The 53,067-nt window shown below is 61.0% G+C and carries 63 protein-coding genes and 4 pseudogenes (2 of these 67 cut by a window edge); 23 read left to right on the forward strand and 44 right to left on the reverse strand.

Going from position 1 to position 53,067, the window contains the following annotated elements; all coding sequences use genetic code 11:
* From HFO99_RS24935 to HFO99_RS24975, 9 genes are all read right to left on the reverse strand, one after another.
* Positions 1-414 carry the 5' portion of a hypothetical protein gene (locus HFO99_RS24935; protein WP_222364479.1) on the reverse strand. The gene continues 159 nt to the left of window position 1, outside the view, so 414 of the gene's 573 nt are visible here — the first part of the coding sequence; its start codon is at positions 412-414; the stop codon falls past the left edge of the window.
* 299 nt (positions 415-713) lie between these two features.
* On the reverse strand, positions 714-1,499 hold the full coding sequence (locus HFO99_RS24940) for a hypothetical protein (RefSeq protein WP_222364213.1): 786 nt from the start codon (positions 1,497-1,499) through the stop codon (positions 714-716).
* A 22-nt stretch (positions 1,500-1,521) separates the two neighbouring features.
* Positions 1,522-2,496 carry a phage major capsid protein gene (locus tag HFO99_RS24945; RefSeq protein WP_017990701.1) on the reverse strand — a complete coding sequence of 325 codons (975 nt, stop codon included), beginning with the start codon at positions 2,494-2,496 and terminating at the stop codon, positions 1,522-1,524.
* 15 nt (positions 2,497-2,511) lie between these two features.
* Entirely contained in the window at positions 2,512-3,612 is a 1,101-nt protein-coding gene (locus HFO99_RS24950; RefSeq protein WP_222364215.1) for a hypothetical protein, read from the reverse strand.
* Between the two features lie 36 nt (positions 3,613-3,648).
* Complete coding sequence (locus tag HFO99_RS24955; RefSeq protein WP_222364217.1) at positions 3,649-3,960, reverse strand: hypothetical protein; 312 nt, start codon at positions 3,958-3,960, stop codon at positions 3,649-3,651.
* Positions 3,961-3,976: 16 nt separating this feature from the next.
* Positions 3,977-6,097 (reverse strand): hypothetical protein, encoded by a 2,121-nt coding sequence (locus HFO99_RS24960; RefSeq protein ID WP_222364219.1) that lies wholly within the window; start codon positions 6,095-6,097, stop codon positions 3,977-3,979.
* On the reverse strand, positions 6,097-7,668 hold the full coding sequence (locus HFO99_RS24965) for a terminase (protein WP_222364221.1): 1,572 nt from the start codon (positions 7,666-7,668) through the stop codon (positions 6,097-6,099). The genes HFO99_RS24960 and HFO99_RS24965 overlap by 1 nt, the downstream gene beginning before the upstream one ends.
* Positions 7,634-8,107 (reverse strand): terminase small subunit protein, encoded by a 474-nt coding sequence (locus HFO99_RS24970; protein WP_222298734.1) that lies wholly within the window; start codon positions 8,105-8,107, stop codon positions 7,634-7,636. The genes HFO99_RS24965 and HFO99_RS24970 overlap by 35 nt, the downstream gene beginning before the upstream one ends.
* Positions 8,108-8,130: 23 nt before the next feature.
* Positions 8,131-8,367: a hypothetical protein gene (locus HFO99_RS24975; protein WP_130769169.1), complete on the reverse strand. Its 237-nt coding sequence runs from the start codon at positions 8,365-8,367 to the stop codon at positions 8,131-8,133.
* A gap of 1,077 nt (positions 8,368-9,444) precedes the next feature.
* Here HFO99_RS24975 and HFO99_RS24980 point away from each other — a divergent pair.
* The gene (locus HFO99_RS24980) at positions 9,445-10,326 is read left to right on the forward strand and encodes a dienelactone hydrolase family protein (protein ID WP_222364224.1); all 882 of its coding nucleotides are present in this window, start codon (positions 9,445-9,447) and stop codon (positions 10,324-10,326) included.
* Positions 10,327-10,433: 107 nt separating this feature from the next.
* Here the strand turns inward: HFO99_RS24980 and HFO99_RS24985 are convergent, their stop codons facing one another.
* Together HFO99_RS24985 and HFO99_RS24990 are read right to left on the reverse strand one after the other, a co-directional pair.
* The gene (locus HFO99_RS24985) at positions 10,434-10,964 is read right to left on the reverse strand and encodes a YidB family protein (protein ID WP_017963371.1); all 531 of its coding nucleotides are present in this window, start codon (positions 10,962-10,964) and stop codon (positions 10,434-10,436) included.
* Positions 10,965-11,114: 150 nt separating this feature from the next.
* Positions 11,115-11,465 carry a hypothetical protein gene (locus HFO99_RS24990; RefSeq protein WP_222336273.1) on the reverse strand — a complete coding sequence of 117 codons (351 nt, stop codon included), beginning with the start codon at positions 11,463-11,465 and terminating at the stop codon, positions 11,115-11,117.
* A gap of 193 nt (positions 11,466-11,658) precedes the next feature.
* On the opposite strand from HFO99_RS24990, the gene HFO99_RS24995 reads away from it, so the two are divergent.
* From HFO99_RS24995 to HFO99_RS25005, 3 genes are all read left to right on the forward strand, one after another.
* Positions 11,659-11,988 carry an ArsR/SmtB family transcription factor gene (locus HFO99_RS24995; RefSeq protein ID WP_222364226.1) on the forward strand — a complete coding sequence of 110 codons (330 nt, stop codon included), beginning with the start codon at positions 11,659-11,661 and terminating at the stop codon, positions 11,986-11,988.
* Entirely contained in the window at positions 11,985-12,449 is a 465-nt protein-coding gene (locus HFO99_RS25000) for an SRPBCC family protein (protein WP_222364228.1), read from the forward strand. Before HFO99_RS24995 ends, HFO99_RS25000 begins: the two co-directional genes overlap by 4 nt.
* A gap of 64 nt (positions 12,450-12,513) precedes the next feature.
* Complete coding sequence (locus HFO99_RS25005; RefSeq protein WP_222364229.1) at positions 12,514-12,930, forward strand: GFA family protein; 417 nt, start codon at positions 12,514-12,516, stop codon at positions 12,928-12,930.
* Between the two features lie 137 nt (positions 12,931-13,067).
* Here HFO99_RS25005 and HFO99_RS25010 read toward each other — a convergent pair whose 3' ends face one another.
* Positions 13,068-14,141: an alkene reductase gene (locus HFO99_RS25010; RefSeq protein ID WP_222364230.1), complete on the reverse strand. Its 1,074-nt coding sequence runs from the start codon at positions 14,139-14,141 to the stop codon at positions 13,068-13,070.
* 122 nt (positions 14,142-14,263) lie between these two features.
* Positions 14,264-15,052, reverse strand: coding sequence for an SDR family NAD(P)-dependent oxidoreductase (locus HFO99_RS25015; RefSeq protein WP_222364232.1), 789 nt, complete (start codon positions 15,050-15,052; stop codon positions 14,264-14,266).
* Between the two features lie 113 nt (positions 15,053-15,165).
* Here HFO99_RS25015 and HFO99_RS25020 point away from each other — a divergent pair, with 113 nt between their 5' ends.
* Positions 15,166-15,741, forward strand: a complete 576-nt coding sequence (locus tag HFO99_RS25020; protein ID WP_222336277.1) for a TetR/AcrR family transcriptional regulator — start codon at positions 15,166-15,168, stop codon at positions 15,739-15,741.
* A 492-nt stretch (positions 15,742-16,233) separates the two neighbouring features.
* Here HFO99_RS25020 and HFO99_RS25025 read toward each other — a convergent pair whose 3' ends face one another.
* Both HFO99_RS25025 and HFO99_RS25030 read right to left on the reverse strand, forming a co-directional pair.
* A complete protein-coding gene (locus HFO99_RS25025) occupies positions 16,234-16,431 on the reverse strand; it encodes a hypothetical protein (protein ID WP_222336278.1) in 198 nt (65 codons plus the stop codon).
* Between the two features lie 8 nt (positions 16,432-16,439).
* On the reverse strand, positions 16,440-16,838 hold the full coding sequence (locus tag HFO99_RS25030; protein ID WP_222336279.1) for a hypothetical protein: 399 nt from the start codon (positions 16,836-16,838) through the stop codon (positions 16,440-16,442).
* A 368-nt stretch (positions 16,839-17,206) separates the two neighbouring features.
* On the opposite strand from HFO99_RS25030, the gene HFO99_RS25035 reads away from it, so the two are divergent.
* Positions 17,207-17,998, forward strand: coding sequence for an aldolase (locus tag HFO99_RS25035; protein WP_222364234.1), 792 nt, complete (start codon positions 17,207-17,209; stop codon positions 17,996-17,998).
* A 15-nt stretch (positions 17,999-18,013) separates the two neighbouring features.
* Here HFO99_RS25035 and HFO99_RS25040 read toward each other — a convergent pair.
* From HFO99_RS25040 to HFO99_RS25050, 3 genes and pseudogenes are all read right to left on the reverse strand, one after another.
* Positions 18,014-18,363 (reverse strand): annotated as a pseudogene (locus HFO99_RS25040) (AraC family ligand binding domain-containing protein).
* A gap of 62 nt (positions 18,364-18,425) precedes the next feature.
* Complete coding sequence (locus HFO99_RS25045) at positions 18,426-18,698, reverse strand: nuclear transport factor 2 family protein (RefSeq protein ID WP_261323315.1); 273 nt, start codon at positions 18,696-18,698, stop codon at positions 18,426-18,428.
* Complete coding sequence (locus tag HFO99_RS25050) at positions 18,695-19,144, reverse strand: VOC family protein (RefSeq protein WP_222336281.1); 450 nt, start codon at positions 19,142-19,144, stop codon at positions 18,695-18,697. Before HFO99_RS25050 ends, HFO99_RS25045 begins: the two co-directional genes overlap by 4 nt.
* 51 nt (positions 19,145-19,195) lie before the next feature.
* On the opposite strand from HFO99_RS25050, the gene HFO99_RS25055 reads away from it, so the two are divergent.
* Complete coding sequence (locus HFO99_RS25055; RefSeq protein ID WP_222364236.1) at positions 19,196-19,798, forward strand: TetR/AcrR family transcriptional regulator; 603 nt, start codon at positions 19,196-19,198, stop codon at positions 19,796-19,798.
* Between the two features lie 57 nt (positions 19,799-19,855).
* On the opposite strand, the gene HFO99_RS25060 is transcribed toward HFO99_RS25055, so the two are convergent.
* A complete protein-coding gene (locus tag HFO99_RS25060) occupies positions 19,856-20,794 on the reverse strand; it encodes an AraC family transcriptional regulator (RefSeq protein WP_222364238.1) in 939 nt (312 codons plus the stop codon).
* A gap of 80 nt (positions 20,795-20,874) precedes the next feature.
* Between HFO99_RS25060 and HFO99_RS25065 the strand changes: the two genes are divergently transcribed.
* Positions 20,875-21,702 carry an oxidoreductase gene (locus HFO99_RS25065; RefSeq protein WP_222364239.1) on the forward strand — a complete coding sequence of 276 codons (828 nt, stop codon included), beginning with the start codon at positions 20,875-20,877 and terminating at the stop codon, positions 21,700-21,702.
* 25 nt (positions 21,703-21,727) lie between these two features.
* Here the strand turns inward: HFO99_RS25065 and HFO99_RS25070 are convergent, their stop codons facing one another.
* The 3 genes from HFO99_RS25070 to HFO99_RS25080 all read right to left on the reverse strand — a co-directional run bounded on the left by HFO99_RS25070 (position 21,728) and on the right by HFO99_RS25080 (position 23,078).
* Positions 21,728-21,967 carry a hypothetical protein gene (locus HFO99_RS25070; protein ID WP_222364240.1) on the reverse strand — a complete coding sequence of 80 codons (240 nt, stop codon included), beginning with the start codon at positions 21,965-21,967 and terminating at the stop codon, positions 21,728-21,730.
* A complete protein-coding gene (locus HFO99_RS25075; protein WP_222364241.1) occupies positions 21,964-22,284 on the reverse strand; it encodes a hypothetical protein in 321 nt (106 codons plus the stop codon). The genes HFO99_RS25070 and HFO99_RS25075 overlap by 4 nt, the downstream gene beginning before the upstream one ends.
* 74 nt (positions 22,285-22,358) lie before the next feature.
* Positions 22,359-23,078: an SOS response-associated peptidase gene (locus HFO99_RS25080; protein WP_222364242.1), complete on the reverse strand. Its 720-nt coding sequence runs from the start codon at positions 23,076-23,078 to the stop codon at positions 22,359-22,361.
* Positions 23,079-23,230: 152 nt separating this feature from the next.
* Here HFO99_RS25080 and HFO99_RS25085 point away from each other — a divergent pair, with 152 nt between their 5' ends.
* The 8 genes and pseudogenes from HFO99_RS25085 to HFO99_RS25120 all read left to right on the forward strand — a co-directional run.
* Positions 23,231-23,821 (forward strand): TetR/AcrR family transcriptional regulator, encoded by a 591-nt coding sequence (locus HFO99_RS25085; protein WP_222253684.1) that lies wholly within the window; start codon positions 23,231-23,233, stop codon positions 23,819-23,821.
* 72 nt (positions 23,822-23,893) lie between these two features.
* A complete protein-coding gene (locus tag HFO99_RS25090; RefSeq protein WP_222364243.1) occupies positions 23,894-24,523 on the forward strand; it encodes a hypothetical protein in 630 nt (209 codons plus the stop codon).
* Positions 24,524-24,760: 237 nt separating this feature from the next.
* The gene (locus tag HFO99_RS25095; protein WP_222364244.1) at positions 24,761-25,336 is read left to right on the forward strand and encodes a DUF308 domain-containing protein; all 576 of its coding nucleotides are present in this window, start codon (positions 24,761-24,763) and stop codon (positions 25,334-25,336) included.
* Positions 25,337-25,723: 387 nt separating this feature from the next.
* Positions 25,724-25,984: a DUF982 domain-containing protein gene (locus HFO99_RS25100; RefSeq protein WP_222298758.1), complete on the forward strand. Its 261-nt coding sequence runs from the start codon at positions 25,724-25,726 to the stop codon at positions 25,982-25,984.
* Positions 25,981-26,199 (forward strand): hypothetical protein, encoded by a 219-nt coding sequence (locus HFO99_RS25105; protein ID WP_222298759.1) that lies wholly within the window; start codon positions 25,981-25,983, stop codon positions 26,197-26,199. The genes HFO99_RS25100 and HFO99_RS25105 overlap by 4 nt, the downstream gene beginning before the upstream one ends.
* A 371-nt stretch (positions 26,200-26,570) precedes the next feature.
* Positions 26,571-27,857, forward strand: coding sequence for an SDR family oxidoreductase (locus HFO99_RS25110; RefSeq protein WP_222336290.1), 1,287 nt, complete (start codon positions 26,571-26,573; stop codon positions 27,855-27,857).
* Positions 27,854-28,318: a DUF2269 family protein gene (locus HFO99_RS25115; protein ID WP_222336291.1), complete on the forward strand. Its 465-nt coding sequence runs from the start codon at positions 27,854-27,856 to the stop codon at positions 28,316-28,318. Before HFO99_RS25110 ends, HFO99_RS25115 begins: the two co-directional genes overlap by 4 nt.
* Positions 28,319-28,591: 273 nt before the next feature.
* Positions 28,592-28,687, forward strand: a pseudogene (locus tag HFO99_RS25120) (DUF308 domain-containing protein); the annotation flags it as partial.
* Positions 28,688-28,816: 129 nt separating this feature from the next.
* Here the strand turns inward: HFO99_RS25120 and HFO99_RS25125 are convergent.
* Together HFO99_RS25125 and HFO99_RS25130 are read right to left on the reverse strand one after the other, a co-directional pair.
* The gene (locus tag HFO99_RS25125; RefSeq protein ID WP_222253690.1) at positions 28,817-29,287 is read right to left on the reverse strand and encodes a hypothetical protein; all 471 of its coding nucleotides are present in this window, start codon (positions 29,285-29,287) and stop codon (positions 28,817-28,819) included.
* Between the two features lie 298 nt (positions 29,288-29,585).
* A complete protein-coding gene (locus HFO99_RS25130; RefSeq protein WP_222364245.1) occupies positions 29,586-30,518 on the reverse strand; it encodes a LysR family transcriptional regulator in 933 nt (310 codons plus the stop codon).
* 121 nt (positions 30,519-30,639) lie between these two features.
* On the opposite strand from HFO99_RS25130, the gene HFO99_RS25135 reads away from it, so the two are divergent.
* Entirely contained in the window at positions 30,640-31,332 is a 693-nt protein-coding gene (locus tag HFO99_RS25135) for a type 1 glutamine amidotransferase domain-containing protein (RefSeq protein ID WP_222364247.1), read from the forward strand.
* Between the two features lie 1,009 nt (positions 31,333-32,341).
* Here the strand turns inward: HFO99_RS25135 and HFO99_RS25140 are convergent.
* The 3 genes from HFO99_RS25140 to HFO99_RS25150 all read right to left on the reverse strand — a co-directional run bounded on the left by HFO99_RS25140 (position 32,342) and on the right by HFO99_RS25150 (position 35,129).
* Positions 32,342-33,280: a sialate O-acetylesterase gene (locus HFO99_RS25140; RefSeq protein ID WP_222364248.1), complete on the reverse strand. Its 939-nt coding sequence runs from the start codon at positions 33,278-33,280 to the stop codon at positions 32,342-32,344.
* Positions 33,281-33,748: 468 nt separating this feature from the next.
* A complete protein-coding gene (locus tag HFO99_RS25145) occupies positions 33,749-34,222 on the reverse strand; it encodes an SRPBCC family protein (protein ID WP_222298765.1) in 474 nt (157 codons plus the stop codon).
* A gap of 37 nt (positions 34,223-34,259) precedes the next feature.
* Positions 34,260-35,129 (reverse strand): SDR family oxidoreductase, encoded by an 870-nt coding sequence (locus HFO99_RS25150; RefSeq protein WP_222298766.1) that lies wholly within the window; start codon positions 35,127-35,129, stop codon positions 34,260-34,262.
* Positions 35,130-35,233: 104 nt separating this feature from the next.
* Between HFO99_RS25150 and HFO99_RS25155 the strand changes: the two genes are divergently transcribed.
* Positions 35,234-36,124, forward strand: a complete 891-nt coding sequence (locus tag HFO99_RS25155; RefSeq protein ID WP_222364249.1) for a LysR family transcriptional regulator — start codon at positions 35,234-35,236, stop codon at positions 36,122-36,124.
* Positions 36,125-36,286: 162 nt separating this feature from the next.
* Here HFO99_RS25155 and HFO99_RS25160 read toward each other — a convergent pair whose 3' ends face one another.
* From HFO99_RS25160 to HFO99_RS25170, 3 genes are all read right to left on the reverse strand, one after another.
* A complete protein-coding gene (locus HFO99_RS25160; protein WP_222364251.1) occupies positions 36,287-36,796 on the reverse strand; it encodes a hypothetical protein in 510 nt (169 codons plus the stop codon).
* Positions 36,783-36,983, reverse strand: coding sequence for a hypothetical protein (locus HFO99_RS25165; protein WP_222364480.1), 201 nt, complete (start codon positions 36,981-36,983; stop codon positions 36,783-36,785). The genes HFO99_RS25160 and HFO99_RS25165 overlap by 14 nt, the downstream gene beginning before the upstream one ends.
* Positions 36,984-37,128: 145 nt before the next feature.
* On the reverse strand, positions 37,129-37,854 hold the full coding sequence (locus HFO99_RS25170) for an SOS response-associated peptidase (protein WP_222364253.1): 726 nt from the start codon (positions 37,852-37,854) through the stop codon (positions 37,129-37,131).
* A gap of 145 nt (positions 37,855-37,999) precedes the next feature.
* Here HFO99_RS25170 and ligD point away from each other — a divergent pair, with 145 nt between their 5' ends.
* Complete coding sequence (gene ligD / locus HFO99_RS25175; RefSeq protein ID WP_222364258.1) at positions 38,000-39,043, forward strand: non-homologous end-joining DNA ligase; 1,044 nt, start codon at positions 38,000-38,002, stop codon at positions 39,041-39,043.
* A 314-nt stretch (positions 39,044-39,357) separates the two neighbouring features.
* A complete protein-coding gene (locus HFO99_RS25180; protein ID WP_222364259.1) occupies positions 39,358-39,906 on the forward strand; it encodes a BA14K family protein in 549 nt (182 codons plus the stop codon).
* A 361-nt stretch (positions 39,907-40,267) separates the two neighbouring features.
* Here HFO99_RS25180 and HFO99_RS25185 read toward each other — a convergent pair whose 3' ends face one another.
* The 6 genes from HFO99_RS25185 to HFO99_RS25210 form a co-directional block, all read right to left on the reverse strand.
* A complete protein-coding gene (locus HFO99_RS25185; RefSeq protein WP_222364260.1) occupies positions 40,268-41,281 on the reverse strand; it encodes a DUF3618 domain-containing protein in 1,014 nt (337 codons plus the stop codon).
* The gene (locus tag HFO99_RS25190) at positions 41,281-41,697 is read right to left on the reverse strand and encodes a phage holin family protein (protein WP_222364261.1); all 417 of its coding nucleotides are present in this window, start codon (positions 41,695-41,697) and stop codon (positions 41,281-41,283) included. The genes HFO99_RS25185 and HFO99_RS25190 overlap by 1 nt, the downstream gene beginning before the upstream one ends.
* On the reverse strand, positions 41,690-42,253 hold the full coding sequence (locus HFO99_RS25195) for a nutrient deprivation-induced protein (RefSeq protein WP_222364262.1): 564 nt from the start codon (positions 42,251-42,253) through the stop codon (positions 41,690-41,692). The genes HFO99_RS25190 and HFO99_RS25195 overlap by 8 nt, the downstream gene beginning before the upstream one ends.
* A gap of 94 nt (positions 42,254-42,347) precedes the next feature.
* Positions 42,348-43,499 (reverse strand): sialidase family protein, encoded by a 1,152-nt coding sequence (locus HFO99_RS25200; protein WP_222364263.1) that lies wholly within the window; start codon positions 43,497-43,499, stop codon positions 42,348-42,350.
* Positions 43,500-43,515: 16 nt separating this feature from the next.
* A complete protein-coding gene (locus HFO99_RS25205; RefSeq protein ID WP_222364264.1) occupies positions 43,516-43,818 on the reverse strand; it encodes a hypothetical protein in 303 nt (100 codons plus the stop codon).
* Positions 43,819-44,354: 536 nt separating this feature from the next.
* Complete coding sequence (locus HFO99_RS25210) at positions 44,355-45,101, reverse strand: glucose 1-dehydrogenase (RefSeq protein WP_064249778.1); 747 nt, start codon at positions 45,099-45,101, stop codon at positions 44,355-44,357.
* Between the two features lie 107 nt (positions 45,102-45,208).
* Between HFO99_RS25210 and HFO99_RS25215 the strand changes: the two genes are divergently transcribed.
* Positions 45,209-45,553, forward strand: a complete 345-nt coding sequence (locus HFO99_RS25215) for an ArsR/SmtB family transcription factor (protein WP_164579126.1) — start codon at positions 45,209-45,211, stop codon at positions 45,551-45,553.
* A 20-nt stretch (positions 45,554-45,573) separates the two neighbouring features.
* Here the strand turns inward: HFO99_RS25215 and HFO99_RS25220 are convergent, their stop codons facing one another.
* The 6 genes and pseudogenes from HFO99_RS25220 to HFO99_RS25245 form a co-directional block, all read right to left on the reverse strand.
* Positions 45,574-46,104 carry a hypothetical protein gene (locus tag HFO99_RS25220; RefSeq protein ID WP_222364265.1) on the reverse strand — a complete coding sequence of 177 codons (531 nt, stop codon included), beginning with the start codon at positions 46,102-46,104 and terminating at the stop codon, positions 45,574-45,576.
* 172 nt (positions 46,105-46,276) lie between these two features.
* Positions 46,277-46,693 carry a GFA family protein gene (locus HFO99_RS25225; protein ID WP_315860500.1) on the reverse strand — a complete coding sequence of 139 codons (417 nt, stop codon included), beginning with the start codon at positions 46,691-46,693 and terminating at the stop codon, positions 46,277-46,279.
* 167 nt (positions 46,694-46,860) lie between these two features.
* Complete coding sequence (locus HFO99_RS25230) at positions 46,861-47,778, reverse strand: RNA polymerase sigma factor (protein ID WP_222364268.1); 918 nt, start codon at positions 47,776-47,778, stop codon at positions 46,861-46,863.
* Complete coding sequence (locus HFO99_RS25235) at positions 47,768-48,517, reverse strand: SDR family NAD(P)-dependent oxidoreductase (RefSeq protein WP_222364270.1); 750 nt, start codon at positions 48,515-48,517, stop codon at positions 47,768-47,770. The genes HFO99_RS25230 and HFO99_RS25235 overlap by 11 nt, the downstream gene beginning before the upstream one ends.
* 93 nt (positions 48,518-48,610) lie before the next feature.
* Positions 48,611-48,899 (reverse strand): annotated as a pseudogene (locus HFO99_RS25240) (sulfite exporter TauE/SafE family protein); the annotation flags it as partial.
* 164 nt (positions 48,900-49,063) lie between these two features.
* A pseudogene (locus tag HFO99_RS25245) lies at positions 49,064-49,437 on the reverse strand (winged helix-turn-helix transcriptional regulator).
* Between the two features lie 87 nt (positions 49,438-49,524).
* Here HFO99_RS25245 and HFO99_RS25250 point away from each other — a divergent pair.
* Positions 49,525-50,142 (forward strand): FMN-dependent NADH-azoreductase, encoded by a 618-nt coding sequence (locus HFO99_RS25250; protein WP_222364272.1) that lies wholly within the window; start codon positions 49,525-49,527, stop codon positions 50,140-50,142.
* A 514-nt stretch (positions 50,143-50,656) separates the two neighbouring features.
* Here the strand turns inward: HFO99_RS25250 and HFO99_RS25255 are convergent.
* Both HFO99_RS25255 and HFO99_RS25260 read right to left on the reverse strand, forming a co-directional pair.
* Entirely contained in the window at positions 50,657-51,442 is a 786-nt protein-coding gene (locus tag HFO99_RS25255) for a PhzF family phenazine biosynthesis protein (protein ID WP_222364274.1), read from the reverse strand.
* 147 nt (positions 51,443-51,589) lie between these two features.
* Positions 51,590-52,477, reverse strand: a complete 888-nt coding sequence (locus tag HFO99_RS25260) for a LysR substrate-binding domain-containing protein (protein ID WP_222364281.1) — start codon at positions 52,475-52,477, stop codon at positions 51,590-51,592.
* Between the two features lie 116 nt (positions 52,478-52,593).
* On the opposite strand from HFO99_RS25260, the gene HFO99_RS25265 reads away from it, so the two are divergent.
* On the forward strand, positions 52,594-53,067 hold the 5' portion of the coding sequence (locus HFO99_RS25265; protein WP_222364282.1) for an SDR family oxidoreductase. It continues 231 nt past the right edge of the window; only the first 474 of its 705 coding nucleotides appear in the window; the start codon lies at positions 52,594-52,596; its stop codon lies beyond the right edge, outside the window.

Below are 53,067 nucleotides of genomic sequence, written 5' to 3' on the forward strand. Positions count from 1 at the left end.
TTCGGCGGTGGCGAGATAGGCCTTGGCGGCGGCGACGAGCTCGTTGGCGCCCATGCCGATCTTCTGCTTGCTCGTATCGGAGAGTGCTGAGAGCTGCTCGACGGTATAGATATTGACCGCCTCCAGCTCCTTGATCTGGCTGGGTTTGAGATAGGGCCATTGCGCCAGCGGCGTGCCGGTCAGCTGCTCGCGGGCGGCCGCCCCTTCCTTGAAGCGCTTATAGGCGTCGGAAAAACGCTGTTTGTCGTTGTCAGTCACCTCGCGATAGACTTCGGTATGTTTGTCGCCGGAGATGAAGATGCGGACGAATTCCTTGTCGGCGAAGATCGGCCGGCCTTCCTTCTCCCTCAGAAAGGTCTGCTCGACCGGTTCGAGGCTGAAGGAGGCATAAATCCCGGTGCTGCTGTCGGGCATGGTGCGTGTCTCGCTGTTGATGGCGGGGAAAGGAAATGGGCGCTGAAGCGCCTCGGGCGTGATTAGCCTTGTGTGACGGCTGTTCGGATCGTGCTGATGGCTGCCCCTCACCCTAACCCTCTCCCCGTAAAAACGGGGAGAGGGGACGTGCCCCGCGATAGGTCTGAGGGGAACGGAGAGGTCGCGGCATACCCCTTCGCCCCGTTTACGGGGAGAAGGTGGCGGCAGCCGGATGAGGGGCAGGCCGCGTATGGATAGGTCGACGAAACGGGCGCCGAAGCGCCCGTCGATGTCTTGGTTTAGTTCACCTTCGACAGGAACGGACGCATCAGCGTTGCCTCGAGCACGCCCGTCGCGGTGATGGTGATGCCGGTGCCATTGGCGGTGGCGTTGGCCGAGAGGGTGATGCTCTGGACGACGCCGTTCGGGCTGTAGGTGATGCCCGAGATTGTCGTTCCGCCTGGGATGCCGGTGCCGGAAACGGCCGCACCGATGAACGGTCCGGAGCCGGCATTCAGGCCGGAAAGGCTCGTCAGCAGGTTGGAGCCGTTGACCGTGGTTGCCGTGAACGTCTGGTTGGCCGCCGCAAAGTTGACGTTGGCGATGGCCTTGGTGGTTGCCGTGGCGGATGCCGGGGCGCTCGCCTGGCCTGCCGTGGTGGTGGTTTCAGCGACGACGAGGGCCGCCGTTGCGGTTGCGACCTGCGACGGCGCCTGGCCATTGCGCTGTAGCCAGATGTAATAGGTGCCGGGTGCAAGGGTGATGGCACCGATCGGGCCGCCGGTCAGCGTCGGGGGCTGGGCAGCACCCGAAAAGACGCCGCAGCGCTGGCCGACGACGGCAGCCGCCGTGGTCAGCAGCGAGGCGACATAATCCCTCGTCCACTGGAACCACTGACCGGGCTGAAGGGTCGTCTGCGAGGCCAGCACCAACTGGCAATAGACCCATTCGGATTCGCGGTCCCCGCCGGCGACGGCGCCGAGGGAGAAATTCGAGCCCGGAATACCGGAGCCGGAAACGATCGGGCCTTCGACGACGAACGGGTTCGCGCCAAGACGATCGGACTGGATTGAAGCGATCGACATTTGCTTTTCCTTTCGTTGACGATCAGGCGAACAACACGCCCTGCAGGAAGGCGTTGTTCATGGTGAGGTTGCCGGCGAAGCCCATGAGCTGCACGAAGGCATCCTGGTTGGTGTTCATGCGCTCGTCGCCGATCGGCGCCATGTCGCGGTCGCGGTGCGGGCGGTAGAACAGGTACTTGGTGTTCAGGAAGAACATCTGGTTGAGCGGCGCGCCGCCGCCGAAGCCGCCGTCGAAGATCACGTCGGCGCCCATGTATTGCAGCGACTGGAAGCCGGCCATGCCCTTGTCCGCCGAGGTGATGCGCTGGATCGCCTGCAGCGATTCCCAGTAGAGGCGGAAGAAGTTGTTGTCGGCGACGACAAGGTCAGGCGCATCGGAGCCGCGAACGCAGGACATATAGAGCCGGTTCATGTAGCTCTGGATGTTGGCATTCGAGGCGGCGGCACCACCGTCGGCCGAGGCCGAGAATTTCTGGTTGCGCCAGAAACCCCAGGTGGCGCGCGAGATGCCGCCGACGGTACCCGATGTCGGCGAGGTCGAGATCAACAGTTGCAACCCGCCGATCTGACGCCCGCCATCGGCCGTGCCGTCGGAATAGCAGTCGAGCGCGATGTTGTTCTTCAGCGTCGTTTCGGCGTTTTCGATGCGCTGCTCGAGCAGATCGAGGATCGCATCCTCGCCGGAGTTCTGCAGCTGTTCGAGACCGGACATGGAGACGGCGACCGCGGCCTGCTTGAGGTCGTATTCGGCCGCAGTGATGACGTCGGAGGGCTGGACGTTGAGGATATCGTAGCCGGAATAGCGCTTGAAGGTCGAGTTTTCCTGGTACTGCAGTTCCTGGACGATGGTGCGGCCGCCGGAGATGGGCTTCTTGCGGCCGCGGCTGTTCAGACGGGTGAGAAGACCGTTGTTCTTCGTCACGTCGTCGGCGACCGTGCCGCTGCGGTTGCGCAGCGTCGTGGTCACGATTTCAGAGAGATTGGGCGAAATCGGCATTGATCATTCCTTTGATCAGACTTGACCGCGCGAAAAACGCATGGCGTCGCGCAGCGAGTCTCGGATTGAGGTGGGCTGGCCTCTTGCCGCATCGCGGGTCGGGCCCGGCGCGGAAGATCCAGAGATGGATCGCGAGGCGCGGCGGGCTTGATCTGCCGCTGCTGCCCTCTGGGCTTGCTGTTCTTGGACGGGTGCCTGCGCAGTCTGGCTGATCAACTGCCGGCGAATGTCCGGGCGCATCCAGCATGCGGCGTCGTAGGCGTCCTGAAGCGATGATGCCCGCCCTGCGTTGATAAGGGCGATCATGTCATCAAGCACGTCATCGGCATGCGCGTTTGCCGGATCGGAAAGGAAGGCATCGACTTGAGTTTCGGTGTCCCTTTTCCGCAAAACATGTTCGACCGTCGCCTCGACGTTGACGTGTCGCGGCTGCGGTCCTCCTTGCTGTTGTCCGGGCTGTGGTCCGGCCTGCTGCGGGTTCCGCTGCAGGACCTGATCCGTCTGGCCATTGACCAGGGCGTGAAGATTGACCCCGGCCATCCTGGCGACGTGAACGACGGTGTTGACGGGATCGTGGATCAGCGCCTTTTCCCAGTCGATCGCCCGGCGCATGACATCGGCATGGGTCATGCCGGCCTGGCGGATGAGCGGCGTGAACTCTTCGAGCCCCTTGTAATCCTGCAGGACGCGGAAGCCGTTATCGACCTCCTGTTCCCGCTTGGTAATGGCCGCCTGTACTTCCCCGGGAAGGGTCGTAAATTGCGCCTTGGCTTCCGCCGACCAGCCGGGCGGAACCCGGCTGCCGACGTTTGCGGGCTGTTCCCGGGTCTGCATCTGGGTCTGGGTTTGCGGCGTCTGTTGAGCGGCGTTTGCCGCGGGCGCCTGCCCTGCCCTCGCCGCTGTGGCCGCTTGCTCCTGCCCCTTGGCCAGGAAGCGGCCGTTTTCCCCGTCGCGCGGCTGGCCGGCGATATCGCCCGGCGCACCGCCTTCGACGGTGTCGATCGCCGCCTTCAGGCTGTCGCGGATGCTGCCCGGCCTGTCATTCAGGGGCTGCTCGTCGAACGCACCAAAGTCTTCGCTGCCGTTGCCGGCCTCGTTCAGGTCTTCCATGTCCATGTCGGAAAAGTTCCTTTTTCGGGGATTGATGCCCGCTCAGGCGTTGTATTCGGCGTGAACCCGCCGCAGCTCCTTGCGGATCTCGCCGCGATCGGTCTTCGGCTTGTCGATCGGCTGCGGCTTTTCGTTGCCGATCTCGACCACGCCGGCCGCTCGATAGGCCGAGCGCAGCTTGGCTTTCGAGGTGTAATGCCTGCCGTCATGCATCGACTGGATGTCGATGCTGTCGCTGACGAAATGCGGCGCCGGCAGATCGGACTGCGCCGGGTTCTCAGCCGGCATGCAGTTGTGCGGCCATTTATCGAGCGCGTGCCAGCCGCCGCAGACGCGGCAATAGCGTTCTCTCATGCTTTCACTCCGTTCACTAATAGGCGGGCTGCTGCGCCTGCAACTGCTGTAGCGCCTGCGCCGCCGCCTCGCCGCGCGCCTGTTCCATCATGGCGCGATGCTCGATCTCGGCCTGTGCGATGCCAAGCTCTGCTTTCCGCTGTTCGGCGCCGGCCTTCACTTCAGCCGTTTTCAGCTTGATCATCTGCTCGGCCGGTGGCTCCGGCGGCGGTTTTGGCGCGGTGGCCGCCTCGGAGAGCTGGGCGCCGACCTGCTCCAACGTGCTTTCGAGCTGGCGGCCGGCCCTGAAGCCGCGGGCGGCAAAGAGCAGCGTCTCGACCATGACAGGCACCAGCATCGGGTTTTGCTGCGCCATGGCGCCCGCCTGCTGCAGGAAGCCGCCGATCATCTGCACGAATTCCATGCGGCGCTGCTTTTCGGCATCCTCGTCGGGCTCGATCGTCGAATCCGTTTCGATGTCGATCTGGAAGCCGCGAATGCTGTCATTGCGCAAGAGCTGCACGACCTCGTCGATCGTCGGCTGCTGCATCATCTCTTGAAGTTGCGGCGGCATCTGCGGCGGCGGTGGTGCGGGTTGCCCCATCTGCTCGGCGCGCGCCGCTGCCTGTTGGGCCGCCATCTGCATCTGCTGCATCTGCAGCTGAACCTGCTGCTTCTCGGCCATCGTCGGCAGCTTGATGCCGCTGACGAGCATCAGCGTTTCCGGCTGGAACTGATCGCAGATGATTTCGCCGGCAAGGCGGATGATGTCCCGGGCGAAGCGGGCAAGCTCGGCCTGGCGGTCACGGATGCGGATCGAGCCCCACTGGCTCTTGATGCGCTGCGCCGTCGCCGTCTCCGACGCCTGGGTATCGCCGCGGACGATGTCGGAGATGCCGGTGATCTGGTAGACATCCTCGATCAGCTGCTTGCGGGCTTGGATGCAGGCGATGATGACCTTCTGCACCTCGTCGATCGGCAGCGTCACGATGGCTTTCGAGCCGCCCTTGTCGGTGAAGGCAGCCCATTCCGGGATCGGCACCATCACCGTGTCGTTTTCAGGCCGCATCGCCTTCTCGATCGCCGGCGAGATCGCGCCGTCGCCGGAGGGATAGAACACTTTCAGGCGCAGCTGATCGGTCAGCTTGTTGACGCGCTTCGTCAGCAGATCGATCTCATCGCATTGCTGCTGATAATAGACATAGTCGGGAACCGGGATCAGCGAGCTCGTCGACATCGTGCCATAGGCCGGGCGCGGGCAAGGCCAGAAATGCGTCAGATCGAGCGGCGGCTCCGATACTTCGAGCGCCACCGGCGCGCCATCGGCGATCCAGGCGGTATAGTTTTCGCTCTTGCACCAGATCTCCCAGACATGGGTCTTGCCTTCGTTCTCGGCGCGCTCCGTCTGATTGCTGCCCTTGTTGCTGCCGGCGCCTTGCGCCTGGAGCGATGTCATGGCGTCAGGGCCGAAGCGTTTCTCCAGCTCCTCGTCGGTCATCGGAACGCGCCGCGCCACCCATGTCACATCCTTCCAGCGCCGCGCCGGCGAGTGCAGAAAATCGGACCAATGCACATAATCGATGCAGACACGCTCGTCGCTGATCGCCTCGAGCGGCGCTCCGTCATTCTCGCCCATGCCGTCGCCGGGCAAGCCGCCGGGAAGCCCCTCGGGCAATCCACCATTGGCCGGCGCGTCGGAGGGCTGGACGCCCATGTCGAGCGGCTCGAAATCGGCCTCGTAGCGCAGCCACACCGTGCCGCGGGCGCAGAGCAGGAAATCGTCGCGCACCGCCCGCATGATGGAATCGATATCGGCTTCATCGCCCATATAGGCAAGGTTGCGTTCGACCAACTCCGAGGCCATGCGCGCCACCGGCTGGGCGTCCTTGAAGCGGCGCTCGACGACCGGCTGCGGCACACGGGCATAGACGGCCGGCTGCAGCACCGAGGTGTTGGCCCACAGCATCGGAAACCGGCGCTTGGCCGCATTCGTCTGGTCCGACTGCTGGTCGAGATAGATCTTCTCGATCTTGATGCAGCGGTCATGCCAGGATTTGAAATAGCGCTGCGCGCGTTCGAGCTCCTGCTGCCACCGGGCGCCGACCTTTGCCAGATCCCATTGCTGCCCGCCCTCCAAAGCCGTCGTTTCGTCTTCCATCAAACACGCTCGCTATATGCAGGGGTTGCTGCGACGAAGTCGTTGAACGTCGTCGTCTGTAACGTCGGCAGTCGCTTGGGTTCCGGCTTCAGCGGTTCGGGCGCCAAGCCGGTGAAGATGATCGCCAGTCCGCCGAAAGCGTCCGCACCATGCGAAGCCCAATTGTGCAGCGGCGCGTCGCGGAAGACGCTTAAATCCTCGTCCCAGTCCTTACGGTAGTTCCGCAGGCACTTGATGCCCTGGATGCAGCCGGCCTGATCGAACTCGATCTTTGCCAGAATGCGCCTGGTGCCGTTGATCCGGTCATGGACATAGGCGCGCTCGATCTTGCGGACCGTGCCGAGGCCGCGGGCCTTGACCTCCCTCAGCATCACTTCGATGCGGGTCATGCCGCCGCGCGTCCATTCCCTGACCTTGATGTCATGCGGCATGTTGTGGACGCCGTAGACATAGCCGTGCTCGGCGCCACGCCGCTCCAGCTCATCGAGCATGCCGTCCATGCCGGTGCCGGTATGCTCGAAATAACCGATCATCCGGACACGGCCGGGCAGCACCTGAAACAGCCAGACGCTGTTGGTGTCATCCATGCCGATGTCGGAAATGGTATGGACGGGATAACCATCGACATGCGGGAAGACCCCGATCCGCTCTTCGGCATCGGCCACCGCCATCTGGTCGGCGTAATAGGCGCCCTCGACGCTCGCCTCAAAAGCTTCCGCCGGCGTCGACGGATATTCGCGCTTCATGTCGCCGAGCTGGGTTTCGGCCTTCTTGACGTACCAGGCCTTCTGCCCATCCGTCAGCGTGATGCCCTGGTCGGCCAGATTGTCGAAATACTTTGCGAAAGCATCGCTGATGATGACGCCTTCGGGCGCGATCGCATATTGCGGCTCCTTCCACCAGGGGAAGAAATGGAACTTGAAGTCCAGTTCGGTCAGTTTCGTCGCCTGACGCTGCTTGACCTGGCCATCTTCGCAGAGCGTGTAGAAATGCCCTTCTTGGCCCTCCGCCGTGCTTTCGACGAAGACCAGCTGGCCGGCCTGCACCGTATTCAAAGCGCCGGTGCGGACTTCCCTCGCCTTCTCCGGATATTTCGCGCAAAGCTTTCCATATTCGGAAATATGAAGATATTGCAGCGTTCCCGAGCGCAGCGAGGTGCCGACACGGATGCTCGAATTGTTGCCCAGCAGCAGTTCGGTCTGGTTGGCCCTGACGACAGGCACGGCGTTGCGGATACCATCGGGCAGATTGTCATAGGGGTACTTGATCTTGTCGCGGAAGATCGTCTGCACGTCGCCCAGCGTATGGGCGATCGTGCCGGCGCGGATATCCCGGTTGAAGACGCAGGCATCGAGCATGAAGATCTGAATGAAGGTCGTCAGACCCAGCTGGCGGGCCTTGAGCAGCACGTTGAGATAATGCATCTGCTCGAAAAAGGTCATCTGCGTCCAGTTCATCTCGAACCTGACACGTTTGCCCGATTTGTCGGTGATCCAATAGAGGTTGTTCAGACGCCAGCGCCAGTCGGAAAACTGGTCAACCGCCGTTTGGAAGTCCGCGCGTCTTGCCATTGATATCTTCCAGCAGTTGCGAAACTTCGCTAGCGACAACGCCACGGTCGGGCTCGACTTTGGAACCGTATTTCTTCGGCCTCAGCTTCTCGGCGACCCATTGGCGGGTGGCGATGCGGAGTTGCGACCGCCTTATGGCCTCGCCATTCTCCTGCCAGCCGGTGGTCTCGCCGCTCGCATTCTTCTTTTCGATCCAGTCGTCGGCGCGGTCATCGGCAATCTCGACCATTTCGTCGACGAAGCCGTCGGCCTGAATCTCGCGCGCCAGGGCGTATTTGGCTCGAAACGCTGCCTTGTTGTCATCGGCGAGCCAGGAGAGCACACTCGACATGGCCGGCATCCCTTCATCCCGGCAGATCGACCGCAGGCTTTCCCTGTCCGCAATGCGCTCGCAAATCCTGTCGGCAATCGCCTGGGTGAACTTGATGGGTCTGCCCATGAGGCGCCGCTTCTGGAATTGCTTCAGAACAACGCGACGATGTTGGAGGCCGTCGTCCCGGTCAGCGCCACGATGGCGGCATGAACCGGCAGGATCGTCCCGGCCGGCACGCTTTTGAAGATGACCGGGTCCATGTCCCGACGCGGCGCAATGGCCACGTCGCCCGCCGTGCCGATATAAAGCGCGCGCGCACCGACAATGGCGCTGTCATTCGGCGTTACCACTGCCGCCCGCGAGGCCGGAGCAATCGAAGGGTCCATTGCAGTTCTCCTTGAAAGAGGCGAGCGCTGCCCGGCTCGATCCCGATGTGATCGAAAATGAGAGGTCAGGCGGAAAGGGATGGGGATCAACGACGAGCTGAGGAAGCTGGCCGGACAGTGACAGACACACCGATCGGAGGGCGGCGCCGACATGGTCGACATCACCTTCTGGATTCAAATTTCGCAGCTTGGATTTACGGTAGTCTTAACTGATTTGCCGGGGGTGATCAACGGCTAATCGTGAGTCTCGCGTCAGTTCGAAATCGAACCTGCCCGACCAAGCGGGCGTCAGAATGACATCCGCTGCTCCGGCGAGTTTGGCAAGCCGCGCTCCCCACCCTCCGTCATCCTCGGCCTTGAGCCGAGGATCTATGCCCGCTGCCAATGGAGGCCAAGGTGGATCCTCGGGACAAGCCCGAGGATGACGGAGCAAGGGGTAAGCTCAGTGGCAAATCCATGGTGGTGGCTCAGTGACACTGGTCGCTATCATCGACGCAGTTAGCATGGCATTGGGGCCGTCCGACTTGGTCGATATCACCCCTAGATTCAAATTCCGCAGCCTGGATTTGCGGTAGTCATAACGGATGTGCCGAGGGGTGATCAACGGCCAATCGTGAGTCTCGCGTCAGTTCGAAATCGAACCTGCCCGACCCAATGGTGCCAGATTGCTCTACCCGCGCCGGCGGCGGCTTTGGCGGAACGCCGCACCATCCTCCGTCATCCTCGGGCTTGTCCCGAGGATCCATGCCCGCTGCTGATGGAGGCCTACGTGGATCCTCGGCACAAGGCCGAGGATGACGGAGCAAAAGTGAATTCCGTAGCAAATCCGCGGTGGTGGCTCGGTGATGCTGGCCAGCTCGCAAGCCCTGGCAAATGGCGCGTACGATCGGAGGGCAGCGCCGACTTGGTCGACATCACCTTTGAATTCAAATCTCGCAGCCTGGATTTACGGTAGTCATAACGGATGTCTCAGGGGGTGATCAAGGGCTTTTTGATCGCGAGGCATGCGCCGGTTTGAAATCGCCCCGATCGGCAGAACGCCTCACCGCTTTGCGAGCCCTTCAGGTCCGGCGTACAATGAGCAGGCTGTTGATCCAACGGTGGAGAAGTTCAGTGAAAACCACGAGACTTTTTCTTTGCCTCGTCGCTTTTCTCAGCGCCACGCTCGCTGGAATCCCAACTGATGCCGACGAACTGGTTCACTTCGAAAGCGCGCCCGTCAAGCTCAGCCCGTTTCGAATCCGCAAGGCCAATGAACTGGGAGAGAGCCTCCCTCAACCGCAAGGCACGCCACTGCTCGGATATGTGTCCCGCCCCCAGGGTGATGGTCTCTTCCCGGCGGTCGTCGTGCTGCATGGGTGCGAGGGTATGCGTTTGAGCGTCAAGGAGCTTTGGCCGAAACGACTGGTCTCATGGGGCTACGTCGTGCTCGTCGTCGATAGCTTCACCACCCGCAACATCAAGGACACGTGTCAAAGCCGTCTCCCCGATCGCGTCTTCGACGCCTATGGCGCTTTGGCTTTTCTATCGAAACAGAGCTTTGTCGATGCCAGGCGCGTTGCCCTGATGGGCTTTTCAACGGGCGGCACGGCGACGCTGGAGGGAACAAAAATCGAAGGCAACGAGCAGCTGATGGACCACAAATTCCAGGCAGCGGTTGCCTACTATCCCCTCTGCGCGGCAACTCAGGGCGATGCGACGGTGCCGATCCTAATCTTGAGTGGCGACCGAGACAATTGGAGCCCGGCTGAACGATGCCGGAAGAGGCTTGCCGGTCTGAGTGACAATAGCCCGCCCATCGAGCTCAATATCTACAAGGGGACCTACCACGATTTTGATGCGCCGGAGTTTAAGGTGGGAAGGAAGGTGTTGGGTCACATCGAAAAATACAATCCAGACGCCGCCGAAAAGTCGATCCGCAGCGTTCACACATTCTTTCAGAAATACCTCTCGAACTAACGCGCGAACTCGGAGCGCGCCGTCTGCCTGATGCCGGCCTCGCCGCCCGCGAAGACGTGATCACGCGCGGCGGCGGCCTGCTGGTTATGTGCCCGTTCGTCCCGATATCAGATGGTGCTCGGCCGCGCGGAGGTGGTGGATTGGCTGGCGGAAGACATAAACTCTTCGGCGGTCGGCAGTTTTCCCTGTGGGGTCAGGTCGTCGACGGCCTTGGGAAGATCTCGGCTCAGCCGATCGAGAATCTGCTGATGTGAAAGACCGGTATTCGAAGCGATCTCGTTCAAGACGTCCGGGCCCAGCGCTTCGGCGAGTTGGCCGTCATTGATGTCGGCATTCTGGCCCGGCTGTACCCATGATTCGATCTTGTCACCGTGTCCGTTCTGCTGAAACGTCTTCAGCAGATCGCCCAGACCGCCGCTGACGATGCCGCCGGAGGTCAGCCCGCCGAGCAGGCCGCCGAGACCGCCCGAACCACCCAGTCCGCCAAGGATGCCCCCAAGCCCACCCGGCTGCTGGTTTCCCGCGCCAGACTGCTGAGGGTTCTGGATGCCCCGCAGCAGCTCCCCGATCTTGTCCCTGTTCTGGTAGCCGGCAACGGCAAGGACGGCGAGAAGCGCCTTCAATTGACCGCTCATCATGATGAATCCTCCAATGGTGCTTCAACGATGCAGCCGGCCCGAAGCAGAGCGCTGCATGGGCAGCAATGTTCGGATTGCCCAAAGGTTCCGCGCCGGCCGCATTCGGTCGACGATCGTGAAGGCCGGCCGACTTATTGCTCACGCCGCGGCTCAGATTTCCGGGCAGCCTCGCTGGTTGGCGAAGGTCATTCGCTCCGGTCCCCGGCGCGTCATCCCCTGGACAACGATGCTGCGGGGAGACATGCGTATGATCTGCGCCCTGCGAAGTCCTTCGCTGCGTGCGATGTCGAGGGCATCGTCCGGATCGCAGCCTCGCCGTCCGCGCCGGTCATATCGGTCATATCGGTCATATCGGTCGGGGTCGCGATCACGATCGTAAACGCCCAGTCCGCCGGGGCCGAGACGCAATTCCAAGTCCTGCGCGGCGGCGATCGTCGGCGCGATCGTCAGCCCGCTTATCGCGGCCAAGCCGACCAGGACAAACTGAAGAGATTGATGCATAACTTCCTCCCACGGTGCTATCACCATTGAAGTAGCAACATCGGCATGCGCGTTTTGTTCCTCAAGGCAAGAGCGCGTTGGATCATTCCGTAAGAACAGCCGAACGCGCCGCCACCTGAGCGGCGTAGCGACCGGCCGTCGATAAAACCAATTAGTATTGACTCATCAATTAGCATGCGCTATTGATACCTCCATGACCGAAGCCGTTTCCATCACCGCCGTCATGCGCGCGCTTGCCGATCCCACACGTCGGGCCGTGTTTGAGCAGATCGTCAACGCCGATGAGATCACCGTCGTTGAACTGACGCGGGCAAGCCGCGTCACGCAGGGCGCCATTTCGCAGCATCTCAAGGCCCTGAAACAGGCTGGCCTCGTCACTGAGCGTCCCGAGGGCCGGAAGGTCTATTACCGCGCCGAGCCGGAAGGCCTGGAGCCGCTTGTCGACTGGATGAGCCATTACGGCGTCTTCTGGCGTGAACGTTTTGCCAATCTCAGAACATTGCTGAAGGAAATCGATCCATGAGCGACGCCGCATTGAAGCCCGACACGCAAGAGATCGTGGTCGACGAGGTTTTCCCGCATCGGCCGGAGACGCTCTGGAAAACGCTGACCACGGCCGATCTGATGGGCCGCTGGCTGATGATGCCGGCCGGCTTCGAGCCGGTGGAAGGCAAACGCTTCACCTACCAGACGACGCCCGCCGGCGCCTGGGACGGCACCATTCACTGCCAGGTGCTGGAGGTGAAGCCGAACAAGCGTCTCTCCTATGCCTGGAAAGGCGGGCATGAGGAAAACGCCGGCTACGGCTCCCCGCTCGACACCGTCGTCACCTTCATCCTGTCCGAGGTCGAAGCCGGCACGCGGCTTCGCCTCATCCATTCCGGCTTCATCCTGCCCAGGAATGAAACGGCCTTCCAGAAGATGGGCGAAGGCTGGAAGAAGGTCGTGAAGAACATCGGCGCCATCGTCGACGAGACGGACTGAGGCGGCCGACATCGCGCTTGGCGACACAACATTTTATTGAGCAGCGCTTCATCAGGAGAAAAACATGAGCAAGCCTTACACCGGCGGATGCGCCTGCGGTGCGATCCACTATGAAATCGCAGCCGAGCCGATTGCGATGAACGACTGCCAGTGCCGCGACTGCCAGGCGAGCAGCGGCACCGGGCACGGATCCTATCTAACCTTCCCGAGCCGGCAGGCGGTGAAGCTTGAAGGCCAGGCGACGCATTGGCAAATGGTCGCCGACAACGGCAACGTCAAGACCCGCGGCTTCTGTCCCGCCTGCGGCTCACCGGTCTACCTCACCTTCTCCTACATGCCTGACTTCTTCACCATCCACGCCGCAAGCCTCGACGAGCCCGGCCGATACCAGCCGCAGATGGTGACTTACACCGTGCGGGGCCTTGCCTGGGACAGGGTCGATCCGGCCGCGCAGAAATTCGAGACGATGCCGCCGATGTGACACTCCTGCATAAGTCCGGTGCAGTCGCCCGTAGATCGTCATGCTGAGGCAAGGACGTTCTCAGCCCCGCCGCCTCCCCCATTCGGCATGGTGAAAAGCGCCGCGCAGCAGCGCGGCGCCGGTGCATCTGGCGCGCGTCATGCGGCGATGGAGGGATAGTCGGTATAACCTTCGGCGCCGCCGCCATAGATGGTCGCCGGATTCACCTCCGCCAGCGGAGCAGCGGTCTTCAGTCTCTCGACGAGATCAGGATTGGCGATGAATGGCCGGCCGAACGAGAAGAGATCCGCCGCGCCCTCCGTCAATCGCAACGTTGCGCGGTCGAGGTCGTAGCCGTTATTGGCAATGTAAGTGTTTGCGAACTTGGCCCTGAGCTCCGCGTAGTCGAAGGCAGCAGCCTCATTCGGTCCGCCGCGCCCAGCTTCGACGACATGAAGATAGGCAATGCCCATCTGGCCGAGTTTCTCGGCGATATAGTTGAATTGCGCCTGCGGATCGCTCGAGGTGACGCTGTTGACCGGCGAAATCCGCACCCCCGTCCGGTCCGCGCCGACCTCGGCAGCCACGCCGGCAGCGACTTCCAATATCATCCGGGCGCGATGTTCGACCGAGCCGCCATAGGCGTCGGTGCGGGTGTTGGAGCCGTCCTTGGCAAACTGTTCCAGCAGATACCCGTTGGCGCCATGGACTTCGACGCCATCGAAGCCCGCGGCAATCGCGTTGGCGGCGGCGCGGCGGAAACCGGCGATGATCGCCTGGATCTCATCCAGTTTGAGCGCGCGAGGTTCGGAGACGTCGACGAAGGCGTTGTTCACGAAGACCTTGGTCTCAGCCTTGATGGCCGATGGCGCGACCGGTGCCTGCGCATTCGGCTGCAGATCGACATGCGAAATACGGCCGACGTGCCAGAGCTGCAAAAAGATGTGTCCGCCTTTGGCATGCACCGCGTCGGTGACTTTCCGCCAGCCGTCGATCTGGCATTGCGTATAAATTCCCGGTGTATCCTGGTAGCCTTGTCCTTCCTGCGAAATCTGCGCGCCTTCCGAGATGATCAGGCCGGCTGTCGCCCGCTGGGCATAATATGTCGCGGCGATATTGCCCGGCACGAAGCCGGCGCCGGCTCTGTTGCGGGTCAAGGGCGCCATCACGATCCGGTTCGCCAGCGTTAGCTTGCCGAGTTTGTAGGGTTCAAAAATTGCGTTGTCCGTCATTGCGTTTCTTTCGTCTGATTTCATGGATCTCTGTCAGGTCTCGGAGTTTCGCGCCGAAACCCGGCACAGGCCGGCCTTGCGACACAGCCTGTGTTTGTGACAGCGCGTTTCTTCGGGAAGCGCTAGGAGGCGGCGCGATAACGCTCTGCAGGCTCAGCCTGCGAAAAGCCCGGGATCATCGCCTGGCGCGCGCCCTGATAGGCATCCCATTGGGCGGCATTGTGCAGCGGCGGGATGGTGACCGGCTCGCGCTTGTCGAAGCCTGCCAGGGCGGCATCCACCAGTTCGCCCACTTCCATCACGCCGGAGAGCGTGTTGACGTCGATGCCGGAAAGCTCCCAGATCTCCGTCCGCGTCGCCGCCGGCAGGACCGCCTGGACGTAGACGCCTTTGGGACCGAGTTCGAGGCTGAGCCCCTGGGAAAGAAAGGTCACAAAGGCCTTGGTGGCGCCGTAGACCGTCATTCCGAATTCCGGAACGAGCCCGACGACCGAGGAGACGTTGACGATGGCGCCCGAGCCCGCTTCGACGAAGCGTGGTGCAACGGCGCTGGACAGGCGCGCAACCGCCGTCGCGTTGAGCGCGATCAGCTGGGCGATATTATTGACGGGCTGATTGACGAACGTGCCTTCGAGGCTGGTGCCGGCATTATTGACGAGAATTCCGATCCGATGATCGTCGCGCAGACGGGTTTCCACCGCCGCAAGCTCATCGGATTTGGTGACATCGGCCTGCAGGATGTCGATGGTTACGCCGGTTTCTTCGCGAAGTCGCGCCGAGAGAGCATCCAGCCTTGCCTTATTGCGCGCAACCAGTACGAGATTGTGCCCACGCCGGGCGAAACGGTCTGCATATGTCGCTCCAATCCCCGAGGAGGCGCCGGTGATGAGGACGGTGGGAGTGTCAGCCATTGTCTTGTTCTCTTTCGAATGAGCGTTATATAATTATGATGACGATCCTAATTACTGGTTTAAAGTGATGGCTATCATAAAAAAGTCAATGGCAGAGAGGGAGAAATCTCAACATGAAAATCAGCCGTGAGCAGATGGCCGAAAACCGCCAGAGGATCCTCGAAGTCGCAAGCCGGCTGTTTCGGGAGAAAGGATTCGAGGCCGTCGGCGTTGCCGAGGTGATGAAGGCCGCGGGCCTGACGCATGGCAGCTTCTACGGTCATTTCAGCTCGAAGGACGAGCTGATCGTCCAGGCGCTCGCGCATGCGCTTGGCCAGCGCAATGGTGCGTCACTTCCGCTTGGCGCCTACATGGAAGAGTATCTGTCGCCGCGCCATCGCGACAACAGGGCCGGTGGCTGCCCGATTTCCGGACTTGCCGCCGACACGCTGCGCCAGACGCCTGAGGCCCGGGCGGCGATGACGGAGGGTGTGCGGGCGCAGATCGACGGGATGAGCGAGAAGGTCGAAGGGCCGGACGCCGACCGCCGACGCCGGGCAATCGCCAACTGGTCGGCGATGGTCGGGGCAACGATCCTCGCTCGCGTCATAGTCGATCCCGCCCTGTCCAAGGAAATATTGACGGAGACGCTGGCCTGGATCGATGACGGAGCCGACCGACCTGCTTCGGCACCGGCAAAAGCCGAATGAGGAAATGCGACGGCCAGCGGCCGCGTCGCGCCGCAGCTGTCATACCATCGCCGGATCCAAGATCCTTGATACCGGCCCGCCATAGGTGAGCAGCTGTCGGCTGAGCGTCCAGCCCCGCAGCTTTTTGTCGTTGTTGACGCGCTTTAGAGCCTCTCCGGATTAGATTGAAGCATTCTGCCGGAGCAGATTTTCGTCAGGGCAGAGGCGATTGGCGAAGGGCATACCCGTCGTCCGAGCCGATCGCCTCTGATCCTGGCGCAAAGATGCCCGGCCCACCGGCCGCACTGCTCCGCCATGCGAAGCAAGAGGTGCGTCCGGCGATTCTAAAGTCTTGCAGGTTTGCCAGGCAAATCTGCGGGAGGGTTGGCTGAAACGGGCCGGCTGATCGACCGGCCGGCTTGGCCGTAGAGCTGGGCTACGACGCGCGCCGGCCGGTCGACCATCCGACTCCGTTTGAGCCAACAGAATGCTTCAATCTAACCCGGAAAGGCTCTAGTCTCGATCGTAGCTCGGCCGCCAGCCGCGGGTCATGCCGCCGCCCATCGCGCCTTCTGCCAATATCAACTGCCGGCGCAAATGTCGGACGTCCTCCAGCAGCGTGCCTATTGCGGCCCGCATATCGCCATCGTGATAGGCGACCACCTCGGCAAGCTCATTTTCGGCTGGCCGTGACGATGTTTCGGCTTCCATGCCGGCGCTCAAGGAAAGATGCCGGCCATTTTGAGTTTGTCGCAGAAGCTCGCTATGGCTTTAGCGACGCCCTGGCCGCTGGGAAACTTGAATGGTCGCGTGGCTTCCTGGGTCAGAATCGGCTCGCCGGTTGCGGCGTCATTGCCGGTGACATGCGTCGTCAGCAGGATGCCGCAGGCCTCGCCGGCGGCCTCGTCGATCGCCATCTGGACATCGCCAAGATAGGCATCGCTGGGGATATCGATGATGAAGGCCGTGAAAAATCTCACGCCTCGGCTCCCCGCCACGGCCTTGACCAGGCTTGCATGCGCCTCGGAGACCTCAATCTCCTTCTCCGGCGGCCACATCACATCACTTGCAGGCCACGCATCATCTCCCACGGCTTCGCCGATCGGCTGCTCACGCATATCCGCTCTCCATATCTTTGGTTTTCAGATGGCGGCCGCCGCGCCTGTGTTCTTATTATGTTCTGATAACGAAGAGAGTCAAGACGGGTGTTTTGCTGTGAGCAAGCTTTCAGTGCAACCGCCGGAGCGTGCTGCATGATCAAGCGATCTGCACCCCGCTCCGGCCTTGTCTTGTTGCCTCAATGCCTGAGCACGACCTTGCCCAGGGCTCCGGCTGCGACCGCATTCCGCGCCGCACCGATCTCGTCCAGGGTGAAGGTATCGCGAACCGGACCATGTTTGTCTCCAGCCGGCTTGATGCGAGGCTGATCCGGGGGTAATCCAGAACACAGCCACCCTCTCCTTCGACACCGATCTGAAACGACCCCATGGCGCACTTCCTCAATACAGCCCCATCGCCCGCCGGTGGCCCCAACCAGCCGAAACTTGATACGGACGACATCTGGCAGGCCCGCGTCGATCTGGCGGCCTGCTTCCGGATGGCGGCAAGACTCGGCATGGAGGAAGGGATCTGCAACCACTTCTCGGCCGTAGTTCCCGGCTATGACGACCTGTTCATCGTCAACCCTTATGGCTACGCTTTCACCGAACTGACGGCCTCGATGTTGTTGATCTGCGACTTTCACGGCAACGTCGTGTCGGGCAGCGGGCAGCCCGAGGCCACCGCTTTTTACATCCACGCCAGGATCCATAAAAACGTTCCCCGCGCCAAGGCAGCGTTCCACACCCATATGCCTTATGCCACCGCCCTTTCGATGACGGAGGGCGATCCCCTCATCTTTGCCGGGCAGACCGCATTGAAATTCTATGGACGCACGGCCATCGACCGCAACTATAACGGCCTGGCGCTCGACGCGCGCGAGGGCGATCGGATTGCGGCAGCCATCGGCGATGCCGACATCGTCTTCATGAAGCACCACGGCGTGATGGTCTGTGCACCCAATATCGCCGAGGCCTGGGACGACCTCTATTACCTCGAGCGCGCCTGCGAAGTGCAGACGCTCGCCCTGTCGACTGGGCGTGAAGTCCTTGCCGTTGCGCCTGAGATTGCGGACGCGGCGTACCGGCAAATGCGCGAAGGAGACCCGGAGTCGGCCCGGCTCCATCTGGCGTCGGTGAAGCGCGCGCTCGATCGCAGCGAGCCGGAATACAAGCGCTGAGCCGCAGACCGTAGTTTACGCGTGCGCCGGCCGCCAATGCGGATAGGTGACATAGGCGGTGAGCGCGCCTTCGTCGTGCGAGCGGATGGTCAGCGCTTCACCCTTGGGCATGTAGACGATCTCGCCTGGCCCGGCGGTGACTGTTCCCAAGTCCGTCGAGACCGATAGCTGCCCTTCCAGAACGATCATGACGTCGTCGACTTCAATCGTCTCGGTGAGGCTTTGGCGGGGCGCGTAGCGTCCATAGCCGATGGTGATCGGCCCTCCCTGCTGCTCGTCGACCAGATTGCCGACGAAGATGTCCGCCGCTGCCCGGGAGAACGCTCCAATGCCACGTCGGTAACCGTAAACTTACGGACTTTCATCGTCTTCCTCCATTGCCGCCTGCAGAGGTAGCGCGGAAATCCAGCGCGCCAAGAGCGCTCGTCTATAAAGGGCGAACATGCCCGTGTTCTGCCCGCAACGGTGGCGACACTGCCGAGCAGATTTGATGCGTCGTCTTGATCATCGTGTCATGGCTCAGGACACCGGATCCGATCGCCGAAAGAATAGCCTGTGCAGAGATTGGGCCACGCTCAGGCGTCACCGGCACCCAATCCTGCGTGATGCAGGCGGCGATCTGGGTGGGATCGTTGGAAACCATCGCCGCGTTGAAGGCGCGCTCAGCCTGCTCGAGCGCTTCAAGGGCTGCGGCACTCATGCCGACATGTCCTCGTTCCAGCGGCGCTGCATCTCCTCAGGCGTGACCTGCTCGATGGTTTGCGACAACATCCAGCGATGACCGAAGGGATCAAGCACCTGCGCCACCCGCTCGCCAAAACTCTGGTCGGTCGCCGGGCGCAACATCGTCGCCCCGGCCGATAGCGCCTGCGCCAGTGCTGCGTCGGTCGACACCGTGTCCATGTGGAAGGTCACCGGCGAGCCTCCGACGGCATCGGGAGACAAGGCGCCGAAGTCCGGATATTCGTCTGCCAACATCATCAGTGTCTCTCCGAAGCGCAGCTCGGCATGGCCGATCCGCCCGTCCGAAGGATCGGTCATGCGGAAGGCTTCCGTGGCGCCGAAAGCCTCCTTGTAGAAGTCGATGGCCCGTGCCGCATCCTTGACGATGAAATAGGCGCTCACTTTTCGGGCAAAACTCGGCATGGGCGATCCTCCTTGACTGGTTCCTTTATTAACGTTACGTATCGTAAAGATATGAGTCAAGAGAGTAGTGCAACACCTAGGAAACGAGGGCGGCCGCCGAGCGCTGCCGCGCAGAGGCGTGCCTTGGAGGCCGCCCATGAAATCCTGATGGGCGAAGGTTTTGGCCGCATGACGATCGAAGCCGTGGCGGCGCGGTCTGGTGTCGGCAAGCCGACGATCTATCGCTCCTGGGCCAACGCGCAGGAACTGGCGATGGCCGCTCTGCTGGTCAACCGGCTACCGGAAGCGGAGGTTGGAGGGGGCACGGCGCAGGCGGCTCTCAGCGCGCAGATGAGCGGACTGGTGACTGCCTTTGCAAGCACGCGCGGGCGGCAGATCACGATGGCACTTGCCGCCGCCGACCCGGAAAGCGAATTCACCAAAGCCTTCCGCAATCAGGTGATCCTGTCGAGCCGCAACGCGGGTCGTGTCATCCTGGAGCAGGCTCTGGCTCGGGGAGAGATCGTTCCGCCGCTTGATATGGAGGCGCTGCTCGACATGATCTACGGACCGGTCTTCTTCCGGCTGCTGGTCGGCCATCGCCCGGTCTCGCCGGAGTTCGGCGATGCGATCGTCAGGACCGCGTTGCGGGCCGTTGCACCGTCGGGCGTGTGAGCCCCTCACGTCGCGATGGGCGAAGCCGACGGCGGCGCAGGCGGCCGACCAAGCGACCTAACCGTGATCGTCACCCAGTTCGCCGAGGTGGCGCTGGACCCACTTGATCTCTTCCGATGCGGTGCGCCCGAAATGCCGTTTGAAATCGCGGCTGAACTGCGCCGGGCTGGCATAGCCGACCGAAGCCGCCACCTCGGCGATCGTTCTCGTCCGGCGGGCGATCATCAATCTTGCTTCGTGAAGGCGCATCGCCTTGACGTATTGCATCGGACTGTTGCCGGTCAGAGCCTTGAAATGGACATGGTAGGAGGGAACGCTCATGCCGACGTCTCTTGCCAGATCGGTGATCGCGATCTCCGAGCCATAGTTTTCCCGCAGCCAGGCCAGGCTCTGGATGATCTTTCCGGACCTGCCTTTCTGCTGGAGGGCGGCGATCATCGCGCCGCCTTGCGGACCGACCAGGACCCGGTAGTGCAGTTCGCGCAAAATGCCGGCGCCAAGCACATCCGTCTCGATGCTGCAGCGTAGCGCCGTCAGCAGGCGCAGCAGGACATCCTCAATATCGCCAGACATCCTGCTCGACACGAGACTTCTCGGCTCATCGCCGACCAGTTCGGCATGTTTTCCCACCTGCAATGCGATCTCGGCTGCCATCTGCATATCGAACTCGACATAGACCGCAAGCAATGGCCGCTCGGGACTGGCCGTCGACGTCATCCGGAACGGGACGGGCAGCGACACCGCCAGGTAATGCTCCTCATCATAGAGGAAGACCTCGCCTTCGAGGATGCCATGCTTGCTGCCCTGCAGGACGAAAACCGCGCCGGGCTGATAGAGCACCGGGATGTCGTGGAGCACGGCTTCGGTGCGCAAGATGCGAACGGAATTAAGCGCCGTCGGATTGTATCCGTGACGGGCGGCGAGACCTCCGGCCAGCGCGACCATCTCCCCTCGCCTGGATGGGCCGCGATCACCTTGCATAGGATTTGACAACATATTCAGACAATCCGCCATCGAAGCACGGTGTTCTTCATACTATTTGTCAAATCCGATCCTCAATCAAGGAATCCTCGCTCATGACACGAAAGACCTTTTTCATCACCGGATCGAATTCCGGCTTCGGGCTCGCCATTGCGTCTGCGGCTCTTCAGGCCGGTCACAGGGTGATCGGCACCGTGCGCTCGCAGGCGTCGCTGACAGCGCTCGCCAAAACCCTGCCTGGCCTGCAGCCGGTCCTTTGCGACGTCACCGAGTTCGATCGTATCGACGATGTCGTCGGCCAAGCGGAGGAAGAGCATGGGCCGGTCGACGTGCTGATCAACAATGCCGGCTACGGCCATGAGGGCGTGCTCGAGGAGTCGCCGATCGAAGAGATGCGGCGTCAGTTCGACGTCAACGTCTTCGGCGCCGTCGCCATCGCCAAGGCGTTTCTGCCGCGGTTTCGCGCGCGGCGCCGCGGCTTCATCGTCAACGTCACCTCGATGGGCGGCATGATCACCATGCCCGGCATCGCCTACTACTGCGGCAGCAAGTTTGCGCTGCAGGGCATATCGGAAGTGATGCGCGCGGAAATGGCGCCGTTCGGAGTGCATGTGACCACCCTTTGCCCCGGCTCCTTCCGGACGGACTGGGCCGGACGATCGATGGTCCGCACCGAGCGGTCGATCGCCGATTATGATGCCCTTTTCGACCCGATCCGCCAGGCGCGACAGGCCGTCAGCGGCAAGCAGCGCGGCGATCCCGCCAAACTGGCCGCCGCGGTTCTAGAGCTCATCGAATCCGATAGTCCGCCGCCGCAGCTTCTGCTCGGCAGCGACGCCCTCAAGCACGTGTCGGAGAGGATCGTTCGCCTGCAGCAGGAGATCGAGGCGTGGAAATCCGTCACCGTTTCGACCGACGGCTGACGGCGGAACATCAATCAGCCAGCCCTCATTGGATGATTTTCCCACCCCCGGCCGCCTCCAGCTTCCGCCGGAGCGCCTGTTCCTGTTCAAATGTCTTGTGCGGGAAGTGTTCCCAACGCCACCAGCGCGTTGGCACGGCGGGGATGGGCTGTGGCCCCCGGCCTCCCCACTCCTTGCAGCCGGTGCCGTCAGTATGCCGGTGCTCGCAATAATGTTCAACGATCACATTGGCGCCCGGTGCACTCGAATGGCCTTCGATGCTCATGGGTGCGCCGTCCTCCGTTTCCCGCTCTTGATGCTCTCATAGATCATTTCCAGCCGCCTCGAGGCGACGTAGGCACTGTCCTCGTATCCGGCCGACGGCCAATCCAGTCGATGGCTGCCGTCTGTCGCCACGATCCAGAACCATCGATTATCGATCCCTCCGCCTGCCTGTGACCGGAATATCCTTCCGATCTGGGTATCGCCGTCAAAAGCGACGTAATCGTCGCCGGGTTTCTCCTTCCAGGCGTGCCGCCATTTATATTTGATTTCCCGGCCGCTGACATATTCCCACGATTTCCAGGTGATTTGTTCTGGCATGCGTCGTCCTGTCCTCTCGCGAGGTTCCCTTTGACCGCATGGTTGATGGATGGCTCCCGCCCGAGCCAGTGAATTCAGATCAGCGTCGGTTCCGGATCGGGGTCGATCGGATCAATGATGTCAGCCGTGTCATTCTTGGGCGAACCCACATTGCGGCCGATCGGCCACATGGTCATCAGTTCCGCCGGGAACGGCTTCAGCAAATCGTTCGGATCGGGTTCCGGCGATAGCCAGCGCTCGTAATCTTCGCGGTGCAGGACGACCGGCATGCGGTCATGGATCTGCGCCATCATCGCATTCGGCTCACAGGTCACGATTGCGAAGTTTCGGATGTCTACGCCCTCTGGGCTGCGCCAAATCTCCCAGATGCCGGCGAGTGCAAAGGGCGAGCCGTCAGCCATGGCGATCGCATAGGGCTGCTTGTTCTTGCCGGTGCCGAAAATATCCTTCCACTCGAAGAAGCCGTTGATCGGCACCAGGCAACGGCGCGACCTGTAGGCCGAGCGGAACAGGCCGTTGGTACCGATGCCCTCGCAGCGCGCATTGATCGGTGGCGGCCGGCCACCCGGCTTCATCCATGCCGGCATCAGACCCCAGCGAGCGCTGGCGAATACCGGCCCCATGATATCAGGCTCGCGGACCATGTCGCGAATGATGATGGGATAATCCAGCGTCGGCGCGCCGTTGTAGCGCGGAAATCGGTTCCCCAGCGCATCGATCGCACCACGCTCCGCGAAGGCGAAATTGCGCACCAGTTCCTCAAGAGAGGTCTTGATATAGACGCGGCCGCACATCCAGAATTCCATCCCGTTTATTAGGTGTTCTGATTATGTTCTGGGTGTCCGAGGCGAGTCAAGGCCGGTCGCTACAACCGCCTCGACGACGGCCTATGCCAGAAATCTGCTTTGCGCTTGACAGTCTTCCTACTGGAAGGTAGATAAACCGCATGAGCAATCTTTCGACGACGTCCGACGAGATCCTGACTTCTGCCCGAGCATTGATCATGACCGGAGGCTATAACGGCTTCAGCTATGCCGATATCGCGGCTGTCGTCGGGATCCGCAAGGCCAGCATCCATCACCACTTTCCGAGCAAGACCGACCTGGTGCGCACGCTTGTCGTGCGATATCGCGAAGATGCCGAGGCGGGTATTGCGGGCCTCGAGCGACAGGTGCGGGATCCGCTGGCACTCCTCAAAGCCTATGCGAGCCACTGGGCCCAGTGCATCGAGGACGCCAGCCGGCCGTTTTGCGTGTGCGCCCTGCTGGCAAGCGAACTGCCGGCGCTGCCGCCGGAGGTCGCGGCCGAGGTCAAGGCTTTCTTCCGCTTTGCTTCGACCTGGCTGACCTCGGTCATGGACCGGGGCTTGAAGGACGGCAGTTTGACACTGTCGAGCGAACCGCGCGTCGAGGCTGAAGCCTTCATGGCCTCCGTCCACGGCGCCATGCTTTCAGCCCGTGCTTACGGGACCCCCGAGGTCTTCGCCACCATTCTGGCCCCCACCTTGCAGCGGCTCACTCCAACCGCCGCTCGATAAAGTTCGGGGCGGAATAACAACCCGGAGCGATAACGACATTCATTGAAACTACCAACTAGTAGGAAGAACGACATGATCAAGACCATTCTCCCCGCCCTCCTCCTGGGGCTCGCCGCTATCGCGTCGGCGGCGCTTCCGGCAGAGCCCGTCCATGCCGAAGACCAGGAGCCCGATCAGGTCCATGTCAGGGGCAGCATCGTCAGCTACAGCGGCTCCGCTCTCACGGTGAAGACCCGCGAGGGAGAGACAGTCGGTGTGACGCTTGCCGACGGCTGGAAACTGGCGAGCGTCGCAAATGCTGCGGTTACCGACATCAAGCCGGGCGACTTCGTCGGCATCGCATCGCTGCCGAGCGCAGGCGGCGGCGACGGCGCGCTTGAGGTGCTGATCTTCCCGCCGGCGATGAAAGGTGCGGGCGAAGGCAGCTACGCCTGGGACCTCAAACCCGACAGCAGCATGACCAACGCGACCGTCGCCGACGCCGTCAAGGGCGTCGATGGCCGCACCGTCACCGTCTCCTATCACGGCAAGGAAAAAAAGATCGCCATTCCGGACGGCACGCCCGTCGTCACCATCGCTCCGGCCACCAAGGACGATCTCGTTCCCGGCGCCGTCGTCTTCATCCCCGCCGAGAAAGCTGCCTCCGGCCCCCTCGCCCATCAGGTGCTTGTCGGCAAAAATGGCGTGGTCCCACCCATGTGACCACGTCGTCGCCGGCCGGCCGGGCCGCCCCCGGTTCGACCGGCGATTTGCCAGGAATGCCGCCTGACCTGCAGGCGATGGACCCGAACGACGGAAAACGTCGTCTCGACAGCAGCCCGGCGGTGCCGGGGCGGTTCCGAAAGCCCAGGAAATCCAATCGCGATGACGGACGCCGCCGCTCATGACGGTGAGCCGCCCCTATCACACCAACACCATACACACAGGAAAGAGATCATGATGACCGATTATCCAAATGCCGTCGCGTCTGGCGACAGGGAAGAGTGGCTAACGCGCTATTACTTCACTCGCGCAGCCTTTTCCGCCATCTGGGTGGCAACAGCCTTGACGGCCGGCCGCCCGTCGCTCGCCGTCGCGGCCGCCTTGCTGATCCTCTACCCGGCCTGGGATGCCGCCGCCAACCTCATCGACGCAGCGCGGAACGGCGGCCTGGCAAACAACCGCAGCCAGGCGATCAACGTCGCTGTCAGCGCGGTGACGACGGCTGCCGTGATCGTCGCGCTGACGATGAGCATGAACTGGGTTCTCGGTGTCTTCGGCCTCTGGGCGATCTTTTCCGGCCTGCTGCAGCTTGGAACCGCTGTCCGGCGCTGGAAGACCAATGGCGGCCAGTGGGCGATGATCCTCAGCGGCGGCCAATCCGCGGTGGCAGGCGCCTTCTTCATCGCCCAGGCGCAAATGCCGGAAGCGCCGTCCATTGCCAACATCGCCGGCTATGCCGGCCTCGGCGCCTTCTATTTCCTGGTTTCGGCCGTCTGGCGGAGCGTCACGCAGATGCGGCGCAAGCGGGCGTGAGCCGAGCGAAGCACGGATCTGCCAGTCGGGGCGCGGGCGGCAGGAGAATGGCTCGCCCGGCGCCGCTTCTTTCCTGTCATTTCATGATTGGGGGTGAGACGTCGGATCTCCAAATTCATCCGTATCAGGCGCATCGGAACGACTTCCGCCCGGAAGTAACCGGATTCGCCGATCGACAGCGATTTCACGCGCCTAAACCACGATCTTCGCTTTCGTCCTAAAAAGGATGTTCACCGACGTATCGGCGGCCACCGGCAATTCCAGCCCTCCCTCCGTTGCTTAATGAATGTCCGATTGCGCACAGACGGCGACAGAGCAGGAACTGCGACGCAGTAGGCAAGTTCGTTTGGTTGGCACGTAAGCAGCTAACAAAGGGAGCTCATCATTTTGGAGAAGCTTATCGAAGGTGACTTCGACATCACATGGGCAGTTCCCGTGTTCGTTCGCATCGGCAATGGCTTCCGCGAGCGTATCGACGGACCTAAGGCTGCACTGGAAGCCTTGATATATCGTTGGCCGTCGCAAACGCAGGCGGAATACGCCGTTGCCAAGTGCAGATGCTCGGACGCCATCATACACCATGGAAGCGCTGAGCTTGCTCGTAGGACATTCATAGATGCTGCTGTCGCTGCGAAGGTGTTCTCATGAGTGTTCCTCCGATAGATACCGCGCAATTGGCGATGATCCTGGGAGCGCTGACGCTCGTATGTTGGATCGCCGCGGGGTTGGTGGCCGTCCTTGGCGCTGCCGAGGAAATCAAAGACGTTAAGATAGGCCGGACCTCTCAGCTTTTGATCTCAGCCTTCACGGCTGCGGGCGTTACTTCGGCGGTCGCGATGATCGCGGTGCTGATATTCGTATGACCTTCCGGCCGTCCTCGATCATCTGCGGCGAGCACAGGAGAGCCATGGACTGCTGACCGGTGCCTCTGTTCGTCTTCCGCCGGAGAAGCTGGCCGAGATGGAGCACAGGCAGTAGGCAATGGTTCGGGAGCGGCCTCTGGTGCAAGTATAGCGACGTTCGTAAATGGAATCCTGGAACGACAGGGTCCAATTCGCCCCCACGCCTTCAAGAACGTGACGTTCGTTCGTGGCGCCTGACTGCCGAATGCCGGGCATCAGCGCCGGGTATTCGGGCATTTGTCGGACATGCTGTATCTGAAGAATAGCATGAACCGGCACTGGAACGAATTGTGCACGCACAAGTTCGAGCCGTTGAGCGCGAGGGTGTCAGTATGAAAATCCTTGTCATCGGCGCGACCGGACTTGTTGGCAGTGCCGTCTGCGCCCGGCTGGCGACAGGCGGACATGATGTCATCCGCGCCGTTCGCCCCGGAAAACAGCCCGCAGGGGGGCTCGGCACCTGGGTCGAAGTCGACGTGGCGAGGGCGGTTGAGCCCTCTGATTGGCTGCGTCATCTCGAAGGAACAGATGCCATCGTCAACTGCGCCGGCGCGTTGCAGGACGGAATGAGGCACAACATGACGGGCGTCCATGCGCAGGGACCGCGAGCGTTGTTCCGCGCTTGCGAGCAATCTGGTGTACGCCGAATTATTCACTTCTCGGCAATTGGAGTGGATCGGCAGCAGCCGTCGGCGTTCTCGCGCACCAAGCTTTCCGGCGACGTGGCTCTCATGGAGACGGATCTCGACTGGGTGATACTGCGTCCCGCCGTGATCCTAGGCGACGCCGCCTTCGGTTCCAGTGCATTGTTTCGCGGCCTTGCCGCGCTGCCGTTTCTGCCATTGATGCCGTCGACCGGCAAACTTCAGGTGGTGCAGGTCGATGACGTCGCCGAAACCGTCGTTCGCCTTGTCGACAGAACTGCCCCATCGAAAATCTCACTCGAAATCGTCGGCCCGCAACAGCTCGAATTCGGCGAGATTGTAGCGCGATATCGGAGATGGCTTGGCTGGCCTCCCGCCAAGCGCTATCTGTTGCCCCGCCCGCTCGCCAACCTTCTCTATCGGCTCGGCGATTTCGCAGGACTGCTGGGATGGCGCCCGCCGGTTCGAAGCACTGCCGCAAGGGAGATCGTCCGCGGCGCCGTGGGTGATCCAAAGGATTGGAGCGCCGCCACGGGAATCCGGCCCTTATCGTTGGACGATGCTTTGGCACGTCGCCCGGTTTCGGTTCAGGAGCGTTGGTTTGCCAAACTCTACTTTCTAAAGCCCGTCATTTTCGTGCTGCTGCCACTGTTTTGGATATCGACCGGAATAGTTTCGTTGACATCGGGTTTCGACCAGGGTGTCCAACTGATGTTGGCCGGCGGCGCAGGTCGTTTGGCGGCAGCGAGCGTGATTGCCGGAGCTCTTGCAGACATTGTCGTCGGATGCGCCATCGCCTTGCGTCGCACTGCACGATGGGGGCTATATGCGGCCATCCTGGTGTCGCTCTTCTATGCAGCAGCCGGCACGGCAATATTGCCTCAGTTGTGGAACGAGCCCCTCGGCCCACTGACAAAGATATGGCCGATCCTCGTGCTGCACCTGGCTGCTCTCGCGATTCTGGAGGAGCGATGATCTATTTCGCGCTGAAATTCCTGCATATCATCGGCGCCACCGTTCTTCTCGGTACCGGCGCTGGTATCGCCTTCTTCATGTTGGTCGCGCATCGCTCCGGCAATGCGACGACAGTAGCCGCAGTAGCGCGGATCGTGGTGATCGCGGATTTCGTCTTTACCACAACGGCCGTGATTGTTCAGCCGATCACCGGCATCGCGCTTGCCTGGACTAACGGCTATTCCCTTTGGGACCGGTGGATCTTTTGGTCGATCCTTCTCTATCTGGTCACCGGCGCTTTTTGGTTGCCGGTCGTTTGGATGCAGATGGAGATGCGCAACATTGCGACGGAAGCAGCGGCGAAAGGCGAGCCGCTGCCGACGCAATACCATCGGCTATTTTGGACTTGGTTTTATTTCGGCTTTCCGGCTTTCGCTGCGGTGCTGGGAATTATCTGGCTGATGATTACGCGCCCGGTTTGATGATAGTGTGGCTTTGTCTGGCTCTCGGCATCAGTATCTTTCCCTATGCATAGGCATGTCTATTTCGCCTCGACAGCGTGAGGTTGAAATGGACATCCTCATTTAAACCCCGCCTTATCCTCGACCTTGCGAGGGCCCTTACAATTGGCATGTCCCCAACCTCCGCCATCTCCGGCCCTGAGCCTGCGCCTCACGCGCGCGGCAGCGCGTAGGACGAGTCCTTCGCCCGTGCCGCGTTCTGGGTGAGGAAGGAAACGGCAAGTGCGATCAGGCGCAAATGCCGCCGGGTATGCCGGCCTCGGCGCCTTCTATTTCCTGGTGTCGGCCGTCTGGCGGAGCGTCACGCAGATGCGGCGGAAGCGGGCCTGAACTGATCGGAGCGGGAATCTCCAAGTTCGTGGCGGGCGGCGCCCGCCGGCCCGCCCGTACCGGTTATCTCCCGTCATCTCATGAATGGCGGTGAGCCGACATGCGCCAATTGCGATGTGACACCGTCGATCAGCGGGGACCAACTGCCCAGTCGGGGAATTTGTGATAGTTGCAGGCGTTCATTGAAAACAACGCCACATCATCACCGATTTCGTGGCGCGAAAGCCCCCATTCGAAGGTGTCACGGTCATCGAAACCGTAAGATAACGCCATCGCGGTCAACTCCATGAAAGGCCCTGGGGGATACAGGGTACCGTACACTGTCGCCTCATTTCCCAGGAATTTTCCTTTGATAACTCTCTTGATCTCCAAATCTGCCCTCACCATCCGCGACGGAAAATTTTCTGTCAGAAGCAAACCGGATTCGCCGATCGACAGCGATTTCACGCGCGCCTCCACCACGATCTCCGCTTTCGCCAGCAGTTCGTCCTGAGGAGGGCATTGAGGCAATCCGGCTGCCGGCGTCAGACCCATAACCAATAGAGCAAGAATTGCTGTGAAGCCCAGTCGCATTTGCGGATTCAGGAACGCTCGCGGCATCGGTGTCTTTCCTTATGCATATGCGTGTCTATTTCGTCTCGATTGCGCGAGGCTGAAACGAAATCCTGGGGATCCGGTCAAGACGCCCCCACCCTCCGTCATCCCAGGCCTTGAGCCTTGGATCCATGCCGGGTGCTGTGGAGGCGAGAGTGGATCCTCGGGTCATCAAGCCCGAGGAGGACGGAGCGCGCAGCAGGAACAACGACGTATCCCGACATAATCGGCTGCCATCAACACTGATTTTTGCCCCCGCAATTTCGCCCTGGAAAGGCCTCGCCGAGGTCTCGAACACGCGCTTTCAATTTCCAGTCATCGCTTCTGCCACCGCTGCGTCGGAGATTTCCTTTGCCACCTCTGATATCAGTGACCTCAACCACCGATGGGCGGGGTCGTTCCGGTAGCGGACATGCCATGCCAGCTCGACCGGGAAGCTGCCGAGATCGACCGGTGCGGGCAGGATTTTGAGACGCGGGTCGCGGGCAAGGCGCTGGCAGATCAGCCGGGGCAGTGTCGCGCAATAGTCGGTGACGGCCACCATTTCCGGGACGGCCAGGAAATGGGTGACGGAGACCGAGACGTCGCGCCGGAGACCGGCCTGCTGCAGCATCTGGAACAGGCCGACGCGCATCCGGCCGGGCGGAAGCACGTTGACATGCCGCAGCCGCTGATACTGTTCCTCGGAGATGCTTTCGGCGATCTCGGGATGATCTTTGCGCACGACACAGGCCAGTCCATCATCCATGAGATTCTGCACGACCATGTTATCAGGCGGCTCGACGATCCGGCCGAGCACCATCTCGGTCGCCCCTGATATCGCGCCGGTCTCGGCCAGATCATTGCCGAAGGGCGTCAGGCGAAGCCTGATCCCGGGAGCGCATTCGCGCAGCCGCGCCACGATCACCGGCATCAGGACGAACTCGACGTAGCTGTTCGGGGCGATGGTGAACTGCCGTGTCGCCCGCGCCGGATCGAACGCCTGCTGGCCGAGAATGACGTCATCGAGGCTCGCCAAGGCCCCGCGGATCACCGGAGCAAGTGCCTGCGCCATCTCAGTCGGCCTCATGCCGTAGCGCTCGCGGATGAAGAGCGGATCGCGCAGCGTCTCGCGAAGGCGGTTCAACGCGTTGGAGACGGCCGGCTGCGTCATGCCCAGTTGTTCGGCCGCGCGCGTGACATTGCGCTCTTCCATGAGCGCCAGGAAGACAGGCAGGAGGTTGAGGTCATATTTCATCCAGATATATTGCCAAACGCATATCTGAAATCAAAGAAATAAATTTCACGAATGAGATCGGCCGAGGCATGATCCCCTCATCGAAAGCGATCGATCACATCTGTCTCGAAAGGATCCCCAGATGAAAATCCTCATGGTTCTCACCTCGCACGACCAACTGGGCGACACCGGCCGGAAGACCGGCTTCTGGCTCGAAGAGTTTGCCGCTCCCTATTATGCCTTCCTCGAAGCCGGCGCCGACATCGCCGTCGCATCGCCGAAGGGCGGACAGCCGCCGCTCGACCCGAAGAGCGACGAACCGGACTTCCAGACCGACCAGACCCGCCGCTTCCATGCCGACCCGGATGCCCAGGCCGTGCTCGCCTCAACCGTAAAGCTCGCTTCGGTCTCCCCTGCCGATTACGACGCCGTGTTTTATCCGGGCGGCCACGGCCCGCTGTGGGATCTGGCGGAAGACAAGCATTCGATCGCCCTCATCCAATCGTTCTATCAGGCCGGCAAGCCCGTCGCCTTTGTCTGCCACGCACCGGGTGTGCTGCGCCACGTCAAGGCTTTCGACGGCACGCCGCTGGTTCACGGCAGACAAGTCACCGGCTTCAAGAACTCCGAGGAAGACGGCGTCGGTCTGACCCAGGTGGTGCCGTTCCTGGTCGAGGACATGCTGAAAGAGAATGGCGGCATCTACTCCAGCGGCGATGACTGGTCGTCCTATGCCGTCCAGGACGGCCTGCTGATCACCGGGCAGAACCCCGGTTCATCGGTGCAGACTGCCGGTATCCTGCTTGCCGCCATGGCGGCGGCAAAGGCCGCCTGATCAACATGCCTGGCGGTGAAGCCGAGGGCCGGTGCTTCCGCGGCGATTCGAAAAAAGCCCCGCCGAGGCGGGGCAAGTTCATGGATCGCACAGGAGGAACACCCGTGCTTTCCTACCGATCTAACGAAAAAGGGATCGGCCAGGTTCCCGGTGCCCTCCATAAGATCTTCCGCTAGTCGCACCACTCGATGCTCGCCGCAGATCAAAAATGAGCCCCGCCGAAACGAGGCAGAGGCAATTGGGAAAGGTGGATCGCACAGGGCGAAAGAAGGGATGGCGGACGGCCCAGCATGGGGCCACCTGTGCGATCCTACATGCCTAACGGCAGATAGTCGGAAAAAGTTGCTGCGCGGTTCCGTACCGTTGGGTGGATAGATCTCTAATATGTTCGATTAGCGGAGCTTAACCGAGCTACAAGAAGAAAACCCCGCAAGAGCGGGGACCAGGAAGAGGGGTGGTTTTTAGGAACAACGCGTCGTGGCGTTGGAATGACTACTCACACAACCTTAGAGTCTTTGCAATAAATATTACTTTTAGGAATTCGTCGTCCACAGATTTGTTATTTCAACTAGAGGGTACATTGTTCGATTTCGCACTAAAATACAAATTTACTTCAACTTTGAGTCTTATTTTGTATCATTGAGGCGGGCCGCTCAGCGATCACTTGCTATACCCCAAGCATTGCGTCTCCTGTACGTTGGGCGGCCCCTCTGGATCTGACGATCAGCCGCACCAATCATTCTGCTGCTTTGAGCTCCACTTCCTGGCGAATCCTTTCCGAAGCAACGTCTTTGATGCACCTCGCAGGGTCGCCAGAAGCGGAGTGGCAGCCGGTTGGTTGAATGGGTTTCAAGGCGACTTCAAAACGTCCCGAAATTCCGCATCCGGGAGGTCACTTGCACATATTCGCTCGCCGGCGGAGCGCATGGCAAAAGGTCGTGGAGGGATAATATCGCCCTCTGGATAGAAGCCGGCGCTCGCGAAGGCGTGAAAATCGGTTCAGGCAAGACTATCGAGAGCTTTCCAGGCGGCGATCGCCGCGCAGAATGTTCAGCCAGGCCCCCGACACTTTCTCCGCGCCTGTGCCCCCGATATGGCAATCGTCGTAACGGTCTTTTCCATCGAGCAACGCGTCATAATTTACGCCCTCTCGGATACCGTGGCCGCTTTTTGACAGGGCCAGTTGCGCCCGTACGATCGCATTGTCTGGAATATGCTCCTTGAAGCCGCCGTTGCTCGGTTCGAGGCATTTCGATGCGATCGAAATGTAAACGGGTGCTTCGACGCCGTGCTGACGCAATGTGTCGACCATCGATATGAAATGTTCCTGATAGGCCTCCGCAGTGGTGCCCATGACCAGGTCCCTCTCTCCTTGCACCCAGAGGACGCCCGTTATCCGATAACGGGAATCCTGAAGCTGTTTCATTGTGTCGACCAGCACAGGATTGAGGTCACCGCCTGTCGCCCATCGTGCGACCTCAGATCCGGAATATGCGAGAGGTGCGAGGATGACGCCGTCATTTTGTCCCGATGCGATCAAATTGTTCCCAAGAAGCGTCCAGTACTCTCCCTTTGTATCGGTCGATCCAAGAAGTGGCGACGCCGCGACGAAGCACCGTTTGTCAAAGGCGTTTACAACGCGGGCGCCATAATTTGACGTGTGTCGTTGCCCACCGTCGTTGGCCGCGTTCGATTGGCCAAGAATGAGTAAGACAGCCGTTCGGTCAGTCTGAGTCGGGCAGGTCACAGGCGTTTTTGATTCATCCCCGATGAGTCGTCCCTTGTCGTCGAAAGTATAACGGCTTGGAGCCGCCGGCTTCTCTGCGCCAACCATTTTCCTCAGCGCGGAAAGTTGTGGCCAAGGAAAGATCTCATGTCTCGCGCTCATGCCGCCGAGAAAGTACATGGCGATCAAGGCGGCCGGACCGGCTGCCATTGTTTTGCGCATTTCGTTACCTTTTAATCATCATCCGATGACATGAAGCCTATCGGAGCGCTCAAGGCTGCTCCAGCCATGAAGGTTCCTTTACGCCAGCCACATCAGCTTGCTTCCGGCGAGCCCCAATCGACGACGATTTCGCGTGGAGGCGCCGGGAACCTGCTCTAAACTATAGACCGGACGAGTGATTGCAATCATCCGGTTGGGTGAGAGATCGTGCCTGCCATGCAGCATGCAGCTCCATGGAGAAACTGCCGTTGGCCGTCCATGGAAAGGCGATCACGGATTGGGGCGGCGAGGACACCGTGGGAGCGGAAGACCGGTTACGAGCCATTTCCACTGATGTTGCGCAAACTGCCAACCGATTTTGCGGCGCCCCACCCGACGCATCTTTCGCAATCGGCCGCACCGTTTTGTGCCACGCAAGCCAGGGCGCCTCGTCAAGAGGCCACCCTGTTGTTTGTGGTCCGACGGCGCTCAGAGCTTTCCCTCTGCCAGCAGTTCGCGGGTCCGCTTCAGTGTCGATAGAAGGGCGGCCTTATAGCCCGTTTCGCCGTCGAACTGCGCCTGCTCGGCCTGCTCTTCCGGGCCGTTCGGCCGTTTGCCGCGCAGGCCGAGATAGCAGTAGAAGCGCAGTTGCAGCTGACCGTCTTCATCCTCGAAGAGCTCGTTGACGATCGCTCCCTCACGTGGCCCAGTCGCCTGGAAGAAGGTGACCTTGCTTAGCGGCTCGAGGGTGATGATCTCGCGCAGATCCAGCCCGGCAATCGTCGCCTCGCGCACGAAGTGGGTCGGGCTTTCCTCCACGACATCGCAGCGGGTGCAGAGACCGGCGGGAAGAAAGAGCCGGGCGTCGCGTGCCTTGCGTTCGAGACCTTGCCAGGCCTCGGCGCGCGTCAAAGGGGGTTCGCCTTCCGGGTTCACCGGAACTGTGGCTGTCGAATAAATCATGGTGATACTCCTTTTGGGTTAGATCGCTGTTGCTGCCTCAGGAGGAGGCAGCGGTTTCCAACGCGAAGGCGCGATAGGAGCGCAGCGGCCGGCCGAGCAGCTTTGTCAGGCGCTCGACGTCGCCCGTCTCAGGCAGCATTCCGTCGGTCAGGAAGCGCTCGCCCATCAGGCGCATGTCGTAGGCCATCCAGGCGGGCATGAACTGCTTGAGGTTCTGCTCGAAGCCCTCGGTATTGTCGCCGCCGTAGGCGATCGGGCGGGCGAGCACGTCCGACCAGATGGCGGCGATACCGGCCCCGGTCAGTGTCTCCGGACCGACGAGGTTGATCCGGTTAAGCGCCAGCGGCTCTGCAGACTGTTCGCGGCGCAGCAGCTCAAGGGCGGCGATCTCGGCGATATCACGAACGTCGATCATGGCGAGACCCTTGGCGCCGATCGGCATCGGGTAGGCGCCGTAGCCGGTGATGACGTCCTTGACCGTCAGATCGTTCTGGATGAAGTAGGCCGGGCGCAGGATCGTCGCCTTGAAACCCATCTGCTCGATCATCCGCTCGACACCGAACTTGCCGGCGAAATGCGGCACGTTCACGTAGAGGTCGGCGTGGATCACCGAGAGATAGACGATCCGCTCGATGCCGGCCGATCGGGCGACGTTCAGCGCAATCAAAGCCTGGGTGAATTCGTCCGGCACCACGGCGCTGAGCAGGAACAGCGTCGATACGCCCGACATGGCGTTGCGCAACGAGTCGACGTCGAGGAACTCGCCCTGCACGACGCTGACGCCAGCCGGGAAATCGGCGTTCGACGGGTCACGGACAAGAGCACGGACATCGGCGCCGTGCTTGACGAGGTGTTCGACGACTTGGCGGCCAACATTGCCTGTGGCGCCGGTAACGAGAATGGTCATGGTCTTTCTCCGTGTTGGGTTGCTTGACACCCCGAATATGTGTGGTTCACTGGCAGTCCGATAGACGGCGATTTTGGACACACCGTCTCACTGGTGGAACGGACATGGACCTTCTCGCGCTTACCGATTTCAATCTTGTCGCCCGCCATGGCGGCTTCGGCAAAGCGGCACGGGCGACCGGCCGGCCGAAGGCGACATTGTCGCGCCGTGTCGCCGAGTTGGAAAGCGCTCTCGCTCTGCGGCTGTTTGAACGGGGCGCGCGTAACCTGAAGCTCACCGAAGAAGGACGGGCGCTGTTCGAGCGGACGGCGGCGCTGCTTGCCGAACTGGACGAGACGGCTGCAGCGATTGCTTCCGGCGGCCAAAAACCCAAGGGGAGATTGCGGATCAGCGCCCCGTTGCATTTTTCCCAGACCGCCATGGGCAGGATCGCCGCCGGCTTTGCCCTCCAATATCCGGAGGTCAGGCTCGAGGTAACGAGTGAGGACCGGTCCGTCGATATGATCGAGGAAGGCTACGATCTGGTCATCCGGGTCAATCCAGATCCCGACGAAAGCCTGGTCGGACGGGTGTTTCTGCATGATCGGCTGGTTGTGGTGGCAAGCCCCGATCTACCCCGTCCGACCGGCGGACGCGCCGCTCCCGGGGTCGCGCGTGGCGCATCCGAAGCGCAGACATGGCAGGTGAAGACATCAGGCGGCCGGTCGACGATCAAAATCGAGCCGGTCCTCACCTTGTCAACGCTCATCACCATCCGCGATGCGGTGCGCGCCGGTGTCGGCGCAGGCCGTCTTCCCATTTCGCTGGTGAGCCACGACCTGGCTGACGGCACTTTGGTGAATTGGGGGGAGATCGACGCCCCCGAGGTCACCCTCTGGACGCTCTACCCCTCCCGGCGGCTGCTCAGCGCGCGCGTGTCGGCGTTCCTGGACTTTCTGAAACAGGCCTTCCCCAATGGAACGGCGGACGAACTGGCCGCCTATATCGGCAGGTGATGATGGCGCTTTGCCGGCTTCATCGGCGGGCTTACCCCGTCAGGCTCTTTTAGCTCGCATAACGGTTGTAGAAAGCAACGCTCGAGTGGGCCGATTGGCGGTAGTCGACGCGCGGTTATCAGCCCGGCAAGCATTTGTCATTCCCTACTTGTTGTTCCGAAATCACCGTGAAACATAGCCGATGACGATGTTGGCGCCGCGGTGTCCACATTTGCATTTCAGGCGCGGACCTATTGCCGAAATCGTCGTATCCTTGCCGAGCCGCTTCTGTAGCGCCCATCGATCAAGTGGTCGCTTCCGCTTGCAATCCGCGTTCCTGCAAAAGGCCACTAACCCCTCCCACTCGGCCAGATCACCAAGGGCGCGATCAACCTTGCGCGCGTGCTCAGGCTTCACATAGCCATGCCGCCGCGCCCATTCTTCGGGGCCATGGTGGTAGGTGAGCTTGCACCGCTCGTAATGTTTGTTTTCGGTGCGCTGGCATCCGAGGCCTTCTTTTGCGAGCGTCGCGAGGAGCGAAGGCATAGAAGCATTGCCATGCTTTGCAATGAGCTCGTCCCCGTCGAAGAACTTCAAAATCTCGCATTCCTCGCAGATCACGCCCACCCGCTTGCCTGCATATGACTTTAGCCCCGTGCCGGCGTCGGACGAATTCCAATCATCGACGGTCATAGCTCGGCTGCCATCCCCGGGTCATGCCTCGGCTCATGGCGCCTTCTGCCAACGCCAACTGCCGGCGAAGGTGGCGAATATCCTCCAGCAGGGTGTCGATTGCTGCGTGGGTATCGCCCCTGTGGTAGGCAATCACCTTGTCACGCTCATCGTCTTCCACGGCTTCGCCGATCGGCTGCTCTCGCATATCCGTGCTCCATGCTTCAGTTTTCAGATTGGCGGCCGCAGCGCCGATGTTCTTATTATGTTCACGTTTCGATGGAGTCAATAATCCTCCATTTCTTTTTAAGGGCGGCTGACGTCGTGGCAGCATGGACGGCTGTTCCGGCCCCTCAGCTAAGCCGACAATTCCAGCGCTGCGGATCAAGAGGAACCGGGTTGATGATTTCGGCGTCGGTGTTCTTCAGGCTGTCAACGCCCGTTCCGGTCGGCCACATGGTCATAAGCTCCGCCGGGTATGGCTTCATCAGGTCGGATGGATTTGGATCAGGAGATAGCCAGCGCTCATAATCCTTTTGACGGAGGATGACGGGCATTCGTTTACTGATGGTCGCCATCATCTCGTTCGACGGGCAGGTGATGACAGCGAAGGTGCGGATATCGATGCCAGCCGGGTGACGCCAAACCTCCCAAACGCCGGCAAGAGCGAACAGAACGTCGGTCTTCATCGCGACAGCATAAGGTTGTTTGTCCCGGCCGGTGGCGTACTTCCACTCAAAGAAGCCATTGACTGGGATCAGGCAGCGGCGCGACCGATAGGCAGGTCCGGAAAGTCCATGCGTGGCGATGTTTTCGCAGCGAACATTGATCAATGGAAGACGCCGATCGCTCGGTTTCATCAATGCGGGCACCAGGCCCCATACCGCCATTGCAAAGACCGGCGCCATGATATCCGTCTCCGGCTCTGCATCTTGGATGATGATCGCGTAGACCAGCCGCGGTGCGCCGTTATATCGAGGGATGCGGTCAACCAAGCCGTCAAGCTCGCCTTGTCCGGCGAAAGCGAACCTACGCGCAAGCTCGTGAAGCGATCCCTTGATATAAACGCGACTACACATTCGACCATGCCATTGGGAACTACTTATTTAGATGTAACCCTGCTTCGGCAGGTCAAGGCAGCAGAACCGTTCCCGTGCGGAACCGAACAATCGATACCCAATCTGGGTCAATTGCCTTTTAAGATGGTGCTGATGAAGTTGCGGCATGACAAAGCCGCCCCGCACGCGTTCAAAGCCGCTACTCGGTGAAGCCGACGCGCCGCTTCGCAGCCAGCCGCGCCGCCGCAGAGATCCCGCGCAGCCGAACCTTCCCCTCGAGCCAATGCCGGATCGTATCGAGCCGTGCCTTGCGCTGCTGAAGGCCAGGCCGCCGAAGGGCGACAAATGGATTTATGAGATCAAATGGGATGGCTACCGTCTGGCGGTCCACGTCGAGCCTGCGGGCGTGCGCATTCTGACGCGCAGGGGCCTGGACTGGACGCACCGCTTCCCACTCATAGAGGCCGCCGCCAGGGCGCTTCCCGTCTCCACCGCCATTGTGGATGGTGAGGCCGTCGTGCTCGACACGCGCGGTCGATCTGATTTCGGCCTGCTGCAACAATCGCTCGGTGGCCGAGGCGGCATGAAGAGGTCGAGCAACGCCGTCTTCATGGCTTTCGATCTGCTTTATTTCGACGGTCACGACCTCAGGAATTCGGAACTGGAGGTGCGCCGGCATCTGCTCGAGGATCTGGTGCCGGCCGGCGGTCAGGATGATATCCGGCTTTCCGAGGAGATCGAGGCCGACGGTGATCAGTTGCTGGCGAGCGCCTGCGAACATGGGTTGGAAGGCATTATCGCCAAGCGCCGGGATGCGCCTTATCGCTCCGGCCGGCTCGGCGACTGGCTGAAGATCAAATGCATCCAGAGCGACAGCTTTGTGATCGTCGGTTATGAGCGATCTACAGTCGCGCGCGCCGGAATCGGTCGGCTTCTGCTGGCCGCGCGCAAGGGCAAGGCGCTGGTCTACGTTGGCGGGGTGGGGACCGGCTTCAATGAGCGGAATGCCTATGAGCTCCGGGAGAAGCTCGAGGGCCTTATCACATCGACGCCGGCTGCGGCCGTCGATCGCAAAGAAGCAATTTTCGTGAAGCCAAGGCTGATCGCCGAGATCGAATATCGAGCATGGACAGACGACGGCAAGTTGCGCCATGCATCATATAAGGGGCTGCGGGAGGAGCAGGATAACGCGATGGTTTACGAGCTATAGGAGAGAGCTTGTCTTGGCATGCCTATCTTGATGAGAGCTACACCCCGACGGCGATGCTTATGTCATCGGCGGCTGCATCGCTACTAAAACTCACTGGATTCTCTGAAGAATGGTGTTTGTTCACTGAGCGCTATGAGATGACGGACGGTGGAGGCGTGCTTTCGCCGGGAGTCCGCCGTCGAACAAAAGCTTTTCTGCATAATTCCTCGAATCAAAGTCGATTTTAGAGTATAATTCGCCAGTTTACCTAGAGGGCTGAAACGCCCTTGCGCGCCGACTTCGACGCGCGGTGCTGTAGAAGGAAAGATGAGCCAATGAAAAGGTTAGCAATCGTTGCCCTGTCGCTGGTGACGGCGCTGACGAGCGTCCCGCCGGCCATGGCGTTTCCCACCGTTTCCATACCGAAGATCGAAGCCACCAAGGCGCAGCCGGTCCAGTACAGACATCACGGCGGTGGCTACGGCCATGGAGGCTACTACAGGCATGGAGGCTACTACGGGCATGGACACCACGGTAGCAGCAACGGCTGGGCCTGGGGACTCGGCGGGCTCGCGGCCGGCGCAATCATAGGCGGAATGCTGGCGCAGCCGTATTACGGCCAGGGCTACTACGGTCAGGGCTACTACAATCAGGGCTACTACGGCCAGGGCTATTACGGATCGCCCTATTACGGTGCGCCGCGCTACTACGGCTCGACCCTTTACCGTCCACGCTACTACGCGCCGCGCTATTACAGCCAGGTCTATAGTGGCGGCAACGGACATACGAGCTGGTGCTATGCGCGCTACCGGTCCTACAGGGCTTACGACAACACGTTCCAGCCCTATTACGGTCCGCGGCGGGCCTGCATCTCGCCCTACTGATGATTGCGGGGTGCTTGGTGACCACCCGGCGCTTTTTCCGGACCGCCGGTATCGGATTCTTCGCCTTTCCCAAGTGGGATTTGAACCGCTGAAGTGTGTGAGGAACTCAGCAGCCTGGCGGTCTTCTGCGTCTGAAGCCGGTGAACCACGGCGTGGGTTTGGATCGGGCTTAGACGAGCGTGTCCACGACGCCGCCGTCGGCTCTCGACGCTGCACCGGTCGTGACGGACCACCAAGCATTGTCGCAAAAGCGCCGGACACTTTTGCGCGCAATGCTATGTAGCTCCTCGCACTTCTGGAGGAAGCTCTCGCACAGAGGGCCGGTCAGTGGCTTAACCTGCATCTCGTCGTCGCCATCGTTCTACCGGCCATCGGTTCCGCCGCCCAAGCTGTCCTTGCGATTTATGAATGTTTCGGCTTCATCCACCACGCGTTCCTTGACGGCATCATGAGTATCGGACGCAACGTCCACAGCCTTTTGATAGACCTCCGACGCTACCTCTTTACCCTGCGCGACGACGTCCTGAGCCTGATCGCTGAGGGTGTCTTTCGCGCTATCTGCAGCTTCCCCGACCCATTCATCCTCGGTGTCAGTGTGCGGCAGCGCCGCGCCGATCGCCGCTCCGACCGCGAAAGCCAGGGCTCCGCCAACCAGCGGCTGGTCGCGGAAATGGGTGAGGATCGCCTCGTTGAGCTTGCTCGTTTGCTCCTGAAGACTGGTCGCCGCCGAAGAGGATCGGCTCGATAGCGAGCTTGCCGCGCCAGACGCACGGGCGGTTAGATCGCTCGCGGCGTTTTTCGCCTGCTCCCATTTCTCCGCCGCCCAGCCGGTTGCCGCGTCGAGCATTGCACCAGTCTCGTCGGCGATCTGATTGATCTGTTTTCCGCTGGCGTCGGCGAAGCCGCGATAGGTCTTGCCTGCCTCGTCGATGAAATGGCCGGCACGACCGCCTGTTTCGTCGGTCAAGGCTTTCAGCCTCCTGCCGGATTCGTCGGCAAAATGGCTGTATCGCGCACCGTTTTCCATGGCCGGCGGACCAATCCTGCCGACCTGGCCAGTCGCTGGATAGAGCGGGTATTCAGGATCCTCCATCCAGGTCGCCGTGTCGCCGGATGACGGACTGCCTTTTGCCATGAGCCAGGCGAGGCTCACGCCCATCAGCGCGACCGGCAGAGGGTTCGCCTTGAGGGCGTGGCCAAGATTGCTGACATATTCTCCGCCGCCGCTTGCCTTGGCGTAGGCAATCACCTCGTCGACCAGTTGGCCCGGCGACATCCGTTCCTGGATAGCGTCAATCCGGTCTCCAATCCGGCGGCGGTCCTGGTCGATCTCCCGCTGAAGCTCGGCCGATGTTTTCTCCATCGCGTTTTCCATCAGATTTTGTCCTTCACAACATCAACGTCGCGGCGAAGCGAGGTCGCAGTTCGATCCAGTGTCATGTTGTTGCCCCGAAGCGCGGAAAGGCCCCGGGAGACCATTGCCCACGCGATGCCGGCAATGATGATGCCGACGATCAGCGAGGCGAGCGCGCTGGCAGCCGTTTCGGTAAATCCCTGTGTCACGAGGAAGGCCGCGAGGCCACCGACAAGGGCACTCAGCAGGACGCCGACCGCCCCGATTGCCAAGACCAACCCGAAGAGGAGAATCTCCACGCCGCTGAGCGCCTGCGAAAGTTTTTCCGAAGCCTCCGTCTTGGCAAGATCGATTTCCTTGCGGAGCAGGCCGGTGACATCACCGACGAGGCCACTGACGAGTTCGGAGAGGGGGGTGTTCTCTGAAGATTTAGCCATTGTTCTCTCCTCCAGTCGTTGCTGGGCCGGAGCGACCGATTGATGGTTCGCGCGACGCAGCAGTTGTTTGCCTTTTCGCCGACGCTGTCAGGAACCGGCTTGCGGCCAGGCCAGCAAGTGCGGCCATGCCGAGAAAGGCGAGCGGTTGTTTGCGCCCGAAATCCTCGGTCATTGTGGCGATCTCGCCGATGTCCTTGCCTTCCATCCGCCGAGCAACAGTCTGCACGCTCCGCCCGATTTGCTTGGCGTAACGTCCGACTTCCGCCTGACCGGAGCTTTCCATTTCGGCGCCAGCCTTCTCGAGCGCCATTGCAACGCCGCCGACCTGGCGAGCAGCGAAGCTGGTGCGTTCGGACATGACCTCCTTGGCTTTCTCGACGGCGGTGTCGGCGCCTTCCCTGATCGTTTCCCTGGCGGCGGAAACATCCGCGCTCACCTTCGCTTCCAGATCGGAAATGGACGTGCGCGTTCCCGGCGAAGAACCGGAACCTGGGGATGAGGACGGGGTCTGGACGGACGCGCTCCGCCCTGCCGGATCTGTGAAATCGTTTTGCATTTCGAACCTCCCAATTCGTGCTGGCAACTGCCGCAGCCCCGAACCATGAATGGCCCGCTTTGTTCCCGGACGCGCTGTGGGAGATTCGCCTTCGCTATGGCTCAGAACTCCGACTGCACGAAGCAGCACCGTCCCAGGCTCCTGCGGGTCTCTGATCTTTGCCAGGCGTGACAATAGACGCCGCGATGTAACGCTCTTCCCTGTCGCCATCGTTGAAGTAGTAGGCGGCAAGCAGGGATCCATCGCCGCGTTTTACGAGTCTGGGATAACCGAGATCAGCCGTGCCGCCGTCGCTCCGGATGATCGTCTCGGCGCCCCATGTCCGGCCGTCATCGAAACTCATGCGCATCCTGATACCAAATGGCGGATCACGGTGGCCGTAGACGACGAGAAGCATGCCTTCGATGCGCCCGAGCGCCGGCGGGTTGCCATTGCTGCCCGTGTTTTCGACGATGCAGCCTTCCGGCGTCCAGGTCCTCCCTTGGTCACGGGAGGTGAAGGCCTCTATCCAACCCTTGCCAACGCCTCTGCCCATGCAGCGCGTCAACGTCAGGATGGCGCCACCGGAAAGTGCCGTCGATGCCGGCATGATCGAATAGCCCTCAGGTTGCGGACCGACAAAGCCTTGAAGGACGAAGCTGCGCCCGCCATCCACGGTGCGCGCGCAGAACACTCTGCCTTCCGCACCGTCCTCCTTGGAGGTGCTGAGCATGAAGAGTGCATCGTTCCTGCCGAGAGGAACGATATCGGTGCGCGCCGAGATCGGAAGGTGCAAACCGACAAAACGAAACGGACCCTGCCATGTCAGGCACCGGTCCCGGCTGACATAGAACCAGCTGACTGCATTGCCCTCTACATCGGTTCTGGCACACATGACCATCGTCTCGGGGTCGAGGAAGTCCATGGGATCGTCAATCGAGCACAGGTCTTCACGGACCGACAGCCGGGGACGGACTTTGAGATCGGCGTTCAAATGCTCGTCGGCCGAAAGCGAGAGCCCACCCGGCACGCGGCCGCAGAACGGCTCGTCCATCCATGTCAGGCCGCCGTCGAGGCTGCGTGCCTGCCAGGGTACGAAGGGATAATCACGGTCCAATTCGTGCAGCTCGCCCTTCGCTCCGAGTTTGCCGCGCGCGAAGACGACGACCATTTCATCACCCCACGACCAGAGACCATAATTTGCCGGCCAGCCCGCGAACTCGCCGCGTCTGCGATAGATTTCAAGATTGCGGAACTGCGTGTCCATGGAGGCTTCCAGACGGTCAGAGCGTTTCGACTGGAAGTGCCCGCACAAGCAATTCTTCCTCGGCGAGCAACTGTTCGAGTTTGCGCCGGTATTGGCGCCACCAGGCCCGATCGAGACTGTTCACCATCACTTCGATGACGATGACCGTATCTTCTTCAGTGCCCTCGCCATGGGACCAAAACCCCTTTGCCGGGGAATTGAGGTATGACGTCGCCCCGCCATGGCGCTCCGTCATCTCGCGCTGAATCATCGCGATAATGTCTTCGATGTCGATCGCCGCGTGTGCCGCTGCCGGAATAAACAACTGGATCAGATGCATGTGGAATTCTCCTCGTTCCGCAAACTTCGGAGGTCCGACGCGGTTCCGGCCCAGCTCGAAATCTGGTGCCTTGCCATAGGGTGGCAGCTCCCCTCGCCGCCGAATTGACGGATATCCGGTTGGAGGACGAGGAAGTGGCGACGGACGGTCGTTCTCTCGTTAACGGTGTGCACCGGACCGCCGCGGCGGTTCATGCAAGGTCCAAGAGGCGATGTCACCTGTTCTGCGGCGTGCCTTCGACGAACGCATCTGGGCAGCCGTCCGCGTTCTGCGAGCACTTGGCGATAATTTTGCGATGCCTCGATCACCTTCGTCTCCGATGCCCTTGCAGCGCGGACGAAGAACTGATCCAAGCAATCGGTGAGTTCCGCCCCTTCTTGAAACCCGGCAGACTTGATCGCGCGCGCCCTGTGAAGGCGCACGCGCGACCAGAGCATGATGCCGAAACGTGTGAGCGGTTCTCTGATAGCATCATGCTCTAGTAGTTTGATTCAGAACAGGATTCAGATTTGAGGCCGACCCGGCCTCAAATCATCCTAGCGAAAACCGCCGCTGGCAACCAGTCGCTCGCCGGTCAGCCAGCGGGCATCGTCGGAAGCGAGGAAGACGGCAATGTCGGCGATATCGTCCGGCTGGCCGATGCGGCCGAGCGGCGTCTGGGCAACCATGGTCTGCTGCAAATCCGAGCCGATGACGCCGGCCGAGTGCGTGCCCTCAGTCTCGACCATGCCCGGCAGAATGGCGTTGACGCGGATCCTGCGCGGGCCAAGCTCCTTGGCAAGCACGCTGTTGATGCCCTCCACGGCTCCCTTGGTGCCGGTGTAGACGGCCGAGGCCGGCAGCCCCAGGCTGGTGACCACCGATGAGATGTTGATGACGCTGCCGCCCTCGCCGAGATGCTTGGCCGCCGCCTGGGTGGTCAGGAGAACGCCGAGAACATTGACGTCGAACATGCGGCGATAGTGCTCCTCGGTCACCTCGCCGATCGGGGCGAATTCATAGACGCCGGAGTTGTTGACCAGCACGTCGAGCTTGCCGAATTCCTTGATCGCGGCATCGACCACGCCCTGCGCCTGTTCTGCCTTTGAAACATCGCCTTGCACCGCGATGGCCTTGCCGCCGGCCGCACCGATCGCCTGAACGACGGCGTCGGCTCCCGCCTTGCTCGACGCGTAATTGACCACCACTTGCGCGCCCTCTGCTGCGAACGCCTTGGCAATCGCAGCGCCAATGCCTTTGGAGGCGCCCGTGACGACAGCGACCTTTCCTGTGAGCTTAGCCATTTCTCGTTCCTTCAGATCTGGATAGCTGCCGGGATTGGCAAGCTTGTTCCATAGTTCGGAAATTCGGAACTGTTGATCTCAATGTCAAGGGAGACTATATAAAATTCATGAGACCGCTCTTTCATCCAGCCCTGGAGGACATCAAGCCCGAGGCGATCCTCTATGCGCTGTCCGATCCGGAGCGCGTTGCCATTTATGCAAAGCTTGCCGGCGCCAGCGGTGGCGGGACGTGCTCTGCGCTTGCCGATCTCGGCGACCGCGTCATTCCAAAGTCGTCGCTTTCCAACCATTTCAAGGTGCTGCGCGAGTCCGGGCTGATCATGAGCGAGCGCCAGGGTGTGGAGATGCGCAATCAAACGCGCTGCACCGAGTTGGACGAACGCTTCCCGGGCCTGATCAAGGCCATTCTGACGGCTTACGGCCAGCTTCCCGGGCTGCCGAAGACGGACTAGCGCCTGGCCAAGCCTTCGCGTCAACCGCAGCTGAATTGCAGCCCTAGGCGCGGCTCCATGGCGGTCCCTGCTGGAACGAACCTTACCTCCTCGCCCCGCCCTCGACCGTTTGTCGCCACCAGCCCGAACCTGCCAAGGTATTTGAGGCCGGCATAATATCTTGACGCGGGTGGCGAGGATGGAATCGCCCCGCTCGCTTCATTTGCTTGTACGTATTCGAAGAGGCGGGGTGCGCCAGGATCGAGTTCCTCGTCGTGGGGCTCCGATCCAAAGAATGACAGTCGTTCGGCAAAAGGCTTACGTTTTGGAATGCTGCCTTTGTGACACGTCGTCCAGTAAGTCTCTTGTTCCGGCTGGAAGAAATGCAGCCCGTAGCCTGTTCCGAAATAGTAGGTCTTTCCGTCATCGCTGACGTAGGCAACCATCCCGGAATTATATGGTTTTTTCCAAATCTCGGTCCACGCGCTCGATTGCGATGGCCAGATTGCGCCGAGCTTTTTAAGGGCAAATCGCTCTTCCATGCCCAAGCCCCACGCGATGCTGTAGGTCAACTGGTAGCCGGCAGGGGCTCAAGCCGAATTGTAGTCGACCGCGCCATCGCCACATGCCAGACCGCGTAAGCGACACAAACTGCCCCGATCATCACCAAAACGCGGCGTATCCTGCCCTCTGGAGTTCGTCATCCTTGCAATCTTTAGCTGCAGTCTCGCGTTTCTGGAAACGCTAATCTCCGCCATGACGCTCGATCGATTCGGCGAGATCGAGCCAATGCGGGCGATTGTCCCACCAGTGAACATGATCGGGCGCAGGAAACGCTGGATCGGCGAATGTGCCGCCCGCGATGACAACGGTGCCGGGGAAGTATGTTCCGGACTTCGAGAAGCCGCCGCCGCCGCAGATCCGGCAAAAGGCTTTCATCACATCAGGCGTCGTCTCGCCTTGCGGAAACCAGACGGAATAGTCTCCGGAAACGACCCGCACATGTTCCTCCCGGAACCACACATTATGTGCCAGTGCGCTGCCGGATGCACGCTGGCAGCGTGTGCAGGTGCATATGTGATTGTGGACCGGTTCACCATCGACCTCCAGGGACAGGGCGCCGCAGCTGCATTTGGCATGAAAGACAGGCATTTGGCTCATTCCATGTTGATCAGGCTTTGTCGATCTTACGGTGCCGGAATCGACAGGGTCTGTCAAAAATTCAGCATGGCGCTCGCGGTCATAAAGGTCATTGTGGCCTCAGACCGAAAGCGACCTGCTTTGACGCGACGATCCCTGCGCGGACAGGAGCCGTGAGAGCGCCAGGCCTAAGATTCACGTTGCGATGCGGCCGGCGTCACAGCCGCGTCCTCCATGACGTAGGTCGCATATCGATGGTCGCGGATCAGTGTTATCTTTTGATCTCTCCATTCAAGCAGCATGAAGTAAGCAGGAGCAGCGGACGGCGCAGCCGAGACCAGCAATATTTCCCTGCCTTCCAGACAAGCCGGTTCGATCCAAACCGGCGGATAGTCCGCATAATAGGAAAAGAATCGGCCAACATTCGCCGCACCGAAGACCTGCGGCCGTCGTGCCTGACGAAGCCGAACATCCTCGGCAAGCAGGCTGCGCAGGGCCGTCCAATCCCTCGCGTTGAACAGCGCTGCGAAATTCAGAACCTCGGCACTTGGGGGCAGCGGAGCTTCGGACTCCAACTCGGAGATGGATCGCAATCCTGCCCGACCACGTGAGAGATGGGCTTTGACAGCATCGATACTCAGGCCCAATAGCGCGGCGATGTCTGCGATCGGCTCTCCCAGCACATCCTTGAGGATCACCGCGCTGCGCTGCGGCACCGGCAATTTGGCAAAGTGAGCCAAGGCGATCCGCACCGTGTCCTGCCTTATCAGTGCATCCTCCGGATCAACGGCACTGACATCCGCTAGATCAAAGGCCGTCTCCAGAGGCTCTGACGAACGGCTACTTCGCTGGCGCAGCGCATCGATGGCGCGATTGTGAACAATGCGAAACAGCCAAGGTCGCAGCGGCGTGCCGGACGAGATCGAGCCGACCATCGCGAATGCACTGACTAACGCGTCCTGTATCACGTCCTCCCCGTCGATCACCGAGCCGACCAATCGGGCGGCATAGCGATGCAGTTCCGGGCGAACTGCATCCGCCTCCTTGGCCAGCGCCGCATAGAGTGTGTTCTTCGCTTCTGCTTCGAGGGCAGCTTCATCCATCATTGATGACCGTCACGCCTGTATCTCCACGCACGGCGTAGATCATTGCCTCTTCCAGCGCCGTGTTGCCGATCAGTTCGGCTACCGTATCGCCAAAGCCGCGCGGTGTCATGTCCGGCCAGGCAGCGGCCTGTTCGGCGAATGTCCGGCCCGCCGCTGCAGCATAGCCTGCGATTCCGGCGTTGCCCACGCCGGTTCCTGCAAACATCTGCCGGGGAACAATGACCCGGAAACGCAGGCCGAGGCCGAGCTGGGTCGACAAGCCCTCGGCATATTTGGCTATGAACCACTGCGCCCGTTTTGCTCCTGCATAGCCTCCCGATAGCGGCGAGCCTTGCACCGCGGCTCCGCTGGAAATGAGAACGACCAGCCCGCCCGGCGCCATCGGCAACGTCAAAGCGGCCTGGACCCAATGCAGGGCGGCCTTTACATCGACGTTCCAGTTGATCGTGAACGCCTCCCAGCCAACACGGTCGATACGTTCCATGGGCGGTTCCGCGCCGGCGTTCATGATGACGACATCAGGTCGTGTCTCCGACATGATCCTCTTTGCGGCGTCGGCACTGGTCGCGTCAGCAGACACAGTCGTGACGGCCAGTTGCTCTCCCATCGCCTGCAAAGTCGTCGCGTCGCGAGCCACGACGGTCACTTTAGCGGCGCGCGCTACAAACGCCTCGACCATTCCGAAGCCCAACCCGCGGCTACCACCGACGACAACGATGCGTTTTCCATCCAAATCCATGTTCTTTTCCTCATTCGATCCAAACCGCGCAAAGGCAGTCGCTACAAGGACGTTCGAACGAGCTGAAAAGAGTCATTATTTTCGCGCTTGTCATTAAGTTCGCTGTGTCGCCAAACCTTTACCGCTGAGGAGGAAGGCGTTTGGCACTATGCCAAGCAACAAAGCCGCCGACAAAGGTGCCGACGATGGAGCCCCCCGCCATGACCAGCAGGAAGGTCTTGTTGCGGCCAAGGACCGAAAAGCTCTGATCGCGGCTGTAGCGGGTGAACCCGGCCAGCATCGTGGGTTCCGGCCAGTTTGATATCCGCCCCGAAAAGCAGGACAGCGTCGGGATCAACAGCTCTCCGCCCGCCACGCCGAGCAGGGATGCCACAATCCCGATGTATCGCTATCCCTAACGGAGACAATCGAATTCACCAAGATAAGGCTGGATTGCCAAGGCGGTTTAGGGTCCCGCTGATGAGGAGTGTCGCAAGAGAAGACCGTCAGGCCAGCACCTGCGAGCGCAGCCAGTCCCCGAATGGACAACCTCCTGAAAGCTCACATCTAGTGGTCATATTGCCGGCGCGCTTCCTCGATTACATGCCGATTTGAATCTGCCCAGGTCATCAAGGCCATGACTGGGGCGAGAAGCGACCTGCCGACTTCGGTCAGCTCGTAATCCACGCGCGGAGGGATCGTCGGAAAGAGAGTTCGACTGATCAAACCGTCGCGTTCCAATTGACGAAGCGTAATCGTGAGCATCCGCTGCGAGATGCCGTTGATCTGCCGTCGCAATGCATTGAAGCGGACCGGCCCATCCTTCAGGGCCACGAAGATGTAAAGACTCCACTTATCGGCAATGCGATCAAGGATCTCTCGAACGGACGGCAGTCGGCGTCTTCGCTTGGGGTAGGAAACTCTATGTCACTGAGTGTCATGAATGTGCCTTCTTGCGAACAGTCAAATAGTTATCTTAATAGCGTTGGTCACAATTTGATACTACTCTATTCTCCCAGGAGCCACCAATGACCAACATCCTCCTCGTTACCTCCAGCCCACGCGGTCCTCAGAGCCTTTCCACCCGATTTGCGCGTGACATCGCTGAAAGCCTCAAAGCCCGTTCTGCCGGCACAATTGTCGAACGTGATCTTGGGGCGGCACCTCTGCCGCATATCGCAGCAGCCTATATCGACGGCCGCGTTGCGCCGCCCGAGACACGTACACCCGAACAGATCGAAGCCGTCAATCTCGCTCAAAGCCTCGTTGATGAGGTTCAGGCTGCGGACGTGATTGTCATTGGCTCGGGCATGATCAACTTCGGCCCGCCGACGCAGCTCAAGGCTTGGTTTGACTACATCACCTGCCCTGGCGTCACCTTTCGCTATGACGCAACCGGTGTGATGGGATTGCTGCCAGCCAAGAAAGTCTATCTCGTGACGGCAACTGGCGGCGTCTTTTCGGAAGGCAAGAATGCCCCGTTCGACTTCCAGACCAACTATCTCGCCCATCTTCTCGGTTTTATCGGACTGACGGATATCGAAGTGGTTCGCGTGGAAGGAACTCTCGTAAGCCCGGACGCAGCCAAGGCTGCGATCGCCTCCACCGAAGCACAGATCCGGGCTGCACTGGAGCGTGCCGCCTGATCCACAAACCCATCAGTCAGCTACCCAAGAAATCGGCGACTGGACTCGTGCGAGCGGGTATGGCGATGGAAAGGACGGCAGGGCTGCCTTGTGGCTGCTGCCCTCCCCGGCTCCTGGTCAAACGACGGGTCAGACGCTGGCCGAACCGACTACGACCCTGATCTATTCGGCTCAGGAGCGGAGAAGGACAGCACAGCGGGCGGTGCGTCGGCGCAGTCGGCGATCCCTTCGACCTTCGCCTGACTGGCTCACTCCGAACATTCTCAAAATGTCGGCGTCCGTTCCCAACGAAAACCGAGCCTCGGCATCATCAGGCGAAGCGGGTCTCAATCGCACCCCAGCACCTTTCAGAGAAACCATAGATGCCGTCCAACTTCAAAATGATCAGTTTGGCCAGTCGAAGCAAAACTCGTCCTGGGGCAATGATCGCTTGTGGCGCGAAGCAGAAGCTCGCAACGGCTGCACTCGGCCCAAAGGGGCCAAAATGAGTCGCGTCCGCTTTATCCAATGTTCCTCATATCTCGGCTTGGCCTTCCAGGTAGAAGACACAATGACCTACAAGGCTAACCCGGTCCCCGACGAGTTGGCAATCGATCTCACCGCCGCGACGGGAAGCCTGATAAGCATGAAAGGTCGTCTTCTTGAGCCTAGCGGCCCAATATGGTGCCAGCATGCAGTGGGCTGCGCCCGTGACGGGGTCTTCAGGAATGCCTTTGGCGGGCGCAAAGTAACGGCTAACGAAATCATATCCGTCGTCACCCGGGGCCGTAACAATTATACCTGGGCGGTCAAGGCCCGCTATGGCCACGAAGTCTGGCGCGAGGTCGCGGACTGTTTTGGCATAATCGAGAACTGCAAGATAATTGTATTGGTTGACGTGGACCTCCATGGGAGCCACGCCCAACGCTTTAGCAATTCCATGCGGAGGGGGCACATTGTCCGATGGCCGGGAAGGAAAATCCATCACATAGCCATCGCTCGATCGTGTCACGGGAAGGGGGCCGCTCGCCGTTTGGAAGACCACCTCGTCGAGGCCAAGGGCCAGACGTTCCATGATTACCGCCGCCGTGGCAAGTGTCGCGTGGCCACACAGTGGGACCTCGACCGTCGGCGTAAACCAGCGCAGGTGATACTGACCCAATTGCAAAACCAGGAATGCGGTTTCGGCCAAGTTGTTTTCTGCAGCAATCGCCTGCATCGTCGCATCGTCGGGGAAACTCGGAAGAACCATCACCGCAGCGGGGTTTCCCGCAAAGCGTTGATGGGTAAACGCATCGACTTGAAAAAAGGGTACGCGCACCTGCTGGATACTCCTCGACTGACTTTCGGACACGTTAACGACCTTGCCTGCCGTCTTCGTTCCGCACAAGGCTCCCGAATGCGATGACCGCTCCTGGCGCAAACCTGCCGCAGTTCGTCCATTCCTTGAGCGATGGCTGTCCGACCTTTAGGCTTGGACCTGCGAGCGCAGCCAGTCCTGAAGCTTTTCGACCGCTTCGGACTTCCGATATCGTGGCTTCACCAGATAGAAGTGCGACCGCGTTTTGAGGGCGCCGTCGAAGACCTGCCTCAGCCTGCCCGCCTCGATCTCGGTCGAGACGAAGGCGCGGGTCGTCACAGCAATGCCCTGTCCGGCGATGGCAGCTTCGATCGCGTGCGATGTTTGCGAGAAGCTGATGCCCCGAAACAGCGTGGGATCACCGCCGCCGAGGAAGCGATCGATATATTCCGGCCAGGAATTATGGGCATCGTGAAGCAGCGTGTAGCGCGAGAGCTCCTCCGCGTTCTGAGGCTCGGCTCCCTCGCCGATGAGGCTCGGATTGCAGATGGCAATGATCTCCTGCTCGAACAGCAGTTCGGCGGCGAGGCCGGGACCGAAGGGAGGGCTGCCATAGCGGACGGCGAGATCGACGCCGTCGACCTGGAAGCTGGAAATGCGGTCCGTCGCCAGGATGTGGAGATCGAGATCGGGATGCCTCGAGGTGAAATCAGGAAGACGCGGGATCAGCCATCTCGAGGCGAAGGTCGGTGTCGTGCTGACCACCAGTTTGACCGGCTGAGGCTTCAGGTTCGCCGTCGCGTTTGCGAGCAGTTCGAAGGCGCGCCTGACATCGGCGATGTAGCTTCGCCCCTCGCCCGTCAGCGCCAATGACTTCGGCAGGCGCTCGAACAATGTCACCCCGAGTTCCGCCTCAAGCCCGCGCACGTGCTGGGCGACGGCTCCCTGGGTGACGCCGAGCTCTTCGGCCGCGAGCCGGAAGTTCAGATGACGCGCCGCCACGTCGAAGGCCTTGAGGCCGTTAAGAGAGGGAAGATTGCCGATCAGCATGGACATTCGATAGTTTTTCTACTGGGACATTTCAGGAAAACTGGTTCGTTCCCGCTTGGGACCCATGGTATCCCAGGGATCAATGCCCGGCAATGGGTGCAAACCGAGTAGGGAGAGCGGCGATGGCAGTAGAAAAGGTAGCAATCATTACGGCCGGCGGCAGCGGCATGGGTGCGGAAGCCGCGAGGCGGCTGGCGGCCGATGGCTTCAAGATCGCCATCCTATCCTCGTCGGGCAAGGGCGAGGCGCTTGCGAAAGAACTCGGTGGCATCGGCGTCACCGGCTCGAACCAATCCAACGACGACCTGAAGCGCCTGGTGGACGCATGCATGGAAAAGTGGGGTCGGATCGACGCTCTCGTCAACAGCGCCGGTCACGGTCCGCGTGCGCCGATCACCGAGGTCACCGACGAACAGTGGCATACCGGCCTCGACGTCTATCTAATGAACGTCATCCGTTCGGTTCGGCTGGTCACGCCGGTCATGCAGGGGCAGAAGTCTGGCGCGATCGTCAATATCTCCACCGCCTGGGTGTCCGAACCGTCGGCGATGTTCCCGACCTCGGCCGTCTTCCGCGCCGGGCTTGCCGCCTACACC

Source organism: Rhizobium leguminosarum (assembly GCF_019798305.1).
Taxonomy (GTDB): Bacteria; Pseudomonadota; Alphaproteobacteria; order Rhizobiales; family Rhizobiaceae; genus Rhizobium; species Rhizobium leguminosarum_U.

Excerpts from the sequence above, each read along its gene's own strand:
- HFO99_RS24940 (WP_222364213.1), bottom strand. The coding sequence starts at position 1,499 with ATGTCGATCGCTTCAATCCAGTCCGATCGTCTTGGCGCGAACCCGTTC.
- HFO99_RS24945 (WP_017990701.1), bottom strand. The coding sequence starts at position 2,496 with ATGCCGATTTCGCCCAATCTCTCTGAAATCGTGACCACGACGCTGCGC.
- HFO99_RS24950 (WP_222364215.1), bottom strand. The coding sequence starts at position 3,612 with ATGGACATGGAAGACCTGAACGAGGCCGGCAACGGCAGCGAAGACTTT.
- HFO99_RS24955 (WP_222364217.1), bottom strand. The coding sequence starts at position 3,960 with ATGAGAGAACGCTATTGCCGCGTCTGCGGCGGCTGGCACGCGCTCGAT.
- HFO99_RS24960 (WP_222364219.1), bottom strand. The coding sequence starts at position 6,097 with ATGGAAGACGAAACGACGGCTTTGGAGGGCGGGCAGCAATGGGATCTG.
- HFO99_RS24965 (WP_222364221.1), bottom strand. The coding sequence starts at position 7,668 with ATGGCAAGACGCGCGGACTTCCAAACGGCGGTTGACCAGTTTTCCGAC.
- HFO99_RS24970 (WP_222298734.1), bottom strand. The coding sequence starts at position 8,107 with ATGGGCAGACCCATCAAGTTCACCCAGGCGATTGCCGACAGGATTTGC.
- HFO99_RS24975 (WP_130769169.1), bottom strand. The coding sequence starts at position 8,367 with ATGGACCCTTCGATTGCTCCGGCCTCGCGGGCGGCAGTGGTAACGCCG.
- HFO99_RS24980 (WP_222364224.1), top strand. The coding sequence starts at position 9,445 with ATGAGCAGGCTGTTGATCCAACGGTGGAGAAGTTCAGTGAAAACCACG.
- HFO99_RS24985 (WP_017963371.1), bottom strand. The coding sequence starts at position 10,964 with ATGATGAGCGGTCAATTGAAGGCGCTTCTCGCCGTCCTTGCCGTTGCC.
- HFO99_RS24990 (WP_222336273.1), bottom strand. The coding sequence starts at position 11,465 with ATGCATCAATCTCTTCAGTTTGTCCTGGTCGGCTTGGCCGCGATAAGC.
- HFO99_RS24995 (WP_222364226.1), top strand. The coding sequence starts at position 11,659 with ATGACCGAAGCCGTTTCCATCACCGCCGTCATGCGCGCGCTTGCCGAT.
- HFO99_RS25000 (WP_222364228.1), top strand. The coding sequence starts at position 11,985 with ATGAGCGACGCCGCATTGAAGCCCGACACGCAAGAGATCGTGGTCGAC.
- HFO99_RS25005 (WP_222364229.1), top strand. The coding sequence starts at position 12,514 with ATGAGCAAGCCTTACACCGGCGGATGCGCCTGCGGTGCGATCCACTAT.
- HFO99_RS25010 (WP_222364230.1), bottom strand. The coding sequence starts at position 14,141 with ATGACGGACAACGCAATTTTTGAACCCTACAAACTCGGCAAGCTAACG.
- HFO99_RS25015 (WP_222364232.1), bottom strand. The coding sequence starts at position 15,052 with ATGGCTGACACTCCCACCGTCCTCATCACCGGCGCCTCCTCGGGGATT.
- HFO99_RS25020 (WP_222336277.1), top strand. The coding sequence starts at position 15,166 with ATGAAAATCAGCCGTGAGCAGATGGCCGAAAACCGCCAGAGGATCCTC.
- HFO99_RS25025 (WP_222336278.1), bottom strand. The coding sequence starts at position 16,431 with ATGGAAGCCGAAACATCGTCACGGCCAGCCGAAAATGAGCTTGCCGAG.
- HFO99_RS25030 (WP_222336279.1), bottom strand. The coding sequence starts at position 16,838 with ATGCGTGAGCAGCCGATCGGCGAAGCCGTGGGAGATGATGCGTGGCCT.
- HFO99_RS25035 (WP_222364234.1), top strand. The coding sequence starts at position 17,207 with ATGGCGCACTTCCTCAATACAGCCCCATCGCCCGCCGGTGGCCCCAAC.
- HFO99_RS25045 (WP_261323315.1), bottom strand. The coding sequence starts at position 18,698 with ATGAGTGCCGCAGCCCTTGAAGCGCTCGAGCAGGCTGAGCGCGCCTTC.
- HFO99_RS25050 (WP_222336281.1), bottom strand. The coding sequence starts at position 19,144 with ATGCCGAGTTTTGCCCGAAAAGTGAGCGCCTATTTCATCGTCAAGGAT.
- HFO99_RS25055 (WP_222364236.1), top strand. The coding sequence starts at position 19,196 with ATGAGTCAAGAGAGTAGTGCAACACCTAGGAAACGAGGGCGGCCGCCG.
- HFO99_RS25060 (WP_222364238.1), bottom strand. The coding sequence starts at position 20,794 with ATGTTGTCAAATCCTATGCAAGGTGATCGCGGCCCATCCAGGCGAGGG.
- HFO99_RS25065 (WP_222364239.1), top strand. The coding sequence starts at position 20,875 with ATGACACGAAAGACCTTTTTCATCACCGGATCGAATTCCGGCTTCGGG.
- HFO99_RS25070 (WP_222364240.1), bottom strand. The coding sequence starts at position 21,967 with ATGAGCATCGAAGGCCATTCGAGTGCACCGGGCGCCAATGTGATCGTT.
- HFO99_RS25075 (WP_222364241.1), bottom strand. The coding sequence starts at position 22,284 with ATGCCAGAACAAATCACCTGGAAATCGTGGGAATATGTCAGCGGCCGG.
- HFO99_RS25080 (WP_222364242.1), bottom strand. The coding sequence starts at position 23,078 with ATGTGCGGCCGCGTCTATATCAAGACCTCTCTTGAGGAACTGGTGCGC.
- HFO99_RS25085 (WP_222253684.1), top strand. The coding sequence starts at position 23,231 with ATGAGCAATCTTTCGACGACGTCCGACGAGATCCTGACTTCTGCCCGA.
- HFO99_RS25090 (WP_222364243.1), top strand. The coding sequence starts at position 23,894 with ATGATCAAGACCATTCTCCCCGCCCTCCTCCTGGGGCTCGCCGCTATC.
- HFO99_RS25095 (WP_222364244.1), top strand. The coding sequence starts at position 24,761 with ATGACCGATTATCCAAATGCCGTCGCGTCTGGCGACAGGGAAGAGTGG.
- HFO99_RS25105 (WP_222298759.1), top strand. The coding sequence starts at position 25,981 with ATGAGTGTTCCTCCGATAGATACCGCGCAATTGGCGATGATCCTGGGA.
- HFO99_RS25110 (WP_222336290.1), top strand. The coding sequence starts at position 26,571 with ATGAAAATCCTTGTCATCGGCGCGACCGGACTTGTTGGCAGTGCCGTC.
- HFO99_RS25115 (WP_222336291.1), top strand. The coding sequence starts at position 27,854 with ATGATCTATTTCGCGCTGAAATTCCTGCATATCATCGGCGCCACCGTT.
- HFO99_RS25125 (WP_222253690.1), bottom strand. The coding sequence starts at position 29,287 with ATGCCGCGAGCGTTCCTGAATCCGCAAATGCGACTGGGCTTCACAGCA.
- HFO99_RS25130 (WP_222364245.1), bottom strand. The coding sequence starts at position 30,518 with ATGAAATATGACCTCAACCTCCTGCCTGTCTTCCTGGCGCTCATGGAA.
- HFO99_RS25135 (WP_222364247.1), top strand. The coding sequence starts at position 30,640 with ATGAAAATCCTCATGGTTCTCACCTCGCACGACCAACTGGGCGACACC.
- HFO99_RS25140 (WP_222364248.1), bottom strand. The coding sequence starts at position 33,280 with ATGCGCAAAACAATGGCAGCCGGTCCGGCCGCCTTGATCGCCATGTAC.
- HFO99_RS25145 (WP_222298765.1), bottom strand. The coding sequence starts at position 34,222 with ATGATTTATTCGACAGCCACAGTTCCGGTGAACCCGGAAGGCGAACCC.
- HFO99_RS25150 (WP_222298766.1), bottom strand. The coding sequence starts at position 35,129 with ATGACCATTCTCGTTACCGGCGCCACAGGCAATGTTGGCCGCCAAGTC.
- HFO99_RS25155 (WP_222364249.1), top strand. The coding sequence starts at position 35,234 with ATGGACCTTCTCGCGCTTACCGATTTCAATCTTGTCGCCCGCCATGGC.
- HFO99_RS25160 (WP_222364251.1), bottom strand. The coding sequence starts at position 36,796 with ATGACCGTCGATGATTGGAATTCGTCCGACGCCGGCACGGGGCTAAAG.
- HFO99_RS25165 (WP_222364480.1), bottom strand. The coding sequence starts at position 36,983 with ATGCGAGAGCAGCCGATCGGCGAAGCCGTGGAAGACGATGAGCGTGAC.
- HFO99_RS25170 (WP_222364253.1), bottom strand. The coding sequence starts at position 37,854 with ATGTGTAGTCGCGTTTATATCAAGGGATCGCTTCACGAGCTTGCGCGT.
- ligD (WP_222364258.1), top strand. The coding sequence starts at position 38,000 with ATGACAAAGCCGCCCCGCACGCGTTCAAAGCCGCTACTCGGTGAAGCC.
- HFO99_RS25180 (WP_222364259.1), top strand. The coding sequence starts at position 39,358 with ATGAAAAGGTTAGCAATCGTTGCCCTGTCGCTGGTGACGGCGCTGACG.
- HFO99_RS25185 (WP_222364260.1), bottom strand. The coding sequence starts at position 41,281 with ATGGAAAACGCGATGGAGAAAACATCGGCCGAGCTTCAGCGGGAGATC.
- HFO99_RS25190 (WP_222364261.1), bottom strand. The coding sequence starts at position 41,697 with ATGGCTAAATCTTCAGAGAACACCCCCCTCTCCGAACTCGTCAGTGGC.
- HFO99_RS25195 (WP_222364262.1), bottom strand. The coding sequence starts at position 42,253 with ATGCAAAACGATTTCACAGATCCGGCAGGGCGGAGCGCGTCCGTCCAG.
- HFO99_RS25200 (WP_222364263.1), bottom strand. The coding sequence starts at position 43,499 with ATGGACACGCAGTTCCGCAATCTTGAAATCTATCGCAGACGCGGCGAG.
- HFO99_RS25205 (WP_222364264.1), bottom strand. The coding sequence starts at position 43,818 with ATGCATCTGATCCAGTTGTTTATTCCGGCAGCGGCACACGCGGCGATC.
- HFO99_RS25210 (WP_064249778.1), bottom strand. The coding sequence starts at position 45,101 with ATGGCTAAGCTCACAGGAAAGGTCGCTGTCGTCACGGGCGCCTCCAAA.
- HFO99_RS25215 (WP_164579126.1), top strand. The coding sequence starts at position 45,209 with ATGAGACCGCTCTTTCATCCAGCCCTGGAGGACATCAAGCCCGAGGCG.
- HFO99_RS25225 (WP_315860500.1), bottom strand. The coding sequence starts at position 46,693 with ATGAGCCAAATGCCTGTCTTTCATGCCAAATGCAGCTGCGGCGCCCTG.
- HFO99_RS25230 (WP_222364268.1), bottom strand. The coding sequence starts at position 47,778 with ATGATGGATGAAGCTGCCCTCGAAGCAGAAGCGAAGAACACACTCTAT.
- HFO99_RS25235 (WP_222364270.1), bottom strand. The coding sequence starts at position 48,517 with ATGGATTTGGATGGAAAACGCATCGTTGTCGTCGGTGGTAGCCGCGGG.
- HFO99_RS25250 (WP_222364272.1), top strand. The coding sequence starts at position 49,525 with ATGACCAACATCCTCCTCGTTACCTCCAGCCCACGCGGTCCTCAGAGC.
- HFO99_RS25260 (WP_222364281.1), bottom strand. The coding sequence starts at position 52,477 with ATGTCCATGCTGATCGGCAATCTTCCCTCTCTTAACGGCCTCAAGGCC.